At 46.6% G+C, this 57,671-nt stretch carries 50 protein-coding genes and 2 tRNA genes (2 of these 52 running past the window's edge); 22 read left to right on the top strand and 30 right to left on the bottom strand.

Annotation, left to right across the window (positions count from 1 at the left end; genetic code table 11):
• A protein-coding gene (locus ACXYMU_RS15230; protein WP_458987271.1) for a hypothetical protein crosses the window boundary here: on the top strand, window positions 1–262 show its 3' portion. 92 nt of this gene lie to the left of the window's left edge; only the last 262 of its 354 coding nucleotides appear in the window; its start codon lies beyond the left edge, outside the window; its stop codon occupies window positions 260–262.
• A 59-nt stretch (window positions 263–321) separates the two neighbouring features.
• Here ACXYMU_RS15230 and ACXYMU_RS15225 read toward each other — a convergent pair whose 3' ends face one another.
• A complete protein-coding gene (locus ACXYMU_RS15225; RefSeq protein ID WP_458987270.1) occupies window positions 322–2,514 on the bottom strand; it encodes a glutamine synthetase III family protein in 2,193 nt (730 codons plus the stop codon).
• A gap of 279 nt (window positions 2,515–2,793) precedes the next feature.
• Between ACXYMU_RS15225 and ACXYMU_RS15220 the strand changes: the two genes are divergently transcribed.
• From ACXYMU_RS15220 to ACXYMU_RS15210, 3 genes are all read left to right on the top strand, one after another.
• Window positions 2,794–4,632 (top strand): LTA synthase family protein, encoded by a 1,839-nt coding sequence (locus ACXYMU_RS15220; protein WP_458987269.1) that lies wholly within the window; start codon window positions 2,794–2,796, stop codon window positions 4,630–4,632.
• A gap of 166 nt (window positions 4,633–4,798) precedes the next feature.
• Window positions 4,799–6,118: a tRNA (N(6)-L-threonylcarbamoyladenosine(37)-C(2))-methylthiotransferase MtaB gene (gene mtaB, locus ACXYMU_RS15215; RefSeq protein ID WP_458987268.1), complete on the top strand. Its 1,320-nt coding sequence runs from the start codon at window positions 4,799–4,801 to the stop codon at window positions 6,116–6,118.
• Between the two features lie 69 nt (window positions 6,119–6,187).
• Window positions 6,188–6,796 carry an OmpH/Skp family outer membrane protein gene (locus ACXYMU_RS15210; RefSeq protein WP_458987267.1) on the top strand — a complete coding sequence of 203 codons (609 nt, stop codon included), beginning with the start codon at window positions 6,188–6,190 and terminating at the stop codon, window positions 6,794–6,796.
• 91 nt (window positions 6,797–6,887) lie between these two features.
• Here the strand turns inward: ACXYMU_RS15210 and ACXYMU_RS15205 are convergent, their stop codons facing one another.
• Window positions 6,888–8,126 carry an ABC transporter permease gene (locus ACXYMU_RS15205; RefSeq protein WP_458987266.1) on the bottom strand — a complete coding sequence of 413 codons (1,239 nt, stop codon included), beginning with the start codon at window positions 8,124–8,126 and terminating at the stop codon, window positions 6,888–6,890.
• A gap of 132 nt (window positions 8,127–8,258) precedes the next feature.
• On the opposite strand from ACXYMU_RS15205, the gene ACXYMU_RS15200 reads away from it, so the two are divergent.
• The gene (locus tag ACXYMU_RS15200) at window positions 8,259–9,524 is read left to right on the top strand and encodes an asparagine synthetase B (RefSeq protein WP_458987265.1); all 1,266 of its coding nucleotides are present in this window, start codon (window positions 8,259–8,261) and stop codon (window positions 9,522–9,524) included.
• Window positions 9,525–9,669: 145 nt separating this feature from the next.
• On the opposite strand, the gene ACXYMU_RS15195 is transcribed toward ACXYMU_RS15200, so the two are convergent.
• Genes ACXYMU_RS15195 through lpxK form a run of 3 tightly spaced genes read right to left on the bottom strand, consistent with a single transcriptional unit; the run spans window position 9,670 to window position 13,418 of the window.
• Window positions 9,670–10,281, bottom strand: a complete 612-nt coding sequence (locus ACXYMU_RS15195; protein WP_458987264.1) for a MiaE family protein — start codon at window positions 10,279–10,281, stop codon at window positions 9,670–9,672.
• Between the two features lie 35 nt (window positions 10,282–10,316).
• Window positions 10,317–12,308: a putative porin gene (locus ACXYMU_RS15190; RefSeq protein WP_458987263.1), complete on the bottom strand. Its 1,992-nt coding sequence runs from the start codon at window positions 12,306–12,308 to the stop codon at window positions 10,317–10,319.
• A 45-nt stretch (window positions 12,309–12,353) separates the two neighbouring features.
• Complete coding sequence (gene lpxK / locus ACXYMU_RS15185; RefSeq protein ID WP_458987262.1) at window positions 12,354–13,418, bottom strand: tetraacyldisaccharide 4'-kinase; 1,065 nt, start codon at window positions 13,416–13,418, stop codon at window positions 12,354–12,356.
• A gap of 65 nt (window positions 13,419–13,483) precedes the next feature.
• Here lpxK and ACXYMU_RS15180 point away from each other — a divergent pair, with 65 nt between their 5' ends.
• The 11 genes from ACXYMU_RS15180 to groL all read left to right on the top strand — a co-directional run bounded on the left by ACXYMU_RS15180 (window position 13,484) and on the right by groL (window position 25,721).
• Window positions 13,484–14,584, top strand: coding sequence for a Nif3-like dinuclear metal center hexameric protein (locus ACXYMU_RS15180; protein WP_458987261.1), 1,101 nt, complete (start codon window positions 13,484–13,486; stop codon window positions 14,582–14,584).
• Window positions 14,585–14,587: 3 nt separating this feature from the next.
• On the top strand, window positions 14,588–15,319 hold the full coding sequence (locus tag ACXYMU_RS15175) for a zinc ribbon domain-containing protein (RefSeq protein ID WP_458987260.1): 732 nt from the start codon (window positions 14,588–14,590) through the stop codon (window positions 15,317–15,319).
• A 49-nt stretch (window positions 15,320–15,368) separates the two neighbouring features.
• A complete protein-coding gene (locus tag ACXYMU_RS15170; RefSeq protein ID WP_458987259.1) occupies window positions 15,369–16,856 on the top strand; it encodes a tetratricopeptide repeat protein in 1,488 nt (495 codons plus the stop codon).
• 19 nt (window positions 16,857–16,875) lie between these two features.
• A complete protein-coding gene (locus ACXYMU_RS15165) occupies window positions 16,876–18,195 on the top strand; it encodes an anthranilate synthase component I family protein (RefSeq protein WP_458987258.1) in 1,320 nt (439 codons plus the stop codon).
• Between the two features lie 151 nt (window positions 18,196–18,346).
• On the top strand, window positions 18,347–19,777 hold the full coding sequence (gene miaB / locus ACXYMU_RS15160; RefSeq protein ID WP_458987257.1) for a tRNA (N6-isopentenyl adenosine(37)-C2)-methylthiotransferase MiaB: 1,431 nt from the start codon (window positions 18,347–18,349) through the stop codon (window positions 19,775–19,777).
• 88 nt (window positions 19,778–19,865) lie between these two features.
• Window positions 19,866–21,155 carry a sigma-54 interaction domain-containing protein gene (locus tag ACXYMU_RS15155; RefSeq protein WP_458987256.1) on the top strand — a complete coding sequence of 430 codons (1,290 nt, stop codon included), beginning with the start codon at window positions 19,866–19,868 and terminating at the stop codon, window positions 21,153–21,155.
• Complete coding sequence (lptE, locus tag ACXYMU_RS15150) at window positions 21,139–21,669, top strand: LPS assembly lipoprotein LptE (RefSeq protein ID WP_458987255.1); 531 nt, start codon at window positions 21,139–21,141, stop codon at window positions 21,667–21,669. The genes ACXYMU_RS15155 and lptE overlap by 17 nt, the downstream gene beginning before the upstream one ends.
• A 21-nt stretch (window positions 21,670–21,690) precedes the next feature.
• On the top strand, window positions 21,691–23,112 hold the full coding sequence (locus ACXYMU_RS15145) for a hypothetical protein (protein WP_458987254.1): 1,422 nt from the start codon (window positions 21,691–21,693) through the stop codon (window positions 23,110–23,112).
• A gap of 1 nt (window position 23,113) precedes the next feature.
• Window positions 23,114–23,503: a preprotein translocase subunit SecG gene (secG, locus tag ACXYMU_RS15140; protein WP_458987253.1), complete on the top strand. Its 390-nt coding sequence runs from the start codon at window positions 23,114–23,116 to the stop codon at window positions 23,501–23,503.
• Between the two features lie 252 nt (window positions 23,504–23,755).
• Window positions 23,756–24,046 carry a co-chaperone GroES gene (groES, locus tag ACXYMU_RS15135; protein WP_458987252.1) on the top strand — a complete coding sequence of 97 codons (291 nt, stop codon included), beginning with the start codon at window positions 23,756–23,758 and terminating at the stop codon, window positions 24,044–24,046.
• Window positions 24,047–24,086: 40 nt separating this feature from the next.
• The gene (gene groL / locus ACXYMU_RS15130; protein ID WP_458987251.1) at window positions 24,087–25,721 is read left to right on the top strand and encodes a chaperonin GroEL; all 1,635 of its coding nucleotides are present in this window, start codon (window positions 24,087–24,089) and stop codon (window positions 25,719–25,721) included.
• A 125-nt stretch (window positions 25,722–25,846) separates the two neighbouring features.
• On the opposite strand, the gene ACXYMU_RS15125 is transcribed toward groL, so the two are convergent.
• Both ACXYMU_RS15125 and ACXYMU_RS15120 read right to left on the bottom strand, forming a co-directional pair.
• Entirely contained in the window at window positions 25,847–26,461 is a 615-nt protein-coding gene (locus tag ACXYMU_RS15125; protein ID WP_458987250.1) for a hypothetical protein, read from the bottom strand.
• Between the two features lie 294 nt (window positions 26,462–26,755).
• Window positions 26,756–28,150, bottom strand: coding sequence for a peptide MFS transporter (locus tag ACXYMU_RS15120; RefSeq protein ID WP_458987249.1), 1,395 nt, complete (start codon window positions 28,148–28,150; stop codon window positions 26,756–26,758).
• Window positions 28,151–28,370: 220 nt separating this feature from the next.
• Here ACXYMU_RS15120 and pckA point away from each other — a divergent pair, with 220 nt between their 5' ends.
• From pckA to ACXYMU_RS15105, 3 genes are all read left to right on the top strand, one after another.
• Window positions 28,371–29,984, top strand: coding sequence for a phosphoenolpyruvate carboxykinase (ATP) (pckA, locus tag ACXYMU_RS15115; protein WP_458987248.1), 1,614 nt, complete (start codon window positions 28,371–28,373; stop codon window positions 29,982–29,984).
• 162 nt (window positions 29,985–30,146) lie between these two features.
• On the top strand, window positions 30,147–30,863 hold the full coding sequence (locus ACXYMU_RS15110) for a 16S rRNA (uracil(1498)-N(3))-methyltransferase (protein WP_458987247.1): 717 nt from the start codon (window positions 30,147–30,149) through the stop codon (window positions 30,861–30,863).
• 24 nt (window positions 30,864–30,887) lie between these two features.
• Entirely contained in the window at window positions 30,888–31,556 is a 669-nt protein-coding gene (locus tag ACXYMU_RS15105) for a DUF4159 domain-containing protein (RefSeq protein ID WP_458987246.1), read from the top strand.
• A gap of 38 nt (window positions 31,557–31,594) precedes the next feature.
• Here ACXYMU_RS15105 and ACXYMU_RS15100 read toward each other — a convergent pair whose 3' ends face one another.
• Window positions 31,595–32,110: a hypothetical protein gene (locus tag ACXYMU_RS15100; RefSeq protein ID WP_458987245.1), complete on the bottom strand. Its 516-nt coding sequence runs from the start codon at window positions 32,108–32,110 to the stop codon at window positions 31,595–31,597.
• A 141-nt stretch (window positions 32,111–32,251) separates the two neighbouring features.
• Between ACXYMU_RS15100 and smc the strand changes: the two genes are divergently transcribed.
• On the top strand, window positions 32,252–35,788 hold the full coding sequence (smc, locus tag ACXYMU_RS15095) for a chromosome segregation protein SMC (RefSeq protein WP_458987244.1): 3,537 nt from the start codon (window positions 32,252–32,254) through the stop codon (window positions 35,786–35,788).
• Between the two features lie 102 nt (window positions 35,789–35,890).
• Here the strand turns inward: smc and ACXYMU_RS15090 are convergent, their stop codons facing one another.
• The 5 genes from ACXYMU_RS15090 to ACXYMU_RS15070 all read right to left on the bottom strand — a co-directional run bounded on the left by ACXYMU_RS15090 (window position 35,891) and on the right by ACXYMU_RS15070 (window position 39,907).
• Window positions 35,891–36,445 carry a 1-acyl-sn-glycerol-3-phosphate acyltransferase gene (locus ACXYMU_RS15090; protein ID WP_458987243.1) on the bottom strand — a complete coding sequence of 185 codons (555 nt, stop codon included), beginning with the start codon at window positions 36,443–36,445 and terminating at the stop codon, window positions 35,891–35,893.
• Between the two features lie 91 nt (window positions 36,446–36,536).
• Entirely contained in the window at window positions 36,537–37,166 is a 630-nt protein-coding gene (locus tag ACXYMU_RS15085; RefSeq protein ID WP_458987242.1) for a hypothetical protein, read from the bottom strand.
• An 80-nt stretch (window positions 37,167–37,246) separates the two neighbouring features.
• Window positions 37,247–38,014, bottom strand: a complete 768-nt coding sequence (locus ACXYMU_RS15080) for a patatin-like phospholipase family protein (protein ID WP_458987241.1) — start codon at window positions 38,012–38,014, stop codon at window positions 37,247–37,249.
• Window positions 38,015–38,857 (bottom strand): MBL fold metallo-hydrolase, encoded by an 843-nt coding sequence (locus ACXYMU_RS15075; protein WP_458987240.1) that lies wholly within the window; start codon window positions 38,855–38,857, stop codon window positions 38,015–38,017.
• A gap of 99 nt (window positions 38,858–38,956) precedes the next feature.
• Window positions 38,957–39,907, bottom strand: coding sequence for an acetyl-CoA carboxylase carboxyltransferase subunit alpha (locus tag ACXYMU_RS15070; RefSeq protein ID WP_458987239.1), 951 nt, complete (start codon window positions 39,905–39,907; stop codon window positions 38,957–38,959).
• A 224-nt stretch (window positions 39,908–40,131) separates the two neighbouring features.
• Here ACXYMU_RS15070 and ACXYMU_RS15065 point away from each other — a divergent pair.
• Window positions 40,132–40,205 (top strand) — tRNA-Asp (locus tag ACXYMU_RS15065).
• Window positions 40,206–40,259: 54 nt separating this feature from the next.
• A tRNA-Asp gene (locus ACXYMU_RS15060) sits at window positions 40,260–40,333 on the top strand.
• 347 nt (window positions 40,334–40,680) lie between these two features.
• On the opposite strand, the gene ACXYMU_RS15055 is transcribed toward ACXYMU_RS15060, so the two are convergent.
• The 17 genes from ACXYMU_RS15055 to ACXYMU_RS14975 form a co-directional block, all read right to left on the bottom strand.
• Window positions 40,681–42,003 (bottom strand): nucleotide sugar dehydrogenase, encoded by a 1,323-nt coding sequence (locus ACXYMU_RS15055; RefSeq protein WP_458987238.1) that lies wholly within the window; start codon window positions 42,001–42,003, stop codon window positions 40,681–40,683.
• 38 nt (window positions 42,004–42,041) lie between these two features.
• Window positions 42,042–42,788 carry a glycosyltransferase family 2 protein gene (locus tag ACXYMU_RS15050; protein WP_458987237.1) on the bottom strand — a complete coding sequence of 249 codons (747 nt, stop codon included), beginning with the start codon at window positions 42,786–42,788 and terminating at the stop codon, window positions 42,042–42,044.
• 25 nt (window positions 42,789–42,813) lie between these two features.
• Window positions 42,814–43,380 (bottom strand): WcaF family extracellular polysaccharide biosynthesis acetyltransferase, encoded by a 567-nt coding sequence (locus ACXYMU_RS15045; protein WP_458987236.1) that lies wholly within the window; start codon window positions 43,378–43,380, stop codon window positions 42,814–42,816.
• The gene (locus tag ACXYMU_RS15040) at window positions 43,374–44,525 is read right to left on the bottom strand and encodes a glycosyltransferase (RefSeq protein WP_458987235.1); all 1,152 of its coding nucleotides are present in this window, start codon (window positions 44,523–44,525) and stop codon (window positions 43,374–43,376) included. The genes ACXYMU_RS15045 and ACXYMU_RS15040 overlap by 7 nt, the downstream gene beginning before the upstream one ends.
• On the bottom strand, window positions 44,522–45,523 hold the full coding sequence (locus ACXYMU_RS15035) for a glycosyltransferase family 4 protein (RefSeq protein WP_458987234.1): 1,002 nt from the start codon (window positions 45,521–45,523) through the stop codon (window positions 44,522–44,524). The genes ACXYMU_RS15040 and ACXYMU_RS15035 overlap by 4 nt, the downstream gene beginning before the upstream one ends.
• A 37-nt stretch (window positions 45,524–45,560) precedes the next feature.
• Window positions 45,561–46,931: a hypothetical protein gene (locus tag ACXYMU_RS15030; RefSeq protein ID WP_458987233.1), complete on the bottom strand. Its 1,371-nt coding sequence runs from the start codon at window positions 46,929–46,931 to the stop codon at window positions 45,561–45,563.
• 32 nt (window positions 46,932–46,963) lie between these two features.
• Complete coding sequence (locus ACXYMU_RS15025; protein WP_458987232.1) at window positions 46,964–48,130, bottom strand: glycosyltransferase family 4 protein; 1,167 nt, start codon at window positions 48,128–48,130, stop codon at window positions 46,964–46,966.
• Window positions 48,127–49,368, bottom strand: a complete 1,242-nt coding sequence (locus ACXYMU_RS15020; RefSeq protein ID WP_458987231.1) for a glycosyltransferase family protein — start codon at window positions 49,366–49,368, stop codon at window positions 48,127–48,129. Before ACXYMU_RS15020 ends, ACXYMU_RS15025 begins: the two co-directional genes overlap by 4 nt.
• The gene (locus ACXYMU_RS15015) at window positions 49,365–50,603 is read right to left on the bottom strand and encodes a glycosyltransferase family protein (RefSeq protein ID WP_458987230.1); all 1,239 of its coding nucleotides are present in this window, start codon (window positions 50,601–50,603) and stop codon (window positions 49,365–49,367) included. Before ACXYMU_RS15015 ends, ACXYMU_RS15020 begins: the two co-directional genes overlap by 4 nt.
• Entirely contained in the window at window positions 50,594–51,295 is a 702-nt protein-coding gene (locus ACXYMU_RS15010; RefSeq protein WP_458987229.1) for an FkbM family methyltransferase, read from the bottom strand. Before ACXYMU_RS15010 ends, ACXYMU_RS15015 begins: the two co-directional genes overlap by 10 nt.
• 8 nt (window positions 51,296–51,303) lie before the next feature.
• Window positions 51,304–52,320 (bottom strand): glycosyltransferase, encoded by a 1,017-nt coding sequence (locus tag ACXYMU_RS15005; RefSeq protein ID WP_458987228.1) that lies wholly within the window; start codon window positions 52,318–52,320, stop codon window positions 51,304–51,306.
• 1 nt (window position 52,321) lies between these two features.
• The gene (locus ACXYMU_RS15000; RefSeq protein WP_458987227.1) at window positions 52,322–53,275 is read right to left on the bottom strand and encodes a glycosyltransferase family 2 protein; all 954 of its coding nucleotides are present in this window, start codon (window positions 53,273–53,275) and stop codon (window positions 52,322–52,324) included.
• Window positions 53,272–54,114 carry a glycosyltransferase family 2 protein gene (locus tag ACXYMU_RS14995; protein ID WP_458987226.1) on the bottom strand — a complete coding sequence of 281 codons (843 nt, stop codon included), beginning with the start codon at window positions 54,112–54,114 and terminating at the stop codon, window positions 53,272–53,274. The genes ACXYMU_RS15000 and ACXYMU_RS14995 overlap by 4 nt, the downstream gene beginning before the upstream one ends.
• A 10-nt stretch (window positions 54,115–54,124) precedes the next feature.
• Complete coding sequence (locus tag ACXYMU_RS14990; protein ID WP_458987225.1) at window positions 54,125–55,312, bottom strand: glycosyltransferase family 4 protein; 1,188 nt, start codon at window positions 55,310–55,312, stop codon at window positions 54,125–54,127.
• A 141-nt stretch (window positions 55,313–55,453) separates the two neighbouring features.
• Window positions 55,454–56,695, bottom strand: a complete 1,242-nt coding sequence (locus ACXYMU_RS14985; protein ID WP_458987224.1) for a glycosyltransferase family 4 protein — start codon at window positions 56,693–56,695, stop codon at window positions 55,454–55,456.
• Complete coding sequence (locus ACXYMU_RS14980; RefSeq protein ID WP_458987223.1) at window positions 56,695–57,561, bottom strand: glycosyltransferase family 2 protein; 867 nt, start codon at window positions 57,559–57,561, stop codon at window positions 56,695–56,697. The genes ACXYMU_RS14985 and ACXYMU_RS14980 overlap by 1 nt, the downstream gene beginning before the upstream one ends.
• Window positions 57,562–57,563: 2 nt before the next feature.
• Window positions 57,564–57,671 carry the end of a glycosyltransferase family 2 protein gene (locus ACXYMU_RS14975; RefSeq protein WP_458987222.1) on the bottom strand. 849 nt of this gene lie beyond the right edge of the window, so the window shows 108 of its 957 coding nt (coding positions 850–957); the start codon falls outside the window, past its right edge — the gene reads right to left on this strand; its stop codon occupies window positions 57,564–57,566.

Genomic DNA, 57,671 nt, shown 5'->3' with positions numbered 1-57,671 from the left:
TTCGCTGTCCGTTGACACCGTGACCGAATTCCTTAAAAGGCAACTGGAAAAAGGCAATTGGGAAGCTGTAAAGGAAATTCTGCACGGTAAACCCATGACTAAAGCCGGGAAGTTCTTGCTTTTGGAGTTGAAGAGCAGCCTCATCACGAAATTGATCTTCCGGCTAGGGCTCCGCAAACTTATTGCCGTAGGGCTTGTGCTGGTTATCCTGCCACTGGTTCTCGCCAAAGTCGCTGGTAATTTCGCGGCAAAGTCACAGTAACGGCACATCAAACACACATAAAACAGAAGAGGCGCCTTTGCTGGCGCCTCTTCTGTTTTTTATCTGTTGAACATCAACTCACGGTATTTCACCAATGGCCAATCTTCATCATCCACCATCAGCTCCAATTTGTCTACGCTATAACGGATTGTGTCGAAATAAGCGAAAACTTTCTCCTGGTAGTAGATGGCACGCTCGCGCGCATCCTCTATTTTGTTAGCTACTTTACGCGCCTCTACCATTTCATCCACATTCTTTTGAATGGTGGTGATGTGCTGCGACATCTTTTTGATAGAGTCAACGGTAGTCTTTGTGTACTCATCCTCCAGGCCGAGGTCTTTCAGGCCGCGTACGTTGTTGATGAGCTTGTTCTGGTAGGCTATCGCTGTCGGGATGACGTGATTTACCGCCAAGTCACCTAGTACCCGCGCTTCGATCTGGATTTTCTTGATATACTCCTCCAGCAGAATCTCATGACGGGCATTCAGCTCCACGCCGGTTAAAATGCCGTTTCTGCTGAACAAATCCTTGATTTCCTCTCGGTGGTAAACATCCAGAGCGCGCGGCGTAGTTTTCACATTCGATAAACCACGGCTCGCAGCCTCTTCTTCCCACTCCTGTGAGTAGCCGTTTCCTTCAAAACGGATTGCTTTTGACTCCACCACATACTCACGCAGCACCTGAATAATCGCGAGCTCCTTTTTCATGTCGTTGCCATCGATCAGGCTATCCACCTGCTTTCTGAACTCGAACAGCTGATCGGCTACGATCGTGTTCAAGGCAGTCATCGGGTTAGAAACGTTGGCAGAAGAACCCACGGCACGGAACTCGAACTTATTACCTGTAAAGGCAAATGGAGAAGTACGGTTACGGTCTGTGTTATCCAACAACACCTCCGGAATGCGGTCAATACCCAGTTTCAGGTACATGTTATCGCCTTTTTCCATCGGCACTTTGGCAGTGCGCTCCAACTCATCCAAAACGGCAGTCAGCTGCTGGCCCACGAAAACAGACATGATCGCGGGTGGCGCTTCGTTGGCACCCAGGCGGTGGTCGTTGCTGGCAGAGGCAATGCTGGCACGTAAAAGGTCAGCGTGTTTGTGCACGGCTTTGATGGTATTGATAAAGAACGTCAGGAATTGCAGGTTCTCTTTCGGTTTTTTACCTGGTCCAAGCAAGTTCACACCCGTGTTAGTGCTCATTGCCCAGTTGTTGTGCTTTCCGCTACCGTTCACGCCTTTAAAAGGCTTCTCATGCAGCAACACTTTAAACCCATGGCGGTCTGCCACGCGGTCCATGATGTCCATTAACAACTGGTTGTGGTCAGCGGCAAGGCTGGCGTCCTCGAACGTAGGAGCGCACTCAAACTGGCCCGGAGCCACTTCGTTGTGACGCGTGCGCAGCGGAATGCCCAAACGGTGAGCAGCCTTTTCGAAGTCTACCATAAAGGCATGCACACGGCTGGGGATAGAACCGAAATAATGGTCTTCCAGCTGCTGGCCTTTTGCAGGGGCATGGCCAAACAAGGTACGGCCAGTCATCATCAGGTCCGGACGGGCAGCATAAAGCGCCTTGTCTACCAGGAAGTACTCCTGCTCGATACCCAGTGTTGTGGTTACTTTATTTACATCCTTGTCGAAGTACTGGCACACCGGCACGGCCGCATCGTTCAGTAACTTCAATGACTTCAGGAGTGGTGTTTTATAGTCCAGTGCTTCGCCTGTGTAAGAAACGAAGATAGTTGGGATACAAAGTGTCTTGGAGTTGATGCCTTCAATCACAAAAGCTGGCGACGAAGGATCCCAGGCAGTATAACCGCGGGCCTCGAAAGTGTTACGGATACCGCCGCTCGGGAAAGAGGAAGCATCCGGCTCCTGCTGTACCAGTGCACTGCCTTTAAAAGACTCCAGGGCGTCGCCGTCAGACGTCAGGTCGAAGAAAGAGTCATGCTTTTCGGCAGTAGTGCCTGTCAGTGGCTGGAACCAGTGCGTGTAGTGGGTTGCCCCTTTGCTCATGGCCCAAGATTTCATGGCTGACGCTACAGCATCTGCTAAGTTGCGGTCAACTTTGTCTCCAGAGTTGATGATGCGGCGCAGACGCTTGAAATTGTCAGACGACATGGTGGCACGCATGGCATCCATGCCAAATACGTTTTCACCATAGTAATTCGAAATGTTTTGAGAAGGTAAAGTTACATCACCTGTTTTACGCTGGTTCACTAAATCCAGCGCTTTAAATCTTAGTGTTGCCATTGCTTAAATTAGATTGGGTTTTTTAAGGTCTAGCAAATATAGAGATAAAATTAAGTTTCCTAAAAAAGTATCTGGTTTTTTTAAGGCATTTTTAACAAATAGGCCTGTATGTTGAAATTACTTCTATTAAAACACAGGGGTATACAGATAAAGTGTAGGTAATTTATTTCCTCCCCCCTTCGTTCACAAACGGAACCCGATTTGCACTTATCAGAACAGAATCTGACCCTCACGTACCCTACTTTGACAATGCCCTTCCAGAAACTGTATATTTGCAATGTGAGAAACAGAATTTTTTTTCAGCCCCTGTACTTTTGCTTTTGGGTCATCTATTTTATAGTTGCCCGCATCCTATTTCTGGTTTACCACCTCAACCGCACCGCTGAGCTTACCTCTACAGACACGCTACTCGTTTTTTGGCATGGCCTACGCCTCGATGCCTCCGCCACGGCCTACCTTTGCCTGCTGCCATTCGCGGCACTGGCGTTGAGTGCCATCGGGCTACGACTCAACATCAACGGCTTTATCCGAATCTATACCTATGTGCTGCTGGTTGTTCTGTCTGCATTGCTGGTTGCAGACCTGGAGTTGTATACCTACTGGGGATTCCGACTGGACGCTACCCCCTTGCAGTACCTCCATACCCCTGCAGAGCTGGCTGCCTCAGCGTCTTCTGCCCCGCTTTTCCTTTTGCTGTTTATTTGTTTTTGTATTGCGTCAGCTTTTATACTGCTTTACCTGAAAGGGTTTGACTATACCTGTTACCGGACACAGGGGAGAAAGGCGGTAAATAACTTCCTTTCTCTTTTTTTTCTGGCGTTTCTGATATTGCCCTTACGCGGCGGCTGGCAGCAAATCCCGATTAACCAGAGTGTGGCGTATTTCTCTAACAAGCCATTTGCTAACCAGGCTGGGCTGAACATGCCCTGGAACCTGGGATACGCGCTCACGAAGTTTAACAAGTCGAGCACGAACCCATACCAGTATATGAAGCTAGAAGCTGCGCAAGAACGGGTGCAGGCACTCTATGCTGCCTCTGATACGAACAATACTAAAGTGCTCATTAAAAGTGCTGTGCCTAACGTGCTGTTCATCATCCTGGAAAGCTATACTGCCAAATTTGTCGGGAGCCTGGGGGGAGAAACCGGTGTTACACCTAATCTAGACAGCCTGGCAAAGACGGGCATCAACTTCACGAACGTATACGCCAGCGGCGACAGAAGTGAGAAAGGGATGGTGGCCTTGCTGAGCGGGTACCCGGTACAAACCAAGACCTCTATCATTAAGTACCCAAACAAAACAAAGCAATTGCCGCAGCTGAGTCAGGTATTCAAGCAACAGAATTACAGCACCAGCTACTTCTATGGCGGTGAGCTGGAATTTGCCAACATCCGCTCATACCTTACTAATGGTGCCTACGACCGCCTGATAGCGAAAGAGGATTTCGACCCGGCCACTTATAACTCTAAATGGGGTGCACACGACCATGTGTTATTTTACAGGGTGCTGCAGGAACTGGAGCAGGAGGAAAAGCCATTCTTCAGCACGGTTTATACCCTTAGCAGCCATGAGCCTTTCGAGGTTCCTATGGCCGTAAAATTTCCGGGGAGTAGCAACGAGGCGAAATTCCGGAACAGTGTGTACTATACTGACTGGGCGTTGGGCAACTTTATCAGGCAGGCTCAGCGGCAGCCCTGGTGGCAAAACACCTTGGTTGTGATCACCGCTGACCATGGGCACCCATTGCCGGGAAATGACCCAAACTTTGCCCCATCCAAGTTCCGCATACCACTGATCTTCACGGGCGGTGCCATCAAGCAACGCCTCGAGGTACAAACCATCGCCTCGCAAACAGATATCGCAGCTACTTTGCTGGCACAGCTCGGGTTACCCTATCATAACTTTAAGTGGAGCCGCAACCTCATGGCGCCTACCCCCTCTCCTTTTGCGTTTTATGTGTTCAACGACGGGTTTGGATTTGTAACCCCACAAGGCACTCTACTTTATGACAATGCCGCCAAACAGCCTATATCAACTGAAGATATCCTCACGGAAGAGCAACTGCAAACCGGAAAAGCATACATGCAGGCATCGTTCGAAGACTTTATACAGAAGTGATACAGATGCCCTGGCAGGTACGTTAAAAGCAGTACAAGACAAGCAAATATCTGTAACAACCAATACAACAGAGGTTTACACCTCAAAGCCTAACCTGGCCGCATCATACATTTACAGCTATTCTTTCGGCGCTAAGGTATAATATTAGTATCTTTGCAGCCTGATTATGAAAAAAGTAGCATTTTATACCCTAGGCTGTAAGCTCAACTACTCCGAAACGAGCACGATCGGCCGTATATTCCAGGAGCGCGGCTTTGAAAAGGTGGAGTTCACGGACAAGCCGGATATCTATGTGATCAACACCTGTTCGGTTACCGACAATGCCGACAAGAAGTGTCGCAAGATTGTAAAGGAAGCGCTGAAGCACTCGCCCAATGCATTCATTACCATTGTGGGTTGCTATGCACAGCTTAAGCCGAAGGAGATTTCTGAGATTCCGGGGGTAGACGCGGTGCTTGGTGCCGCCGAGAAGTTTCAGCTAGTAGACATCCTGGAAACCTTTGAGAAAAAAGACAAGGCACAGGTTTTTGCCAGTCCCATCTCGGAGGCGCATACCTTCCATAACTCATACTCCTTTGGCGACCGTACGCGCACGTTCCTGAAAGTACAGGACGGCTGCGACTACTCCTGCTCATTTTGTACCATCCCGCTGGCGCGGGGCAACAGCCGTTCCGATAGTATCGCGAACGTGGTGCGTTCTGCCAACGAGATAGCAGAATCCGGCGTGAAAGAGATCGTGCTGACCGGGGTGAACACCGGCGACTTCGGTTTGCAAAACGGCGAGCGTGTGGAGTCGTTCTACGAACTGGTGCAGGCTCTGGACAAGGTTGCGGGTATAGATCGCTTCCGCATTTCCTCCATAGAGCCAAACCTGCTGAAAGATGAAATTATCTCTTTTGTGAGCCAGAGCGAGCGCTTTATGCCACACTTCCATGTGCCGCTGCAGTCAGGATCCAACAAAATCCTGAAACTGATGCGCCGCCGCTACCAGCGCGAACTGTATGCGGACAGGGTTGCAAAAATCAAGGCCCTGATGCCGCACTGCTGCATTGGTGTGGATGTGATCGTGGGCTTTCCGGGCGAAACAGAGCAGGACTTCCTGGAGACGTATAATTTCCTGAACGACCTCGATGTGAGCTACCTGCACGTGTTCCCTTACTCTGAGCGCGAAAACACGGCTGCCCCTGAGATGCCCGGCAAGGTAAGCATCAAGGAACGCAACCGCCGCGCTGATATGCTGCGCATCCTCTCGGAAAAGAAAAAGCGTCATTTCTATGAGCAGAACATTGGCCGGGAGTTTACGGTGCTGTTCGAAGACGACGTGAAGGACGGCATCATGGAAGGCTGGACAGAGAATTACGTGCGGGTGGCTGCCAAGTACGACCCTGTGCTCGTGAACGAAACCAAGCACGTGCGCCTGACCAATCTTACTGCCTCAGGACTGATGGAGGCTGAAGAAACCTACCACGAACTGCTGAAGCATTAGGTTACTCGCAAAGTTTCCTTGTATATTTAGGCTGAAAAAATCTTTCAAACAAACATAACAGACGAAATAGTGAAAGTTCTGAAAATCTCCCTGGGCCTTGCCATGGCCACCTCAATGCTGGTTGCCTGCAACCAAAGCCCCAAAGTAAATGGCGCTACAGCCACCACTGCTGAGGCTGGCACACCTGACATTGTATACGTGAACTCTGATTCGCTTCTGGCAAATTACGAGTACTTTAACGACGTACGCACGCGCCTGCAGACCAAAGGCCAGAAGGCGGAGCAGGACCTGCGCTCGCAGGCTGAGTCGTTCCAGAAAGAGGTAGAGAGGTATCAGAGTTCTGCCCAGGGCATGTCAGCGCAGCAGCGCGCTTCTACGGAGCAGCGCCTGCAGCAAAAGCAGCAGCAGTTGCAAGCGCTTCAGCAGAACAAGGGCAGCGAGCTTGCCGGCGAGGAGTCGGAGGAAATGAAGAAGATCTACGACCGCGTGGAAGAGTATCTGCAGAAGCTGAGCCAGGAGAAGGGGTACAAAATGGTGTTGACTTACTCCCGTGGTAACAGTGCCATCCTTTACAGCGACTCATCCCGCGACATCACCACGGAAGTAGTAGAAGCCCTGAACGAGGCTTATACCACTGAGAAAGGTGCCGCTGCTGATTCTACAGCCGAGAAAAAATAAGTTTTAATGCACCAATAAAAGCGAAGGCCCCTGCTTATACATAGCAGGGGCCTTCGCTTTTATATAGTCTTATACTTTTATCGAATAAAATTTATTCGTATCGCAACGACTCAATAGGGTCCAGTTTAGACGCTTTGTAGGCCGGGTAATACCCTGAAATCACTCCGACCACCACGCAAATCGTCATCCCGATGATCACCCACAACCACGGCACGATAAAACCGCCTTCCCCGATCATAGAGGCGATGCCGTTTCCCATCAGGATGCCAAGCACGACGCCCACGAAACCACCCATGATGCATATCACCACTGCCTCGATCAAAAACTGCTGCCTGATCTGAAAGGCCGTGGCTCCGAGCGCCTTTCGCACGCCGATTTCACGGGTGCGCTCGTTCACCGACACCATCATAATGTTCATCAAGCCCACAGAGGCGCCCAACAGCGTGATGAAACCGATGACAAAACCGCCTGCTTTCAGGTAGCCGGATATCTCGTCCAGGCTTTGCACCAACGAATCGCTTCTCCTGATCTCAAATGAGGCCTCCTGCCCTATCTGGTCCTGCCGTACCTTGCGCATGAGGCCGGTTGCCTCGCCCATCACGTAATTCAATTCATCGGCCCGGTAAATGGCCGTCTTGATGTCGTAGTTGAGGGAACCGCCTTCACGGGGTATCTGCCGGCCGGTCTCTAAGGTAATGATGATCCGGCGGTCGCTGCTTCCACCCATGCTACTGCCCTTTTTCTCCAACAGCCCAATCACTTTAAACCTGCGCCCCAGAAAGGTCACAAAATCACCCAGTGGCTCAGAGTCCTTAAAAAGGTTACTGGCCACTTCATCCCCTATGATCGCCACATTGATGCCCTGCTCCTGCTCAAAAGTGGAGAAGTCGCGGCCTTTCTCGAGGTTGATGCTGTTGTTGACCATGTAGTTCTCGTCGCCGGCCACAATGCTGATATTGGGATTGGTCTTTTCCGTTTGGCTCTTCACTACGGTGGCGCCCGAAATAAACGCCGACAGGCTCACGCGGGCATCTTTCTCCATCTGTTCCTGGTACATCACGGCCTGCTCATACGTGATAGGCGGAAACACCTTCTGGCTGCGTCCTTCATTTCGACCCCGGTTGTTCATGCCGGCCCTGCGTATGTCAAAGGCATTGGCGCCCAGATTCGAAAAAGTCTGCGTCAGGGAATACTTCATGCTGTCTACGGCCGTAAGTATACCAACCAGCGACATGATGCCGACAGCGATGATAAGGCCCGTTAAAACCGTGCGAAGCAGGTTGCCTTGTATGGCCCGCAGGCCTTCCATTATGTTTTCAATCAGATTCATCCGTTGAGATAATGTGCGCTTTATGAATATTTTACGTTATTTATACCAGCAGGGCATAGCTTCTAAGTTACAGCCATTTTTAGAAACAAGCGCCGATATTATACCTTGAAGCAGAATTTAAAGACTAACGCTATGTTTTTCCGTACCATCGCACTGTTCTTCGCACTCCTATTGCTGGTATTCAACGTATCCGCCAGCACGATTCTGGTGCCCATGGATGAGGGGCAGAAAAATCACTTGAAATCATACGGCATCGCTTACTGGGTGCTGGGCAAGAACATATCCGTTGACTGGCTGCTGAATTTCCGGGGCGGCAGCTTTGCCTTTCAGCACATGCCTCTTTTAGAGAATGAGCTTATTGTGCGGGGTATAAGCTACCAGGTAATTTCGGATGCCCAGTACAACGGCATCCTCACCCAGATCAACAACCCGGAGGCCAACATGGACATCATGAAGCTGGAGAAGGTGCCGAAGGTTGCCGTCTACTCCCCGAAATCCAAAATGCCCTGGGATGATGCCGTGACGCTGGTGCTGACTTATGCTGAAATCCCTTACGATGTGATTTACGACAAAGAGATCGTACAGGGAGAGTTGCCCAAGTACGACTGGCTGCACCTGCACCACGAGGACTTTACAGGCCAGTACGGAAAGTTTTACGCCAGCTACCGCCATTACCCCTGGTACCAGGAGCAGCAACGTGAACTGGAAGAGTCCGCATCCAAACTCGGCTTCAGCAAGGTGTCGTTGATGAAGTCTGCTGTCGTGCAGCAAATCAAGGAGTTCACGGCGGGCGGGGGGTTTCTGTTTGCCATGTGCTCTGCCACCGACACCTACGACATTGCCCTGGCGGCGGAGGGCGTGGACATTGTGGAGGCCATGTTTGATGGGGACGCCGCAGATCCGCAGGCTCAGCAAAAGCTGGATTTCGAAAAGACCCTGGCTTTCAAGGACTTCAGGATTTCCCGTAACCCGCTCGAGTATGAGTACTCCAACATCGACATGCAGCCGCAGGAAAGACCCGTGACAGAGGCAAACGACTATTTTCAGCTGTTCACGTTTTCCGCCAAATGGGACCCTATCCCCACCATGCTCACACAGAACCACAAGAAAACCATCAAAGGGTTCATGGGCCAGACCACGGCTTTTCGGAAAAGCCTGGTAAAACCGGAAGTGGTGGTAATGGGAGAAAACAAAGAGCTGAGTGAGATCCGATATATGCACGGCACCTATGCCCGCGGCACCTGGACCTTTTACGGGGGCCACGACCCGGAAGACTACCAGCACCTGGTAGGCGAAGACCCGACCGACCTGGCCCTGCACCCGAACTCGCCGGGTTACCGCCTCATTCTGAACAACATTCTCTTCCCGGCAGCTAAGAAGAAAAAGCAGAAAACGTGATTTCAGTAAACAATTACTCAGTTAGCAGTAAACAATTATTAGTAAATGTTTAGGCTTTTTTATTAAAATGAGATTATTTATGTGATAGTTACCATAACTATTACACGAATCAGATTACTGTTTACTGATTTTACTGCTACCTGAATTAGTGCATTCTATCGGGCCTTGGCTTCAAGTTCCGGATGATGTCTGCTTCGATGGCAAGGAGTTCTTTCAAGCGGGCATCTACTTCCTCGACTGGCATATACTCTTTGGCCAGCTTCACAAAGCTTACATAGTGTCCCGCCTCCGATACCATCAATTCATAATAGAACTTCTGCAGCCCCTCATCGGCAATGTTTTTCCAAAGCAGCTTAAAGCGCTCACAGCTGCGTGCCTCGATCAGCGCATTCACCAGCAAGTGGTCCATTAACTGCCGCTCGCGCTTATTGCCTTTCCGGATGTGCTTGGTCAGTTCCACCACATATTCATCCGGCCGGTTGCGGCCCAGGCTATAGCCGCGTTTCTTCAGTTCGGCTAGCACGCGCTCAAAATGGCTCCACTCTTCCGCCACTAAATCCGTCATTTCCTCCACCAGGCGGGTTTTGTCCGGGTACTTCACAATCAGCGAAATGCCTGAGGTAGCTGCTTTCTGCTCACAGTAGGCGTGGTCCACCAGTATTTCCTCGATGTTCTTCTCCGCAATGTTGACCCAGCGGGGGTCTGTGGGCAATTCCAGGCGAAGGATGGTTTTGGTTGGCTGCTGCTCGGTTGACATGTCAATGGAAATAAGAATCAGGGAGTAGGTATACGTTAATCAAAGAACATCCACTTTAACCCGAACACAAAGCTGCGCCGCATGGCCGGATAGTATGGCGTGTTAAAATAAACAGGGTCCAGGAGGCCGTCATTGACGTGCGCCATCTTCAGAAACAGGTTCACCGATTTGATGTCGGCGTTCATGAAAACCTCTACCACGGGGTAGGATTGGACCAAGAACGAGTTCTGCACATAAAACTGTTGTGTGACCGGCATGTAGCCATCGGCGTAATAGCTGCTTGGGTACGTGGCTTGCACGCCAACCTGGCTGAACAAGGCCTTTTTAAACAAATAGCCCTCAAGGTATAGGCTGGACTCCATGAGAAACTCCGGTACCCTGATCTTGTCAGCCTCATCGGTGTTGGTATAGGAGCCGAAATTCTTAAAGTGTAGCACACCGAACTGGATATGGTGCGAAAGTGAAGCCCCAAAAAACCGCTGATTCCCGCTTAGTTGCTGGGGGATTGCCCGCTCATTGAAGAAAATGTAACGCTTAACATTGGTATAGTGTGCATCTAGGCGCAAAAACTGCCTTTTCCCTATGTGGCTCTCAAAACCGACCCCAATCCGGTCCGTCACGGAGGGCTCAAAGTCATTCTCCCAAGCATAATGGTTGCTGAGGATGTCGTTCTCTACAAGCGTAGGCGAAAGCAGCACCCGCTCCAGTGTGGCGGAAGCCCCGCCAATGCGCGCCTTACCCTTGACCCTGTAATCAGAACCAAGCTGGTATTCTGCCTCACCGGTCAGCTCTGCCAGGTTTTTGTAGAACAACCGGATATCGCCCCCAATCAGGACCTTGGCGTATGTATCAGTTTGCCGGAAATCGCCATACCGTGTCGTGGTGTCCGTCTCGCCCGGTTCTTTCACTAAGGGCACCAATGCAGCATACTGCATATTCACGTTCCGGAGCTTGGCATAAGCGTTGTAAGACGACAGCTTGTTATTGCCGGTGAGGCCAAACACGTTCTGCAGCGAACGGAAGGTGGTGGACTCCTTTGTGCGTGCCGGCGTGAAATTATACCCGGACACTACGTCATCAAAGTTAGGGTATACCACAAACGTGCGGTCCAGCTTTGGTGCAAAGGGGGTAATGTTCCTGCGGTAAATGCTAAGGTTTTCATCCTCGAACACGTTACGCTGCCGATACCAGTCTAGCTGGTGGTATACCTTGAGGTTCTCTTTGGCCAGCTTGTAGATCTGAAGAAAGTGGAAATTGGTACGGCCCTCTTCATTTGACGTCTGCGTCATCTGTACAGGTGCCTCTGCAAACCGGGCCAGTATGGATTCTGCGTAGTTGTTGCGGGTGGTCGCCAGCGAGGTGTCCGGCAAAATCCCGCCCGTCTCAATCTGTTCCACCTTCATGTAAGTGAAGTTGAAGAAGGCATCATATTTATCGTTTTCAGACCGGTAGTGCGTGAATGCTTTCACGGCCTGGTTGTCTATAAAGCCCCTGGTGCGCCTCTCGGTAGCGGCTTGCCCGATCTGCTGGTTAGCAGAAAGCACCTGGTAAGCGATCCCCGCGTTCCATCGTGAAGTGATGTTACGGGTATGCAGCGCCTCAAACGCCTGCTCCCCCCGACTGCCCTGCACGTAGTATAAATGGGTATAGGGCGAACGCGTGTTAAAGTAATTGAGCTTCCCGGGGTTGTAGGCATACCGGTCGAAGATGTTCTTGCCCAACCGTACGCCGATCTGATCCGGCATCCGGAACAGCAAGGGCTGAGCGGCGGTGCCTATGTTGCCCAGGTGCTGATAAAAGGCTGTGTCGTTATACCAGTAGCGCTCGTTATGCAGGTTGTGCAATAGGGTATCCACGGCCACTTCCTCATAGTTACCGCGCAAAATCTGCTGCTCATACAGTTGCAACGTTGTTTTAGGGCTATAGAGTAGCCTGGTGGTATCGTCAATAATCTGGGCGGCTGCACTCTGGCAAAGAAGGAGTAAACCTAGTATGGGGAGTAAAAGGACTTTCTTGTTCGGTTTCACGCGATAAAATTAGTGATTTTAATCTAAATACAGCCTGCGCCCCGGTTAAAGCTTTGCGCTGCCAGGTTTGCCAAAGTCCTGCACATGTTGCAGCACCAGCCTGTCAAATGCTCCTTGGTCCTGCAAAAATTCAACCTCGATCGGCACATAAAAAACCGGGAGGCCAGCCAGTGCTTCGCTCAACTTGGCATCAGCGAGCTTAACAGCATCCTTGCGCGTTGTCAGCACCGCAGCACCCTGGTAGGCTGGCTTCGCTAAAAGCTGCTGCAGCGTTTCTATATCCCTTGCCTCATACAGATGATGATCGGGAAATGCGGCGTGGTGCAGCAACGTATACCCCTGCTGGGCCAGATTTTCTTTCAGTGGCTCGGCATTCGCTATACCTGTTAACAGCACCACTTTTTTCCCTGGGGTTATACCACCTTGCAAAGGCACCGGTGCACCGTACCTGAAAGCGGTGAAGAAGACAGGCACCGCTTGGCTGGCATAACGCTGAATTTTATACCTGATTGCCTCCTGCTCCTTTTCGGAAAGGTGTAGGGGGCATTTACTGACGATGATCGCATCTGCCCGGGAAGCGCCTGTACGGGGTTCGCGCAGCAAACCGGCAGGCATCACGAAGTCTTTGTAAAAGAGGCGATGATAGTCCGTGAGCATTAGGCTAAGGGAAGGTTGTACGGGCCGGTGCTGCATTGCATCGTCCAGCACCACAGCTTCTACTTCCGGCACGCGTTTTCGCAACTCCTCTATGCCATGCACCCTGTCCTCCGACACTGCCACTGCCACCCCTTCAAAATCACGGTAATACTGATAAGGCTCATCCCCGATACTTAAAGCACTGCTTGAGGCATCAGCTAGTATAAACCCCTTGGATTGCCGTTTATACCCCCTGCTCAGGGTGGCGGTTTTATAGTGGTGCAGCAGCCGAAGCAGGTACTCTACATGCGGAGTTTTGCCTGTCCCACCCACTGTGAGGTTGCCCACCGCTATGACAGGGAGGTTAAACTGGCGGGAAGGCAAAACACCGTGATCGTATAATTTATTGCGCACCACCATGATGCCGCCGTAGAGCAAGGAAAAAGGCCAAAGCAAGCACTTTACGTATTTCATATCGTTAGCAAAAGTAAAATAATTTTAACTTGCCTGACCCAAAACAGAAACAATACCTTTTACTAATGCCAAAGATACAAGACATAATGCGCGTGCTGGAGCAGTTGGCCCCGCTCCCTTTTCAGGAAAGCTACGACAACGCCGGCCTGCAAACCGGTGACGCACAAGCAGAGGTAACAGGCGTTTTAGTGACGCTTGACTGCACCGAAGCCGTGTTAGATGAAGCGATGGCCAAAGGCTGCAACCTGGTCGTGGCACATCACCCGGTAATCTTTAAAGGGTTGAAAGCCCTGACAGGCCGCAGTTATGTGGAGCGCACCATCATCAAAGCCATCCAAAACAACATTGCCATTTACGCCAGCCATACCAACCTGGACAGTGTGCTGCAAGGCGTAAACACCAAGATAGCCGATAAACTGGGGCTGCAGCAGCAGCGGATCCTGGCTGGCAAACCCGGTACGCTGATGCAGCTGGTGGCCTTCGTGCCCGTTAGCCACACCGAGATCGTGCTACAGGAATTGCACCAGGCCGGTGCTGGCCAGATTGGAGACTACAGCGATTGCAGTTTCCATGTAACCGGCACAGGGCGTTTCAAGCCCTCTGAAAAGGCGAATCCCACGATAGGCCAGCCCGGGACGGCCGAACAGGTAGAGGAAAACAGAATAGAGGTCATCTTTCCGACGCATCTGCAAGGCATCATACTGAAGGCGCTGCAGGACGCCCACCCTTATGAGGAAGTAGCGCATTACCTGTACGCCCTCGAAAACCAGAACCAGGAAGTCGGGCTGGGTGTAATAGGGCAATTGACGGAGGAAATGCCTGAGGATGCATTTCTGGCCTACCTGAAAGATAAGATGCAGCTGCAGGGCTTGCGCTATACCACGGTTGGCGACAAGCCAATCAGGAAGGTAGCGGTGTGTGGCGGGGCGGGAAGCTTTCTGCTAAAGGACGCGATCCGGCAGGGAGCGGATGCCTTCGTGACGGGCGACTTCAAATACCATGAGTTCTTCGATGCTGACACTAAGGTGCTTGTGGCGGATATAGGCCACTATGAAAGCGAGGTGTTTACAAAGGAGATATTTTATGACGTTATTTCAAAAAACTTTAGTAATTTTGCAGTCTTAATATCAGAAGTAAACACAAACCCTGTCAGATACACTTTTTAATACATGGAAAGTACTGTAGCCAGCAAATTAGAAGCCCTTTTAAAGCTTCAGTCAATAGATTCTCAACTTGATGAAATCAGAAGAGTTCGAGGAGACCTCCCTGAAGAAGTTCAGGATTTGGAAGATGAAATAGAAGGCTACGAGGTGCGGGTTCATAAGTTTGATGATGAGGTTGCCAACCTGAACGACTCTATCTCGCAGCGCAAGCAGGCCATCAAAGACTCCGAGGGCCTGATCAGCAAATACGAAGACCAGCAGCAGAACGTACGCAACAACCGTGAGTACGATGCCATCTCCAAGGAAATCGAACTGCAGAAGCTCGAGATCCAAATTAGCGAGAAGAAGATCCGAGAGGCTAACTACCAAATTGAGCAGAAAATCTCTGAGATCGAGGGCACAAAGCACCGCTTAGATGAGCGCCGCAAGGACCTTGAGAACAAGAAAAAGGAGCTTAACCAGATTGTAGGCGAAAGCGAGGAGGAAGAAACGAAGCTAGAGAAAGACCGCAACAAAGCTGCGGAGAACATCGAGGATCGTTTGCTGAGCGCTTATACCCGAATCCGTGGGAACGTGCGCAATGGTTTAGCGGTAGTTACTGTAAAGCGCGACGCTTGCGGTGGTTGCTTCAACACAGTGCCGCCACAGCGCCAGGCTGACATTGCCGCTCAGAAAAAAGTAATCGTTTGCGAGCATTGCGGACGTATTCTGGCAGGTGTAGAGCAGCGTATATTCTAAATCCGACATTACATTGCGCAGCAATTGCTTGTATTATATCAAAAAAAGGATGGCTAACCCCCATCCTTTTTTTATGCTGCTGTTTTGGCTGGCAACCTTCCCACTTGCTACTCAGGCGGGGCCGGCATCCTATGCGCTTCCGAATCAACTGGCAGCTGCCTACCGCTCCGTCCTGCAACTCAAGGTGGCGGATGGGCGACGCCAACTGCGCGGAACAGCATTCTCAGACCCTACCCATCAAGCGGAAATCCTACTTCTGGAGAACTACGCTGATTTTCTGGAGGCATGTGTTGTACAGGACCAGCAGCAACTTGGTAAACTGATAGCGCAGCAGGAAAGGCGGCTTGCCCTGCTTGCCGCCCTAAGCCCCGCAGATGCGTGGGTGCACCATGCCCAGGCTGAAGTCCGGCTGCAGCTGGCTGTCACCAATATCCTGTTCAGCAACCGCTTAAGCGCTGCTTGGCACCTCCGCAAGGCTTTCCTGCAGTATCAGGACAACGCCAGGCGATGGCCCACCTTTGTGCCCACCAGAAAAAACCTCGGCGTCCTGCAGGTGCTCATTGGATCGGTACCAGACCAACACCAGTGGTTCCTAAGCATTGTGGGGTTAAAGGGAGACGTGCAGGAAGGCATGAAAAACTTAAGAATGGCCGCCACCAGCCCAAATCCCTTTCAGCAAGAGGCCCGGTTGCTTTTGGCTGTGGTGGGCCATACCCTCACGCCACATAACGGGAGCCAATTCGTGGACCAGGCTATAGAACTCGCCAAAACCGAACCCGAGAACAAGTTGCTGCATTTCGCTGCTTTACACCTACTCCAGAAATCCAACAAAGGCGAAGCGGCCCTCACGCTCTATAGGAGCCAGTTAAGATCAGGCGGTTACCTTCCTTTCCCATACCTCCATCACCTGGCCGGTAACTTATACCTGTATCAGGGGGACTACCAGCAAGCATTACGGGAAAACACTCTTTTTTTACAACAACACAAGGGCAAGCATTATCGAAAGTCGGCACACTATAAACTCTACATCACCCATTTGCTGGCTGACAATAAAGCGCAGGCGTTGCGCCATTATAAGCTTATGAGATCAACCGGTATAGCTGAGACGGAGGAGGACAAATACGCCGCTGGTTTTGAGGAGGTGAAAACCAAGGAAACACTGCTATTGCTGAAAGCCCGCATGCACTCAGACGGCGGCTATTACCAGCAAGCGCTGGAAACACTTCGTGGCTGGAACCCCAATTCCACAACTCCATTCGCAACACGCGTTGAGTACGTCTACCGGCTGGCACGCGTATACCATGGGTTGTCAGACAATGAGAAGGCCAGAGCCTTATACATGAATACATTGGGCATGACAGCGAACACCGCGATATACTATGCTCCCCATGCTGCTTTGCAATTAGGCTACCTGGCCTTGGAAGCAGGCAAAAGAACCGAAGCCAGGGCCTATTTTAACAAGGCGCTTCGCTTTAAGGGGCATGCGTATAAAAATAGCATCGACGCCAAAGCTAAACTAGCCCTTTCCACGCTATAAATTCCCCGCTCCTATAACCATGTATCAGTCAACGTTAAAGGCTTCTGATCTACCCCTGTCTTTGGAAGAGTTCCGGCTCAAGGCACTGGCCTGGGCAGACCAGTTTGATTTGGCAGCCTACTATACCCCGAATGGAATACCCTACCCGCACGATGGTTTCCGTCACCTGCTGGCCGTGGCTCCTGCCACCAACGCGGTTCCCCTCGACACGAACCATACCTTCGATAGCCTGAGAGAGGAGCTTCAGCAAAAGCATCCGATGCTTTGCGGCTTTCTTACTTACGATCTCAAAAACCAAATCGAAAACCTGAGGAGCCAAAACCCGGATTACGTAGCATTTCCGCCGGCTGGATTCTTCATCCCTGACATCATTCTATACTTTAACCATAACAGTATAGGTGTCACTTCATCAGCGCCTGATATTGACGCGCTTTTACAAGACATTTTTGCGACAGCTATACCTAAGCCTGTGTTCCCGGCAAGGGCTGACGTAAGAAGCAGGGTAACTAAAACCGATTACCTGGCAAATGTCGAGCGTATCCGAGCGCACATTTTAGAAGGGAATGTTTATGAGTTGAACTACTGTATGGAGTTTTATGCAGAACAGGTAAACCTGGCCCCACTCCCACTTTACCTGGCCTTAATGGAGGCTTCTCCTACTCCTTTTTCTAGCTACCTGAAGTACCAGGATAAATACCTGCTCTGCGCTTCGCCGGAGCGTTACCTCAAAAAAGATCAAAAGCAGCTTATTACACAGCCGATCAAAGGCACCATCCGACGCGGCGTTACCCCCGACGAGGATGCGCAACTGCAGCACCAATTGCGCCATAGTGAGAAGGAGCTTGCCGAGAACATGATGATCGTGGACCTGGCGCGCAACGACCTCAGCCACTCCTGTGCTACCGGAACCGTGCAGGTGGAAGAGATGTTCGGCATTTACGGCTTCCGGCAGGTGTCCCAGATGATTTCGACGGTGGTGGGGGAACTGCGGCCCGAGAAGGACTTGGTGGATGCTTTACGCGGCACCTTCCCGATGGGTAGTATGACCGGAGCCCCGAAAATCAGTGCCATGCAGCTAATCGATGCGCTGGAGAGCACCAAGCGCGGGCTGTATGCGGGCACCATGGGCTATATCACTGCGGATGGCAACTGCGATTTCAATGTCGTGATACGGAGCATGCAGTACAATGCCCAGACTAGCTACCTCAGCTTCATGGTTGGGAGCGCCATCACCTACGACTCTGACCCGGAACAGGAATATGCCGAGTGCCTTTTAAAGGCCCAAGCCATTTTAAAAGTCCTTGGGCACGATGACCGCTGCGCTTTTTGGTGCGAATGAGCAGTTACAGATTTATAATAATGCCAAGCATGCTTTTGGATGACCTTTAACCGCTAATGCATAATTTGTACTTCGCAATTTGTAAAAGCATCTGTCATTCTGTCACGTTTTGCATAGAATCTAGTATATTTGCACCTGTAACAGTATTTATATGGATCCGATAGTAGACTTAGATTTTATAGATAACCGCACCCCGGAGCAAGCTGCTGCCTGCGACACGAAAGTGACAACTGACTCGAACACAGGCCGCTCCCGCAAGCTTTACATCGAGAGTTATGGCTGCCAGATGAATTTCTCCGATAGCGAGATTGTCTCTTCCATCATGCTGGAGGATGGCTTTGACACCACTTCGGACATTGCACAGGCGGACCTTATTTTCCTGAACACCTGCTCTATCCGCGAAAAAGCAGAACAGACTGTTCGGAACCGCCTTAGCCAAATCAACCATTTCAAAAAGAAGAAGCCCAGCCTGATGGTGGGTGTACTGGGCTGTATGGCCGAGCGCCTGAAGAAATCATTACTGGAAGAGGAAAAGATCGTGGACCTAGTAGTGGGTCCAGACGCCTACCGTGACCTTCCTAACCTGATCAATGAAGTAGACGGCGGCCAGAAAGCAGTGAACGTGCTGTTATCGCGCGAGGAAACCTACGCCGACATCAACCCGATCCGCTTGAACAGCAACGGGGTGAGCGCCTTTATCTCTATTATGCGCGGCTGCGACAATATGTGCTCTTTCTGCGTGGTGCCCTTCACACGTGGGCGCGAGCGTTCGCGTGAGCCTTACTCTATTGTGCGCGAGGCCGAAGCTTTGGTGGCACAGGGGTATAAAGAGGTGACTTTGCTGGGCCAGAATGTCGATTCATACAAATGGGCAGCCGAAGACGGCTCTGATAGCGTAAATTTTGCGCAGCTGCTGGAGAAAGTGGCCTTGATCGACAGCAACCTGCGGGTTCGCTTCTCTACCTCACACCCAAAAGACATCACAGACGAGGTGCTTTATACCATGAAGAAGCACGAAAACATTTGTAATTATATCCACCTGCCGGCACAGAGCGGTAACTCCAGGGTACTGGAGCTGATGAACCGCACATATGACCGCGAGTGGTACATCAACCGCGTGGACGCTATTCGCAGCATACTGGGCGACGAGTGCGGCATTTCCTCCGACATGATCGCTGGGTTCTGCACCGAGACGGAGGAAGAACACCGGGACACACTGAGCCTGATGGACTATGTACAGTACGATTACTCATACATGTTCTTCTACTCAGAGCGCCCGGGTACCCTGGCAGCCAGAAAGCTCGAAGATGATATTCCGCTGGAGGTGAAAAAGCGACGCCTGGATGAGATCATCCAAAAACAGCGTGAGACTTCTTTATCCCGAAACAGAAAAGACATTGGCCGGGTGCACAAAGTGCTGGTCGAAGGATTCTCTAAGAAATCGAAAGAGCAGCTCAGCGGCCGCAATGACCAGAACAAAGTCGTGATCTTCGATCAGAAACATTACCGAAAGGGCGATTACGTGAATGTTTTCGTGCACGATTGCAGTGTAGGCACCCTTTTCGGCGAAGCGGTAGATTAGATTTGGAAATTTGAGGATGAGGGGGTTTGTAAACTAGCCTCCTGCATCTCAAATGCTAGACAATTCCAAATTCACAAATCTGAAAAACATGCGCAACATAGATATACAAAGTATAAAGCAGCGTTTTGGCATCATCGGCAACTCCCCCCTGCTAAACCATGCCATACAGGTGGCGGTGCAGGTGGCTCCTACGGATATGACGGTGCTGATTACCGGGGAGAGCGGAAGCGGCAAGGAATCCTTCTCCAAAATCATCCACCAACTCAGCCCGCGCAAGCATGGGCAGTTTATCGCCATCAACTGCGGCGCGATACCAGAGGGCACCATCGACTCTGAGCTTTTTGGGCATGAGAAAGGCTCCTTTACCAGTGCGCATGAATCACGCAAAGGTTATTTCGAGGTGACGGACGGCGGCACCATCTTTCTGGATGAAATAGGCGAAATGCCCCTCGGCACACAAGCCCGCCTGCTGCGTGTACTCGAGAATGGGGAGTTTATTAAAGTAGGTTCCTCGAAGGTGCAGAAAACAGATGTGCGCGTGGTGGCTGCCACCAACGTCAATTTGCTGAACGCAGTGGAGAAAGGCCGCTTCCGGGAAGACCTCTACTATCGCCTGAACACCGTGCCGATCACGGTTCCACCTTTACGCGAGCGCGGAGACGACATTCACCTGCTGTTCAGGAAGTTCACGTCCGATTTTTCTGAGAAATACAAGGTTAAACCTATTGTGCTTACGCCGGATGCCGTGCAGGAATTGCTTTCTTTCCGCTTCCCGGGCAACATCCGCCAGCTTAAGAACATGGCCGAGCAGATATCGGTGCTGGAGTATGAGCGCGAGATCGACGCCTACAGACTGCGCCATTACCTGCCAAAGGAACAGGTGAATAACCTCCCTGCTGTATTGGCCAGGGAAACAGGGTCGGATCATAATTTTTCGGAGCGCGACCTGTTGTATAAAGTACTCTTTGACATGCGCCGCGATATGTCGGAGTTGAAAAAGCTGGTGTTTGATATGCTCACGCACCAGCCAAACGACGAGGAGCTGCTGAAAGAGCACAGCCACCTTTTTGAGAACCTGGAGCAAAAGCAGCAGTACAACAGCAACGGCCGCAGTTACCAGCCACAACAGGAAACCGTGCACAAGGAGCCCTATTATCTTCCTGTAAAACATGCTCCCGTGCAGGAGTACGATGAGAAGGTAGAGGATATTCCGCATGAGTATGAGGAGGAGAGCCTTTCGTTGGAAGACAAGGAAAAAGAACTGATACTGAAAGCACTGAAAAAGCACAATAATAAACGAAAGTATGCCGCGCAGGACCTTGGCATTTCGGAGCGCACCCTTTACCGCAAACTCAAACAGTATGATATCGAAGATTAAAGCACACGGACTCCAGTATATCGGCATTGTGCTGCTGATGACCCTGTGCAGCGGCTGCGGCATTTACTCTTTTACCGGCACCACCATTTCGCCAGACATCAAGAGCATTTCTATCCAAAACTTTGAAAACAGCACTGGCGAAGGTCCGGCCAACCTGACGCAGATCATTACCAACACGTTCACGGATTATTACCGCCGGAACACGAATTTAACGGTGTTGCAGAGCCAGGGGGACTTGCAACTCGAAGGGCAGATTGTTAGCTTTAACTATTCTCCGGCAGCCATACAGCGCGAGGGCCAGCAGGATATCGGAAGCTTGAACCGTTTGACGTTGGGGCTGCAAGTGCGTTTTACGAACGCCAAACAACCAGACAAGGACTTTGACAGAACATTTACCATCTCCCAGGACTTCCCGCAGGATCTGGACATCACACAGCTGTCGAATGTGCAGATAGAACAGTTGGCAGAGCGTCTGGTGACAGATGTATTTAACAAGACAGTGGCCGATTGGTAACCATAGAAAGCAAGCGTAAGCATGAATAAATCAGCGTTCCTTGAACTCATCAGCCAGGCATCCACCATCTCTGTGCAGCAGACAGAAGAACTGGAGAAGGTAGCTGCGGCTTTCCCGTATTGCCAGACAGCCCACCTGCTGCTTGCCAAATCCGCCCACGACAATGGCAGCATGCTCTCTACCCAGCGCCTGCGCCGGGCTTCAGCCTATGCGACAAACCGGCAGATTCTAAAGCGCATCATTTATACCTCTCCTGCCCCCGTCCCAGAGTTTAAAGAGGCGACGGTAGAAAAGAGCAATGTGGATCAGGCCGTTGCACCGGATATACCTGTTGCTGTTCCTGCGGAGCCTGTACACATACCGGAACAGGATCTGAATGAGGCGGCGCATACCCCCGGGGGTAGTTTGCCAGCGCCTGTTTCATGTGAGGAAGAGGATTCAAATATGGAGGAGTTTTCCGAAACTGACGCTCAGCCTGCCATAACCCTGGAGGAACCTGCCCCATACGCGCTGCACCAGCCGGCACAAGTCTATGTATATGAACCTGAGCCTGCTGAAGTTATTGACAGCTATGATACACAGGCGTTAGAAACTAAAGAAACGGCTAGTATGGCTGAAGGAGTCGATGCGCGGGATGAGCTAGCGGATTTGCTGACAATCAGCAGCCTGAGTTCTTCGTTCACGGACCTGTTGGCGCAGAAAGCTGATGAAGACTTAGTTTATGATTCTCAGGCAGCGGATGCTGCTGAGCCAGCTGGCGCACCCGGCGAGAACGATGCTCCAGCAAAGCCACACCACGATGCCCTGGATCAGCTGATCCTTGCTGAACGGGAGCGAGTGCTGGCACAAAACGGATACGTGCCGGATGAGCAAACTCCTGACGCACATCAAGATGCAGTGCGTACAGATAATGTTAACCAAGCTCAGACTACTGCAACAGCCCCTGAAAACGCGGCCATTCAGTATGTTTCCAGTGAACTGGAGCGTATGTATGCGGAGGACTCACTGGGTTACTGGATGGCATCTAGCCGACTGGGAGAAACAATTCAGATAAAGGATGAGGTCACGCGCCAACAGCCCGCTGCTTTCCACCCGGAACTGATTCTGGAATACGCCAAAACGCACGAGTTGGAGAGAGAGCCGCAAGTGCCGCAAGTACCTTCTTTGCATCAGCAAACCAGCATCATCGACCAGTTCCTGAAGCTTAATCCGAGGCTGAAATCGATGAATAACCTGAAGGTGAAGCAAGAGCCTCAGGAAGACCTCTCGCTGCGTAACTCCAAAATAAAGAAAGGGATAGCCTCCGAAAGCCTGGCCAATATCTTCGTTAAGCAAGGCAAGCCCCGAAAAGCCGTCAAAATATATGAGCAGCTCATTTTGAAATATCCGGAAAAAAAGAGTTACTTTGCCGAACAGATAGAAAAATTACAAAATCTAAGCTAAGATGTATATCACCCTTATCAGTATCATCATTTTCATTTGCGTACTGCTGGTTTTAGTAGTATTGGCTCAAAACCCTAAAGGAGGTGGCCTATCCAGCCAGTTTGGCGGCAGCACAAGCCAGTTAATGGGTGTGAAGCGCACAGGAGACCTGCTTGAAAAACTCACCTGGGGTTTCGCTATTGGTTTGGTTGTCCTGACTCTGGGAACGCACATGATCGTGGATAACGCGGGCGACACGGGTGTGTCACGCAGCATCAACGAGGAGCGCGCTAGACAGTCTAATCTTCCTGCCGCGCCGGGTGCGCTGCCAGGGGTTACCGCTGATTCTACTGCAGCAATTCCGGATGCCGGCGATATTCCAGAAATGATTGATACTGCTAATGCCGAATAATCGCCACACGCGATAAAGAAATATTCAAGAGAGCCGATCTTACCAGATCGGCTTTTTTATTTTGCCTTTTTACTGTCATTCTACTCCCCTATACCACTGCCTCGTGTCAGTGCATGACAATAGTGACAGGTGGAAACCCGCCAAAACTGTAAATTTGACGTAAAATGGCAGTTCAGGCGTCTTGGCACAAGAAATGATAGTGTAGCCGTGTTATTACATAATTATAAACGATAAACATAATAACAAAAAACTATGTCAATCAGCATTAAACCATTAGCAGACAGAGTGATTGTAGCTCCTGCTGCAGCAGAAGAAAAAACGAAGTCAGGTATCATTATCCCTGATACTGCTAAAGAGAAGCCTCAGCGTGGCGAGGTTGTAGCCGTTGGAGAAGGAAAAACCTCTGACCAGGGATCACTTATCAATCCGCAGGTGAAGGTAGGCGACCAAGTGTTGTATGGCAAATATGCAGGCACTGAGATTTCCGTTGATGGGGGCGATTACCTGATCATGCGCGAGTCTGACATCCTGGCGATCCTTTAATTCAAGATCTATAAAACTTAATCCAAAAGTATATTAAACTATGGCTAAGAACATCACATTTGATACCGACGCACGCACTAAAATTAAGGCGGGCGTTGATAAATTAGCAAATGCAGTAAAAGTTACGTTGGGTCCTAAAGGCCGTAACGTGATCATCGACAAAAAATTCGGAGCCCCTACCATCACGAAGGACGGTGTTTCAGTTGCGAAAGAAATCGAGCTGAAGGACGCTATCGAGAACATGGGCGCACAGTTAGTGAAGGAGGTTGCCTCTAAAACTGCTGACCAGGCTGGTGACGGTACCACTACCGCTACTGTATTGGCGCAGGCAATCTACACCGCTGGTATCAAGAACGTAGCGGCTGGCGCTAACCCAATGGATTTGAAGCGTGGTATCGACAAGGCCGTTCATGCGGTCGTGGAGAACCTTCGCTCACAGTCTAAGAAAATCGAGAACTCTTCTGAGATCTCCCAGGTGGGTACTATCTCTGCCAACAACGACGCTGAAATCGGTAAGATGATTGCCGATGCGATGGACAAAGTTGGTAAGGACGGTGTAATTACTGTAGAAGAAGCGAAAGGTACTGAAACTGAGGTAAAGACAGTGGAAGGTATGCAGTTCGACCGCGGTTACCTGTCTCCTTACTTCGTGACCAACGCAGAGAAGATGGAAGCTGAGTTCGAGAACCCTTACATCCTGATCTACGACAAGAAGGTTTCTACCATGAAGGAGTTGCTTCCAGTATTGGAGCAGGTTGTTCAGACTGGTAAAGGCCTTGTGATCGTGTCTGAGGACGTGGACGGCGAGGCGCTTGCTACACTGGTAGTTAACAAGCTGCGTGGCTCCCTGAAGATTGCCGCTGTGAAAGCCCCAGGCTTCGGCGACAGAAGAAAAGCAATGCTGGAGGACATCGCCATCCTGACAGGTGGTACTGTTATCTCTGAAGAGCGCGGCTACAAGCTGGAGAATGCTACCTTGGAGTACCTTGGCCAGGCTGAGAAAGTGATCATCGACAAAGACAACACAACGCTGGTGAACGGCGCTGGTCAGAAAGACGATATCGTGGCTCGCGTAAACCAGATTAAGTCTCAGATGGAAACTACTACGTCTGATTACGACAAGGAGAAACTGCAGGAACGTCTTGCAAAACTGTCTGGTGGTGTTGCCATTCTTTACATCGGTGCTTCTACTGAGGTAGAGATGAAGGAGAAGAAAGACCGCGTAGACGATGCGTTGCACGCAACGCGTGCAGCTGTTGAAGAAGGTATCGTAGCAGGTGGTGGTGTTGCCCTCATCCGTGCGATTGATGCCCTGAACAACATCGATGTATACAATGCAGATGAGCAGACAGGTGTTCAGATCATCAAAACGGCACTGGAGTCTCCGCTAAGAACAATCGTTTCTAACGCTGGCGGCGAAGGTTCTGTGGTTGTACAGGCGGTTCGCGAAGGCAAGGCTGACTATGGTTACAACGCCCGCGACGACAAGTACGAGAACATGTTCCAGGCTGGCATCATCGACCCTACGAAGGTGACACGCCTTGCGCTGGAGAACGCTGCTTCTATTGCAGGACTGCTGCTTACAACAGAGTGTGTGGTTTCTGAAGATGCAGAAGATGACAAAGGTGCTCCAGCTATGCCAGGTGGCATGGGTGGTATGGGCGGCATGATGTAATCAGCCCCTCAACTAATACAAAAAAACCTGAGTCAGAAATGGCTCAGGTTTTTTTTATGATCACATAACAGGTTTAAACTTTAAAGCATCTGTTGGTCACTTTAGCACAAAGCTGTATCCAATAGCTAAGGCAGTTCTATTATCTTGATGGTGATATCGTGCGGTGCGGCCTCATCACCGCCAAAATAAGGGTATAACTGATAACCGGACACTTGCCCGTTACACCCTCTGCCTAACGTCACGGTCTGCCCGTTGCAGGTGAAGACATACTGGTCACCCTCCGTTTTGATTTCACAGGTTGTCTCCTTCCCCAGTTCAACAGCAGTAACAAATACCGCATGGCGTATTTTGTTAAGGTAGGTATAAGCATGCAACTCTAGCCTGCCGTTATACCAGCGCCAGCCGAAACGGGCGCTGTTCACATGGTGCATACTGCTGCAATCCGAAAAGCCGTACAGCTTGTTAATGTCGCCTTGGTTGGCAGGATCAACGGTGGTATACATCGCCGTGCTGTCAAAGGTAACGGCAAAGCGCATCACCGTCGAGCTAATGCTTTTAAGCGGGTTACTGTCTGCGTAATGTACGCCTTTTTTAAGGGTATAAGTTACTGAGGTGTCCTGTTCTTCCTGTGGCGTCGTGGCATCTTCCGGCACCACATCAGAAATTAACTGACAAGACTGTAGGGCGCATACAGCCAGGAACGCGATGGTAAGACAGCGTTTTGTTAAAAAAAAGTACATTGGCTAAAAGTTTGAGTTTGTAAATATTGAATTTACAGGATGCTTTTACCAAAAGGGCTGATGCTCTTTGCCTAAGCGCTTTCAGAAGTATAAACGAATATCCTGAATTGTATTTTTACAAACAAAAGCCTTCGGTTGATTTAGCCAATTATCTTCCTATAGTTAAAATTATAGTTGTTTGCATTCCATAGAATAGAAAAACAGGTATATAACGGTTGCAGCATATACCCCTACAAAACAGAAAGCCCCGACTGCTCATGTAGCCGGGGCTTTCTGTTATAAGTGAAGTCTGGCTTATTTGATACCGTGCATCAATTTAACCAGTCTGCCTGAAACCAGGAATAGAATCAGCGATGCCAAGGTAGCGATCCCCACAAAGATGAGGAAGAAGCTAGACATGGACTGTGTTTCCTGCATTTGGTCGATCAAACCGGCCAGGGCACCACCAATGTAGTTACCGATGGCTGAGGCGAAGAACCAAACACCGAACATCACGCCCACCAATCTGAGTGGCGACAGCTTGTTCACAAACGAAAGTCCTACCGGAGAGAGGCAAAGCTCGCCCATGGTATGCAGCAGGTAGGCAAACACCAACCAAAGCATGCTCACACCGGCTGTTTCAGCACCCTGCGGAATAGACATAGAGCCGAACACCAGCACTGCAAATCCCATAGCCAGTAACAGCAAGCCGATGGCAAACTTGTAAGGACCGGCCGGGTCGATGTTCTTTTTGTTGAGCGTTACCCACAGCCACGAGAACACAGGGGCCAGCGTGAAGATAAAGAAGGCGTTGATGGACTGGAACCAGGTGGCTGGCACCTCGAAGTTCAGCACGTCGATGGTGCGGTCAGTATACTTGTAGGCGAAAATGTTCATAGAAGAACCGGCCTGCTCGAATGCCAGCCAGAAAAGGATAGAGAAGAACGACAGGGAGAGCACCACTTTGAGGCGGTCACGCTCCACTTTGGTTAACGGCTCTTTCGGTGCCGCTTTTTCCTCAGCAGTCTTCGCCTCTGGCTTCAACCCGATCTTGCCCAGCATTTTGCGTCCCAGGTAGAACTGCGAAACACCCAGCACCATACCTACACCGGCAGCGCCGAAGCCATAATGCCAGCCGTAGGTTTCACCAAGCCAGCCGCAAATCAGCGACCCAAGGAAAGCGCCCAGGTTGATACCCATATAAAAGATGGTGTAAGCAGAGTCTTTCAGTTTGCTGCCTTCCGGGTATAGCTGGCCCACCATCGAGGAAATATTTGGCTTGAACAGTCCGTTTCCTAAAATCAGGAGCGCCAAACCGCTGTAGAAAAAGAACATGGACTCGATCGCCAGCACCCCATGCCCCAGGGCCATCAGCAAACCACCGATAATTACCGCTGAGCGGAAACCGAGGTACCGGTCGGCGAGGTAACCACCTATAACCGGCGTTACGTAAACCAAACCCGTATATATGCCGTAAAGTTGGCCAGCTTCCGCCGAAGTCCAGCCAAGGCCGCCCCTCGTAACTTCAGATATGAGGTACAGCGTAAGCAAGGCACGCATACCATAGTAACTGAAACGTTCCCACATTTCGGTGAAGAAAAGCATGTAAAGGGCCTTGGGGTGTTTCAGTTTTCCCCCGCCAGTCTCAGTACCGTACGGTATGTTATGTTTACTGACCTGGTCGGATACAGGGTGATCTTTGTAAGACATAAATAAAATGTTAGTAGTTGGTATTGTTTAGTTGAAATAGCATAACAAGTAAATATATTGGTTTATACCCACTTCAACAAATGATTCCTGAGCAACTACCCCACTTATCACGTATCTATAAATAAATATACAAAAGGGTCTTATCTATATTATATGCATATTTTTATTTATTTTTGAGCACTGAAAGTAATTACTCACTAACTACTCAACCCACTTTCTAATGAAACATATTGATGACAAGTCACTTAAATCGGGCTTGGAAGATTTAGGGATTACAGAAGCAGCCAAAATTCTGTGGAACCTTAGTCCTGCAGCCTTGGTGGAGGAAGCCCTTCAAAATAAAGAAGGCTATCTGACTGACAACGGCGCCCTGATGTGTGACACAGGCACATTTACAGGACGATCTCCCAAAGACCGCTTTATTGTGAAGGATGAGAAAACGGCCGACTCTGTCTGGTGGGGTGACATAAACATCCCCTTCGAACCGGCAAAGTTTGACCGGCTGCACCAGAAAATGGTGGATTTTGTGAAGGACAAAACCCTATATGTGCGTGATGCCTATGCTGGCGCCCACCCCGATTACCGCCTGAACCTGCGCGTGGTAAACACCCAGGCATGGCAGAACCTGTTTTGCCATAACATGTTCCTGCGCCTCACACCCGAAGAGCTCGGTGCTCACCAGCCTGCCTTCACGATCTTCTGCGTTCCGGAGTTTGAAGCAGATCCTGCCGTGGACGGAACGCGCCAGTCTAATTTCGCCATCCTGAACCTGAGCAAAGGCATTATCCTGATCGGCGGCACGGGTTATGCCGGGGAGATGAAAAAAGGCATCTTTTCGGTACTGAACTACATCCTGCCGCACGAAAGAAACATCCTGTCCATGCACTGCTCCGCAAACGTGGGCAACGATGGCGATACGGCCATTTTCTTCGGCTTGTCCGGTACAGGCAAGACTACCTTGTCTGCCGACCCGAACCGCGGCTTGATCGGCGACGATGAGCATGCCTGGACCTCCGACAGCGTGTTTAACTTTGAAGGCGGCTGCTACGCGAAAGTGATCGACCTGACGCGCGAGAAAGAGCCGGAAATATGGGATGCCATTAAGTTTGGCGCCATCGTGGAAAACACCCGGTTTTATGAGGGCACCCGCACTGTGGACTACACCGATCGCTCGGTAACGGAAAACACCCGGACCGCCTACCCGATCCACCACATCCCGAACGCAGTGGAGCCATCGCGTGCCGGTACTCCTAAAAACATTTTCTTCCTGACAGCCGACGCTTTTGGCGTAATCCCTCCGATCTCGCGGCTGAACAAGAGCCAGGCCATGTACCACTTTATCTCAGGGTATACCGCCAAGGTAGCAGGAACGGAGGTAGGCGTTACGGAACCCGTTACAACGTTCTCAGCCTGTTTTGGCGCTGCTTTCCTGCCGCTGCACCCTACCCGCTATGCGGAGATGTTCGGCAACAAAATGGAAGAGGAAAACGTGAATGTATGGCTGGTAAACACCGGCTGGACTGGCGGCCCATACGGTGTCGGCTCGCGCATGAAACTGGCGTATACCCGCGCCATGATCACGGCGGCGCTAAACGGTCAGCTAGACAAAGTAGCCTATACCCAGCACCCAGTCTTTGGGGTGGATATGCCGGACACCTGCCCGAATGTGCCAGCTGAGATCCTGAACCCGCGCAATACCTGGAAGAACAAGGAAGACTACGATGTGAAGGCCGCGCGCCTGGCTTCTAAGTTTGTGCAGAATTTCCAAAAGTACGCCGACTTTGCCAGCGAGGAGATTTTGGCGGGCGCTCCCCATGCGGAAGTAACCGCCTAGGTATAGCTACTTATCATTTCTTAATAGCCTTTCTGCTGCGTAGCAGAAAGGCTATTTTGTTTATAGTTGCCGCATTAAGCGCAATTTTCATACTTTCGTATGAGGCTAGTATGGCCTGTCGCTCGTATAAGTAATCAACCCTGTATTTAAACCTGACCTAACGTGCACCTGTTTTATACCCCAGACGTAAGCTCCGAGATCTATACCCTTAGCCAAGAAGAATCCAAGCACTGCACCCGCGTGCTCCGGTTACAGCAAGGCGACCTAGTGAATTTGGTGGATGGTGTGGGCGGAAAGTATACAGCCATTATCCAGGACGCCAACCCCAAGAAATGCCAACTGCAGGTTATAGACAAGCAGATAGAGTATGGCAAGCTGCCTTACGTGACGCACATCGCCGTGGCCCCCACCAAAAACATCGACCGCATGGAGTGGTTTGTAGAGAAGGCCGTGGAGATTGGTGTCTCTGAGATCACCTTTTTGCTGTGTGAGCACTCCGAGCGGCGTCAGTTAAAACTTGATCGGCTTGAAAAGATAGCCATCAGTGCCATGAAACAGTCTAAAAAAGGGTATTTGCCCCTACTGCATGACCTCACTCCTTTTCACCGGTTTATTCAAAAGGCGGAGGCAAGGCACACGTTTATCGCCCATTTAGAAGACGATGCGACAAAAAACATCAAGGATCATTTTAAAGCCGGTCAGCCACACTGTGTCCTGATTGGTCCGGAGGGTGATTTTTCAACGACTGAAATCGCCGCTGCCTACAAAGCCGGCATACAACCAGTCACGCTCGGCAGCAGCAGGCTCAGGACGGAAACAGCCGCCTTGGTGGCCTGCCATACCCTGCACGTACTACACGACATCTACGCGCCGTTATAAGGTTAATGGCTTAATTTCTACCCCATGGTTAAATCATACTTCTGCGTGTTTTTAATTCTCTGTGCCACGCTATCATCAGCGGCAGCCCAACAGTATAGCTTTAAGCTAGCAAAGCTCAAGTACAATGGCGGAGGCGATTGGTATGCTAACAAAACCTCTCTCCCGAACCTGATTCGCTTTTGCAACCAGACGCTGAACATGAACATAGCCCCCGAAGAGGACGTGGTGGAGGTGGGCAGCCCGGAATTGTTCAGCTACCCTTTTGTGCACATGACAGGCCACGGGAATGTGGTCTTCAGCGACACAGAGGCCCGCAACCTGCGTTCCTACCTTACCAGCGGGGGCTTTCTGCATATCGATGATAACTACGGCCTGGACAAGTTTATCCGGAAAGAAATGAAAAAGGTGTTCCCAGAGTATGAATTTGTAGAGTTACCTTTCAACCACCCCATTTACACGCAGAAGTTCAACTTCCCGAATGGCCTGCCCAAAATTCATGAGCACGATAGCAAGCCGCCACAAGGGTACGGCATCATTCACCAAGGGAAGCTGGTATGCTTTTATACTTTCGAGACGGATCTAGGAAACGGGTGGGAGGATCAGGAGATATACAACGACCCAGAGCCGATCAGGCTGCAGGCTTTGCGCATGGGAGCCAACATCGTGACCTATGCCCTCACGCAGGCTTTGTAAACAGCAACGTGAATTCCTCAGCCATATTTTAAAGCACCTTAATCGTATTTACGCTTTAGTATCTCCGCAAGAACCACCGCCTCCCGAACACTGGTCGGATTTCGGAGCAAAGAGGCATAGGGGTTCGTCGCTGCTATCTTTTTGTCATAGGACTCAAACTGGGTCAGTTTTTGGTGCTCGATAGAGCGTTTTGCTGCCTGAAGTGCCTCTGCCGGTTTTTCCCAGGATAGAATCTTAGGGGCTTTATCCTTGTATTTTTCCTCGCTTGCAGGCATAACAGGAGCCAACGGCGGCACATAGGGCTTTACATCCTGCTTTTTCTGTGCTACTACAGCCTTCCCTTTCATTTCCGCCTTATCCAGCTTCGGCTGCAGCTCCCGCAGGATATCTTCGAATGAAGTCGCGGGTTTAGTTGGTTGAAGCGGCTTGTTTCTGGGCTCAGGCTTTACCTGCTCCATGTCCTTCCGGGGGGAGTTAAAGGCTTTCCGCCACTGCATAAAAACGAAGTAGGCCACAGCGGCTAACACATACAGGATAAGTTTTATATCTTCCATAAAGGCTTTCTTAACCAAATATACTAAAATTCCGGGGTGGAGGGCAGCACAATAGCATATTAATATCGGCATGCAAGCAAATAAAGTATCAAAAATCGTCTTATTTTTGAGTTTAGAACAAGAGAGTTTCCGCTGACGCGAATGCAAGTATCAAAACTAGAAATTAAAGGATTTAAGAGTTTCGGCGACAAAGTCGTTATAAACTTCGATAACGGTATAACCGGTATTGTGGGCCCTAACGGCTGTGGCAAGTCCAACATTGTGGACGCCATCCGGTGGGTGCTGGGTGAACAGAAAACACGCAACCTCCGCTCCGACAAGATGGAGAACGTGATTTTCAACGGCTCCAAAACCCGGAAACCGGTGCAAATGGCCGAGGTGTCCATCACCTTCGACAACAACAAAGGAATCCTGCCAACCGAATACTCCCAGGTAACTGTTACCCGCAAATATTACCGGAACGGTGACAGCGAGTACATGCTGAACGGTGTGGCATGTCGCTTAAAAGACATCAACGAGCTCTTTTTGGATACAGGTATCGGTTCAGACAGTTACGCGATCATCGAACTGAAGATGGTGGACGAGATCCTGAACGACAAAGAGAACTCAAGACGCTTGTTGTTCGAGGAAGCCGCCGGTATCTCTAAATTCAAGGTCCGCAAAAAGCAGACACTGAAGAAGCTGGAGGAAACCGATGCTGACCTGGAGCGTGTGGAAGACGTGCTGCACGAAATTGGCAAGAACATGAAAATGCTGGAACGGCAGGCAAAACAGGCAATTAAGTATTTCCAGCTAAAGGAAGACTATAAGAGGCACAGCTTGGCCTACGCCCGCCGCAACATCTCCCAATACCAGCATACCCTCGAGAAACTGGAGCAGGATGTGCAGCAGGAAAATAATCTGAAGGAACAGTATATCGGCATCGTGTCGGAGTCGGAAGACGCGATTGCCGACCAGAAAGAGGAACTGCACGTAACGCAGGAAAAGATGGCGGAGATGCAAAAAACCATGCAGGTGCAGACAGCCAAGCTGCGCCAACTTGAGAACGACATCAAGCTGAATGCCGAGCGCCGAGCTTACCTGCAGGAACGCATGCAGCAGTTGCGCCAGCAAATTAGCCAGGATACGGCTAACGTGGAGCACACGCAGGAAAGTATACTGGAACTGCGCGACGAGTTGATGGAGGTGCAGGAGCAGTTTGCCTCCGCCGAAGCGCAGGTAAGCGAACTGAAGGAGCAACTGCAGGAGGCAAACGAGCAAAAATCCGAGTTGCAGGACAATTTTCTGGAGATTACCCAGCAGCACAAAGCCAAGCAGAATGCGGTATACCAACTGAGCAAATCCTTGGAGATAAGCCAAGTCCAGATCCAAAACATCAACCAGGAACTGGAGCGCTTGCAACTGCAGCAAACCAACGCCGACGAAGACGGCCTTATGCTGCAGGAGCAGTTGCAGGAAGCTCAGCAGGTGTTGGAGGAAAACACCGCTGAAATGGTGCGCCTTCAGGCCAAAGAAGAAACATTGCAGCGGGATATTGAAGCCACGGAAGCGCATATTGAGGAATTAAAAGCCCAGCGTGTAGACCTGAACCGCACGCTGGATGCCCGCCAGAACCAGTATAACCTGACTAAATCCCTAGTGGAGAACATGGAGGGCTTCCCGGAGGCGATTAAGTACCTGAGTAAAAGTGAAGCCTGGACCAAGCCAGCCCCTCTCCTTTCCGACATCCTGATTTGCGAACCTGATTACAAGGCGCTTATAGAGAGTTACCTCGAGCCCTACATGAACTTCTTTGTGGTGGAAGAACTGCAGGATGCCGTAGAGGCTGTTGCCCTTCTGAAAAGCGAAAACAAAGGGCGCGCGAACTTCATCATCCTGTCTGAGATTGAAGAGATGGAGCCGACAGCGACCTATAGCGAAGGCAACCTGAAAGCCGGGTATGAAGTGGTTTCAGCAGACAGGAAATACAATAGCCTGCTGAAGTACATGCTCCGCAACGTATATATCTCCGATGATAATGAAGAGGAGCTCTACGAGAGCGACTACAAGACGATCATCCTGAAAGACGGCAGTGCCATCCGGAAACCTTTGAGCCTTTCAGGTGGCTCTGTAGGCCTGTTTGACGGGAACCGCCTGGGCCGAAAGCAAAACCTCGAGAAGCTGGCAACGGAAGTAGAAGCATTGACGGAGCAGGTGGAGCTGATGCAGGGACGCATCAATACCCAAAACCAGATCCTGCAGAACCTGCGCAACGAGTCCAGCAAAGACAGGATCAAGCAACTGGAGAAAGAGGTTTCCAGACTACAGCAGGAGCTATTAACCGTACGCATCAAGCACGAGCAGCACCAGCAGAACCTCAGAAACTTCGACCAGAAGCGGGACGAGCTGCATGAGCGCCTGTTGGAGTTGCGCGAGCAGAGTCAGGAGGTGAGCCCGCAGGCCGAGGCAGACCAGAAGGAACTGCAGCGACTGGAGCAGGAACTGGCGGTCTTCAACACGCAACTGGAGCAGCAGCAAGAGCAGATCGCCATTGTCTCTGGCAGGTATAACCATGAGAACATCCAGTACCACCAGTTAAAGAACCGTTTTGCCAGCCTGCAGCAGGAGATCAGCTACAAGCAAAAGACAGTAGAGACAAACCAGGAGCGCATCACGACGCTGAAGCAGGAACTGGTGAAAGCAGAGGAAGAGACAACTTCCGCTACGGCATTCATCGAGGACAACGAAGCGGTGGTGGAGGATATGAACGAGGCGCGCCAGGAATTCGGCCGTGCACTGGAGGACATCGAGAAAGAGTACTTCAGCCTGCGCGGGGAACTGGACGAGAAAGAGAAGACCATCCGGGAACTGCAGCGCAAGCGCCAGAACTCTGATGAGCTCCTGATGCGCATGCAGCAGGCTAAGACCGATACCCAGTTAAAACTGGTCGCCATTAAGGAGCGCCTGGCGGCTGAATTCAACATCTCTGATGAGGACTTCGCCACACCTGTTCCGGAAGAGGATTTACTCATACCCCTCTCTACCGATGAACTGAGCCAGCACATTGCCACCGTGAAAACCCAGCTGGACAAGATGGGGCCGGTAAACGCCATGGCCGCAGATGCTTATGCCGAGATTGAGGAGCGCAATACCTTCATCACCGAACAGCGCAACGACCTGATCAATGCCAAAAACATGCTCATCGACACGATCAACGAGATTGACACCGTGGCCAAGGAGAAGTTTATGAATGCGTTCAACCAGATCAAAGACAACTTCAAACTGGTGTTCCGCAGCCTGTTCACCGAAGAAGACAACTGCGACCTAGTGATTTCTGATCCTAAGAACCCACTGGAGTCCAAGATCGAGATCATGGCACAGCCGAAGGGCAAGCGCCCGCTCACCATAAACCAATTGTCAGGTGGAGAAAAGACGTTGACAGCGATCTCACTGCTGTTCTCCATCTACCTGCTCAAGCCCGCGCCGTTCTGTATCTTCGATGAGGTGGATGCCCCCTTGGATGATGCTAACATAGACAAGTTCAATAACATTATTCGCAAGTTCTCCGGGGATTCGCAGTTTATTGTAGTAACGCACAACAAGCGTACCATGGCCTCTACAGATGTCATGTATGGCATCACCATGATAGAGGCGGGTATCTCTCGTGTGATCCCGGTAGACCTTCGCCAGATCGCTTAATCAGCCTTATTGAGATTGTTTTAACAAAAAGCGGCTGTCTCCTGACGAGGCAGCCGCTTTTTGTATATCCTATTTTAATTTTTTACAATTTCAGTACAGGGCTTATCTCACCCCATTCTCAGGGAATTTAGCGGTTTTAGTACGGTAAAAATCCATGATCTTTTCCATGTCAGCCTCAATGTCCCCGCTCGGGTATATGGTTGGCCCAACACCCGCTTCTTTTTTAGCATAGTCCAGGTAGCCGAGCACGATGGGTACGCCCGCACCGAGGGCTACATGGTAAAACCCTCTCCGCCAACGCGGCTGGTACTTGCGGGTACCCTCCGGGGTAACCATCACGCAAATATCACCTTTCGTTTTCCGGATGATATCGATCATGGCATCTACCATCTTTGTGTTTCTAGAGCGATCAACAGGCAGGCCTCCCATTTTCTTTACCAAGGCCCCAACCAGCGGAATTTCCAGGAACTCCTTTTTGATGGTTACCCTGATGGGGGCATCCATCAAGAAGAAAGCGGCCCGGGCGAAAATAAAATCCCAGTTACTGGTGTGCGGTGCGGCGACCATCACACAGCGGCGGTTCTCCGGAGTTAAGTTACCTACTAATTTCCAACCCGTTGCCTTGAAAATAGCTTTAGAGAGTAGTTTCCCAATCATGTATAAAAGTGGTGTCCAGGTTACCTGCAGATACCTCCTCAGGTTTCGCGGCAACCAATCAAGCCACATAAATACACACAATAATTTTCTTTTACAAGGCTTGCTTGATGATGTGGGAAGTGCGGCGGAGGATATAAGCCTGTACCCCAAACCCGATCTGTGGGCCCAACGTGGTGTTTGACTGTCCATCGCGCCACTCCCGCTGGTACTTGAAGCTAAGCATGGGTTCCAAGGAGATATGCTGGTTAATAAAGTAGGCATAGCCGACACTTAGTCCGCCCTGAAACAGATTCGATTTCTGTCCTGACGAAAAGTTAAGAAGGCCGGATTGCAGCGCAAGTTCTCCGAAAAGGCCTGAATCCAGGTAATAGCGCGTGAAGGGCCCCGCTAAGAGGTAAGTTCTCCGAAACTTGCGTGTGTCCTCGTCCGTTGTCACAATCAGGCTTTCATGCTCCATTGAGACCACTAAACCCACGGCAAAGTCATGGCGAAGGAAATAGGCGTTCTTGGCATTTAGATTCAGCAGTATGTTTGTTCCCTCCTCCGGACTAAGCGGCAGGTCAAGCCCTTTCGTAGTTTTGAAAGCAGAAGCGCTTAAATTCCCCCCCAGCATGATAGACCCCTGTTTGACTTTGGCCGGGATCAGAAAACTTCTGTTTTCCTGCGCTGAAGCAACGATACAGGACAGAAGAAAGAGTATAAGAATGAGGTGTCGCATCATACATCGTAAGGGTGAGTAAATTCAGATTTATTAGACCAATACGAGAAAAAGTTGCATCTAATTAGACCGAATACTAAGAATTAGGCATGGTTGACCAAATTTAGAATATGGCGTTGCATGTGCTTTGCATACTGGTACCCGATGTCAAAGATCTCGTCAGCCTTTCTGAAATTTGAGAGCCGGTAATAACGCAGCTCCTGCGGCTCCAGGAACAAATCGCATAGCCCTACCCTTAACTTGATGTTATTGTTGATGGCGAGCAGTAAGGTACGCTCAACCATCCCTCTTAAGCTTGTGATATGCGCCTGGTGATTGATGGGATTGACATGCACCCCAATCTTTACATCGCAGTTGCCTTGCAGTTGCTCCAGTGGCAGGTTGTTCAGCAAGCCTCCGTCGTTTAGCAGCTTGCCGTTAAACTCCACCGGCTTATACAGGATAGGTACAGCTGAAGAAGCCAGCAGGGGTTTGATCAACTCTCCGGAAGAAAAATACATGTTCACTCCCTCGTTCATTTCGGTGGTGCTCACTACCACGGGAATTTGCAGGTCCTCGAAGCGTACATGGGCCCCCATGTGCTTCATGTAGAGTTTCTCCACCTCCTCTAAGTGCATCAGGCCAATTTTCCCGAAGGCAGGGCGCATGACCTTGAAGACACTGAGCTCCTTGATCATGGACAGAATCTCATCCGGTGTAAAGCCATAGGCATACAGTACGCCCGCAATAGCACCCGAGCTAACCCCGGATATCATACTGACCCGTATGCCCAGTTCATCCAGGGCCTTCAGTACACCTAAATGCGCAATTCCGCGTGCACCGCCCCCTGACAAGGCTATCCCTACCCGCATCTATACTTCCGCCAGCGTGAATGTTTCCGCCAATCGCACCCCTTTGTCGGTGTGCTTTACCGTGCAGCATTGGTTCACAGCGTCGTGCTCCAGGAACAGGATCATCTCTTCATCTGCGGCTCTGTTCAGGAAGGCGGCCTTCTCATCCATCGTCAGTAGAGGGCGCGTGTCATACCCCATTACGTAAGGCAACGGAATATGTCCGGCAGAAGGCAGCAGGTCCGCCATATAGGCTATCCGCTTCCCTTTGTAGGAGATTATGGGTACCATCATCTTATCGGTGTGGCCATCCGCGTAAAAGATGTCGAATTGGGAAAAAGGTGAAGGCTCTGCGGGGTTTATAAACTTCAGGTGGCCGCTTTCCTGCATCGGCAGGATGTTCTCCTTCAGAAAAGAGGCCTTTTCGCGGGGGTTCGGCTTTGTGGCCCACTCCCAGTGCGCCTCATTAGACCAATAGGTAGCATTCGGGAAAACGAGCTCCAGCGCGCCTCCATTGCCTTTATACTGTACCCCGCCGCCACAATGGTCGAAATGCAGGTGCGTCAGGAACATATCCGTGATGTCCTCAGGCGCGAAACCGGCAGTACGTAAGGAGCCTCTTAGGGTGGCATCGCCGTGCAGGTAATAGTGGCTGAAGAACCTGGCATCCTGCTTGTCGCCGATCCCATTGTCGATTAGGATCAGCCTGTCGCTATCCTCAATCAACAGGCAGCGCATGGCCCAGGTGCACAGGTTGTTCTCGTCAGCAGGATTGGTGCGCTGCCACAGCGTTTTCGGAACCACGCCGAACATGGCGCCACCATCCAGCTTAAAAAAACCAGTATCAATCACGTGTAGCTTCATAGGAATCAGGGATGAGGGTAAATTAAAAAAGAACCGGAAAACAGGAGTATTCTCGTTGTTTCCAGTTCTTTTATTTATAACATAAATAGGCCAGAATGTCTAGGCTTCCACCACAACACCCATCTGAGAAAACTTGTCTATTCGCTGCATGATACGGTCCTCTGTGTCTATCGTTTCAAGGTCATCCAGCAACCGGAGAATTTCATGCTTCAGCGTTTGCATCATTTTATCCGGATTCAGGTGCGCACCGCCGAGGGGCTCCTGAATGATGCCGTCGATCAGCTTATTCTCCAGCATGTCCGTAGCTGTCAGCTTCAGAGCCTCAGCCGCCTGCTCCTTGTAGTTCCAGCTTCTCCACAGAATAGAGGAGCAGGATTCCGGAGAGATAACAGAATACCAGGTGTTCTCCAGCATCATCACGCGGTCACCGATCGCGATGCCCAAGGCACCACCGGAGGCTCCTTCTCCGATGATGATACATATCACCGGCACCTTCAGCATGAACATCTCCTTCAGGTTGCGGGCAATCGCCTCCCCCTGGCCACGCTCTTCTGCCTCTAAGCCCGGGAAAGCACCGGGAGTATCGATCAATGTCACGATCGGACGGTTAAACTTTTCGGCCATCTTCATCAGGCGCAGTGCTTTGCGGTAGCCCTCCGGGTTGGCCATGCCAAAATTGCGCATCTGGCGCTGCTTGGTATTACGCCCCTTCTGCTGGCCGATGAACATGATGCTGCGCCCATTCACCTCGCCAAAGCCACCTACCATTGCTTTGTCGTCACTCACGGTGCGGTCGCCGTGCAGTTCCACAAACTTGTCGGTGATGCCGTTGATGTAGTCCAGGGTGTAAGGGCGCTCCGGGTGGCGCGAAAGCTGTACACGCTGCCAGCGGGTCAGGTTGGCGTAGGTTTCCTTTTTGAGAACGTCAATCTTCTCTTCCAGGGCCTTTACTGCCTCCGAAACATCTACCTGGCTTTCATCGGCCAGTTTTTTCATCTCTTTAAGTTTGCCCTCGAGGGCAGCAATAGGCTGTTCGAAATCCAAAAGCATAGGTTCCTTCTTGATTAGACTACAAATTTAACAGTTTCCGCTAATGATGGAGAACAAGATATATATTTAAACTGAGGCGAAAAATTAATTCTTCTGTAAATGAATACATTAGCCTTTTGGGCATAAAATATAGCGTTAAAAAGATTCTAGAGGCTTGCACATTAAAATATAACCCCCTACATTTGTATCACTCTAACGAACAGCGCTAGGGAATAACACAAAACGGTCTGGTAGTTCAGTTGGTTAGAATGCCGCCCTGTCACGGCGGAGGTCGCGAGTTCGAGTCTCGTCCAGACCGCAGGTAAAACTGCGGTAACGTAAAGTGAGCAAATGGCTCTCTTATCAAATTATTGGTCTGGTAGTTCAGTTGGTTAGAATGCCGCCCTGTCACGGCGGAGGTCGCGAGTTCGAGTCTCGTCCAGACCGCAAAGGCTTGTAGAGAAATCTGCAAGCCTTTTTTGGTTTTATACCCCTATCAGTTGATTTGCGCGCAAGTAGGGCTGTATGACTTTCTCCCATGCTGTCATTTCGAACACCGGGAGAAATCTGAATTAATGTGTGTAGTTTTAAGTCCATTCAAGGACGCCCTAAAAATGCCGCGAATGTAACGTTCGCGCAGCTTTTGACAAATCACGCCAGTTACAAACTAACAATCCCCCTACCCACCCGTTGCCACTGCGTTTAAACTGGCGGCATACACTTTCATATAACAGAAGGGGGGAATTGACACTATATCAACTCCCCCTTCTGTTATATGACAATAAAATTATCTGCTACAATCGGGCATCCACCAAGTCCCTGTCTAAGCAGGCTTTGGTGTCGAAGATGACGGCGTTGTTGTCTTTGAACCGCTTGAAATCTATGGAAAGAAATTCATTATGCGCTACAGTTACGATTACCGCATCATAGCGCACCGCCTCATTCAGTTCTTTGTGCAACTGTATCCCATACTCCTGCTGCACCTCCTCCAGGTCAGCCCAGGGGTCAAAGACATCCACTTGTAAGCCAAACTGGATAAGCTCATGATAAATGTCCACTACCCGCGTATTGCGCACATCCGGGCAGTTCTCCTTAAAGGTAAAGCCCATAATCAGTGCCCGGGCCCCTTTTACCTTCAGGTCTTTGTTGATCATGAGCTTCACCACTTTGTTTGCCACAAACTGGCCCATGTTGTCATTCACCCGTCTACCCGACAGAATAACCTGCGGGTGATACCCTAATGCTTCTGCCTTGTGCGCCAGATAATAAGGGTCCACGCCAATACAATGCCCTCCAACCAAGCCGGGTTTATATTTCAGGAAATTCCACTTTGTACTGGCCGCTTCGATCACATCATTGGTGTCAATCCCAATGCGGTCACAGATCAAGGCTAGTTCATTGATGAACGAGATGTTCACATCGCGCTGCGCGTTCTCAATTGCTTTGGATGTTTCTGCCACTTTGATACTAGAGGCCAAGTGTGTGCCGGCTTCTATGATAGAAGCATACAGGGCATTGACTCTGGTGGCTATTTCAGGCGTAGACCCGCTGGTCACTTTTTTGATTTTCGTCAGGGTGTTGATTTTATCCCCCGGGTTAATGCGCTCCGGCGAATAGCCCACAAAGAAGTCTTGGTTGAACGTTAGTCCGGAGACGCGCTCTAAAACAGGCACACAATCTTCCTCCGTGCAACCTGGGTATACAGTCGACTCATAGATCACTAAATCCCCAACCTTCAAAATACTGCCCAGCATCTCAGAGGCTTTCAGCAGAGGGCGCAGATCCGGTGCTTTGAACTGATCAATAGGTGTAGGCACTGTAACGATAAAGGTATTACAAGCTTGCAGGGAAGTAACATCCGCTGAAAAGCGTAAACCTGTACCAGCACTGCTGCTTTCAGATGCGCTACTCACCTCCTTTAACATATCCAGGTTAGCCTCATGGGTTCTGTCAAACCCTTCCGCAAGTTCTGCTACTCTTCGCTGATTGATATCAAAACCGAGCACCTCATATTTCTTCCCAAATTCTATTGCCAAAGGAAGGCCTACATAGCCTAGTCCTATCACAGCTATTTTTGCATTTTCAACTGCAATACTATCTACTTTGTAATTAGACATAGTAATATATGGTGTACTTCACAAATATAAGCATATCCCTAAGATATGAATTGGGTTAGCTTTCGGAGCGGTTTCAAAAATCGGGTATAAAACCTGGGCCGCAATTGATTCACTTTCCAGGCCAGGTAGTCTTCCTTATTCGCACGCCATCTATTGCTCAGCGATATGTTACTTTTACCGCCCACCCGCATTTTAACCAGAACTTCAGGTATGTAGGCCGTGCTTATACCTGCTTTGTACAAAAAGCGAAGCATCAGCTCATAGTCAGCAGCGCTTTTAAACAAGGTGTTGTACATACCTTCCCGCTGATAAACCTCCCGCTTTACGTAAAAAGTCGGATGCGGAGGCATCCAGCCATATAAAAAGTTTTCGCGCTTAAAACTGCCGGATACCCAGCTCCGTACAGTTTTGGATGTGTCCTGTTTTTGCACATAAAGCAAATCTCCATAGATAGTTTCCGTCTGGTGTTCACCAAACGCCCTGGCGATTGCAGCGATCGTATCCTGTGAATTTAAGATATCATCGGAATGCAGCAGGCCAATAACCTCACCTGTAGCCATGCCTATGCCTTTATTGACAGCATCATATAGTCCCTGGTCCGGCTCTGAGACGAATTTTGTAATACTGGAACCAAAGCTTTCGATAATCTCTACTGTCCCGTCTGTCGATTGGCCATCAACCACAATATACTCTATAGCAGGGTACCGTTGGTTAAGCACAGAGTTGATCGCATCGGCAATGGTTTCTTTGTTATTAAAGACAATGGTGATGATAGATATTTTCAAAATGCAGCAGAATGGCAGGTATAAATTATGAAATTTCTCGAGGCCTTTTAGGTATTGCGGGACTCCCTTGGTAGATGGTATAGGGGTCCATATTTTTTGTAGCCACCGAACCTACCGCTAACACGCTGTGCGAACCGCAAATAACCCCTGGGCAAACAGTGGCCTTTGCCCCGATCCAGACGCCTTCCTCCAGTATAATTTCACTCACCTGCAGGTCAAAGGTAACTCGCTTGAAGTTGTGGCTACCAGTTAGCAACATCGCCCCTTGAGACAGCACCACATTGTCTGCTATGGTGATAGCTGTTAGGTTATCAATCCAGACATTCTCTCCCACCCAGACATGATTTCCAATGGAGAGTAGCCAGGGATACTTGATATTCACACCAGGCTTGATCACTACGCCCGCTCCTACCCTGGCACCAAATAGTTTTAACAGTAATACCTTTATGGCACTGACAGGATTTAGGGGATTCACAAAAAACACCACATTCACAAAAAACCAGAGAGTTCGCTTAATACCCCCCGCTCCTGTATTGAACCAGCTATTGTCATAAGCAGCCAGATTAACTTGTTTCCGTTCTTCAGCTAGCATTCAAAGAGCGCTTTGTTTGCAGATATATTTTCTTTGTTTGCGATAAATTCAACGGCAAACTGTGTGGCATGCTGAGACAAAATCTGATAATCACTTTGCTCAACATTTATCATCTGCTGAATAGCATTTGCAAATACATCAGGATCACGCAGAGGTAAGTCATAGCCAACCTTCCTATCCTGTAGATCTTTCCAGGGCGTCTGATTGCTGATGATGACAGGTAGCCCAACAGTAAAGCTTTCTAAAATAATGTGACCAAAATTTTCGCCTTTCGTTGGTAGAAAGAGCATGTGGTAGTTCAACAAAGTTTGGGGTACAAGCTCACTAGGCAAACTCCCTTTATAGGTCACCTTAATATTATCAGGCATTTGTTCGATCACTGACAAGCAATCCTGCCAATATGCTGCATCGTTTATAGGACCATATAGGTCAAATACAATATTTCCAGAAAGTGCAGTGTCTCTTAGGACTCCTAATGCATAAAGGGTATTTTTTTCCGGTGAAACGCGGGCAACACTCACCAATCTTATCTCTCCCTTTTGCTTGTGTACAGGTAAAGCAAAGGGATGTTTGCCTATTTTTGGAAGATTAGCCGCAATCAAAACCTGTGTCTGCTTGCCTAATATTTTTTGTATATGCCGTAGCTCTGTCTCATTTGTTGCATGGAATTTAACAGCATTATAGAGAGCAAACTTTTTAGCTAAATAAAAAAAGACCTTTTTCTTATTGGGCTTTACATTAACAGCACCTGGCGCAAACATACCTCGAGCGGCAATAACCACAGGTACTTGTAGCTTTTTAGCAATAAACAAAGGCATCAACGAAAAGTACTTTGAGAAAATTCCGTTAATATATAAGAAGTCCGCTGGCACTTGTGTGATCACTCTTTTCAGTGAAGTATAGCTTAGGTTAGCTGCGGAGAAGTAATACACATGCACACTGTCATCACGTTGATGCCATACATCGCTTGGTACATCACTATAAGGTTTAACAGTATTATAGTCCGTATCACGGGTGACAATCCAAAAGTCATAGGCTCCCTGCAAATGGGCGACAAAATTAGCAATAGATTGTATAGGCCCCCCTGCTTTGTAACCTGGCAAATACCAATCGATGGATATCAAAATTTTAGATTTTTGCTTCATTGATATTCCTTAACAACTCTTTTGTATAGCGCTTCATATTGTGCGGCAACAACTTCAGGCTTAAAGCGCTGCACATTGTTATACCCTTTGCTAACTAAATTATTTCTGAATGTATCATCTTCAACTAAATTCAGAATCGCATGCCTTATTTGATCTGGATTATAAGGGTTCACTAATAAAGCCCCATCACCGGCTACTTCAGGCATGGCAGTTATATTGCTTGTAATAACTGGACGGCCTAAAGCATTTGCCTCTAGAATAGGCATACCAAAACCTTCGTATAGTGAGACAAAAGTAACAATATCTGCACGGTAGTAAAGATCTATAACAGCATCATAATTTAATGAAAAAAAATTTTCATAAATAATGCCATAAGTTTGAAGCAATTCCACTTGTTCATTTGAAAGCTTTCCGATTATCAAAAGCCGACAAGGTAAGTCTTTAATTGCTTTGATTACATTTTGTAAATTTTTATTGCTCTTAGTGCCCACCTGAAGCAGTACAGGTTCAACTTTATCTATTTGATATTTTGGCTTGAAATCTTTAACGGTGAATTGTACACAATTTGGAATGACAATTATTTTATGTGCAGGAACACTAGTTGCAGCAATTACTTCTCTTTTACTGTATTCTGAAATAACTGTCACATACTTAACCCTCTTTACAGGTATTTTAAGCCACAAAAGTTGAAGTAGAAAATTTTTTAGCTTGTTAGTACTACTTAATGAGTTTATGTCATGAATAGTGAGAATGGTCTTATCCTGAGCCAACACTAGTGCAATATAGTATATGTCACCAGTAATATGGTTCACATGCCCCTGCCTTAAATAAGCATATAAACAATTTGTTAGTATCGCAGCAGGATTACTTGCAGACTTATTTGGAAGAAAAACTTTGTGGGTTTTATACCCTTGAATGTGATTAAGGACAGTATTGAACAGCATCTCTATGCTGAAGAATGAAGCGGTTTTTTTTCGAAAGAAAAAAGTTATTGACATATGTGGGCAGGTAGGTAGGCGGGTTTTGATACAGAAACTATATATCCGTTTTAAGTACTTTCCTGAACCCATAAAAGACAATAAACATAATAATAGTGGCTTTAAAAAGATAATTTAAAGTTGTAGCAAGATCAGTCTCTGCCTTAATAACCTGCAAGTAAAGAAAAGGTATCCAAAAAATATAAGTTGGATGAAGGACACTCTTAACTAGTAGCACCCTTAGAATAAGGCTGAAAACTATCCCAATCAGAAACATAAAAATAATGCCCCCATTCCTCCCATAGTTACCATAGCCCTCACCCAAAAGGCTAATATTCATGCTCGTGCCTTCCTGCAAAATTATACCGGTAAAACGTTCCATTTTTTCACGTCCTCCGGCTGTAACTTGCTTGTCTGGTGCTAAAAACCGTGGCAGCAAAGTGTCGCTGAATGCATCCCTCACCGTTTGTCCGTCCGCAAAGGGTCTAACAAAAGGAACATAATTCATGACACGTGTAATAATCCATCCTTGGTTAAGCCTTGTTACTGTAAGTTCATTTGTTTTTGGGTCAAATAATATATCAGGCGACCATAAACTTTCTTTTACCATTCCAAAGAAAATTTCACCTTTCTCATATGCGCCCAAGGATGTCGCTGCCCATGCAATACTTCTGTACTGGTATTTTACAGATTGAAGTACAAACATCATGAAAAAGCCAATCAATAGCATCAGAACTTTCTTAGTAAGACTTATATTGTTCTTAATACCATAAATAAATAAAAAGAAAAAGCCCCACAGGAGTAGGTCATGAAACATGGCCTTTGCTACAGCATCAAGTAGTAGGGTGGCAAAAACAAGGTAAAGCACTGTGTTATTTCTCGACTTATCCAGGTATAGATAAAAGCAGCCAATAAACTTTAACTGTGATAGTAAGTAGAGAAAAAAAGAAAGAGAGGGAGGAACAAAAGTTGATACAAACGAAGAGATGAAGCCAATTGCTATTAGATAATAAGCCCCCTGTGACTTGCTTTCTACCACATTGCTAATATCGCTAAGTATAATTTTAGGCAAATGGCTTAAACTGGCAATGGGTAGAGAGAGCCCAAAGTAAAACAGAACAACACCTGGAATAGCAAAGCTTAGATACTCTTCTTCCGGAACCTGCATTTTATAAAAAGGGTGATTAATCCCTGTATAATAACTCAGTATAGGCCCAATAACCCATTGCAGCGTTCCAATGAACACAATAACTATATGAATAGGTATCCCCTCTCCAATGCCAAGAAGTAAGCTGTTCAGAATAAAGACAAAAAATAATACTCCAACTATCGAAAGAAAAGATAGCTGCGAAAACGCCATGAGAAGAAATCCTACAACCAACAGTGAGGAAAATTGATAAAGTAACTTGTCCGGTGCCTTTTCTGCCATTTCTATAAATTACCTTTATTTATTTTTATAGCTTAATCAGTTGTACTCAAAACTGTTTTGATTGCGCCACAAATGTGATTGAAACTCCAGTGTGCAATAATAGCCTTGGAGGCCTTGCCCATTTCAGACAACTCATGTGCCGATTTAGAAGCGCAGACTTCTAATTTATCGCTTATGCTCGTTAAACTGCCAGCTTCAATGATAAAACCATTTTGATTTTCCTGCACCAAATCAACAGCGCATCCTACTTTATCACTGGCGATAATAGCAAGACCTGAAGCCATCGCTTCATTGATACATAAACCCCACGTTTCGCCGGGGCCACTGGAGGGCAACACAAAGACATTACCTGCCCGGTAAACAGCCGGCATGCGTGTCTGGTTTTGAAACGGCATGAAATGTATGTTATCATATCCCGCAGCCTCCTGTCGCAATGCACGCTCTAATATTCCATTTCCGACAAGCAATAGGCTTACGTCCTGCTTATTCAGCTTTTTAAATGCATTTAAAAGAAGAAGCGGATTTTTCTTATTTTCAAATTTACCTGCAAACAGAAATACAATATGATTTTCTGATATCCCCAGATTTTCACGAATCCGTTTGCTCTCATCTTTGTGCAATGTATCATCACCAAACCTATCATTGTCGATGGCATGTGGTGCGAAAATGAGGTTATGATCCTTTATACCATGCTTCAAGAAGTACTTCTTATTATTGGTGCCGACGTAAAAGGCTTTATCAATATGTCTATAAGTCCAGCTAAGTATGATCCTCCTAAGCAGTAGTTTGATGCCCTCCTTTTCATCAAGCAAAGTAGAGTCACCTCTGAAATAAACGTTAACTTTATTTTTAAAGTGTCTTAACGCTTTCAAATGGCTGTCAAAACTCCACCCATATACAAGAAGATCAGTGGGACTAAACTTTTCAACTTCAGATATAATAGCTGGATTAATGACACCTTTAAAATAGGAAGTTCCCGGATTTTTGGAAGCATTCTGCAAGAACTTATACTCATACCCCTCCAGCAAGGGTATATCCCAGGAAATTTTTTTACCAAAACCTTTATCTACTCTATCTCCATATGCTTCACCTAAGGTATAAAATACTTTTACCTCAAGTTCCGGAGTAGAAGCCAGCATCTTGTATACAGGAGCGTTATACTGTATGGGGTGAGTTGTAATAATAGCCAGCCGCTTCATACAAGTTCCTCAAGCTTTTGAACCAGCGCTTTAGCCGAGGCACTTGCGGAGTGCTTATCCAGTTTACTAAAATCAGGGTGCCACTGAAAATTTCCGCTAACTAATACGTCAAGCTTGTTCAAAATTGCAGATTTGAGTTTTTGCACTTCTGCTTGCTCGTGATATTCCACTATAAAATCAGCAGCCTTACATTCTTTCATAATCGCTACAGCGCTGCTCTCCCGGTGAGAAATTCCAAACACTGGCTTTTTGCTTAATAGTGCCTGAAAGGTTTTGGAGGCGGTATAGTGTTTTTCAGTACTACCGATAATCATCACGGCATAGGCTGATGCTAAAAAATTAAGCACGTGCAGAAAAGGAAAACGCTCCCTAACTTCATGCACGATGTGTTCTATCCCATATTGTTTTGCGTAGTCAGCAATCGTGGTGCCTGCATACAGCCCAGTACCTAAAAAGAAAAAATGCTTTCGCATATCCCAAGCTCCCTGCGCAACCTTATCTTGAATCACTTGAAATAAAAGTTTAACGAAAAAATGCGAGTTAGGAAGAAAGGCTCCTGCGTATACCAAAGGATCGCAATCAATTTCGGACCACGGATAATTTAAATCAGCTAAAATGATGTCATGGTCATTCGAGTCAAAGCCATATGGCATGCCTACATGCGCAACAGGGGAATCTTTGAAGTTTCGATCAAGTACAGGAGTGTAATAAGCGTTAGAAACACCTGAAATTAAAGCAGCTTTTTTGACTGCAATAGGTTCTAACTTTCTAGCGACAAAAAGACTTAGCTTTGACCGCCAGTCCTGGCGATTACTGATATCCCGCACCCAAGGATCAATATAATCAATACCATAGGGAACTCCTGTTATAGTATGTAATATTCTGCCCAACAATGAAGTGTAGAAGGAAGGAATCGGAATCCATATAAAATCAATTTTTCTCTTCTTTAATATCTTTAAAGCTTCACGATAGAGAAAAGGGAAAGCCCTGAGCCCAAGGTCACCGATAATTCTGGGTTGAGAGACTTTATACGCTTTGGTATACACTACCTCTATATCCTTCGATACTGTTCTAGCAATATCCGGATCAGCTACCTCCTCATAATATTCAGAAGAAACAGTAAGCAGTATCGGGTGCCATCCTAGCTCTTTAAGGTAATTAGCAATCAGCCTGGGCCGATGGACACCTGCTAAGTTGGAAGGAACCCAGTGAGGGTAAATAATTAAGAGCGTCTTCATTTGGCAAGAACTTCTTTGACAGTATTTAAAAATTTTTTACTTTCAGTCTCCCAGTTCAATTTTTCAAGAGCCAATTTTCTTGCATTTTTTTGGTGTAAAGCTAAGAGATTGGGATTTTCAATATATTGCCTTAAAATATTAGCCAAGCTATTCGAGTCTTCGCTCTTATATGTAAAACCTAAAGAAGGAAAATCCTTCAAAAACCTCTTCTGCGCCAGTGTATTAGAAAGTACAAGGGCATTACCAGCCAAAAGATATGTGAAAATTTTGTTAGTAAGACAGTACTCCCTGTTCAGGCAATGTGGCACTTCTGAACCTATGCCCACATCACATTTAGATGCAATTTCAAAAATATCTTGTTCAGCAACAGCAGGGTAAAAAATGATTTGATCTTTGTGTAAAGAGGCTCTCGAGGCAATGCTAAGTAGATAGTTTTTCATTTCAGCAGTAATATTACCAAGCATAGTAAAGCTTACAGAATTACCAGCTAGTTTACCCATGGCTAGTATAACATTTTCTATTCCTCTGTTTTTCCCAATCGTTTGCGAAAACCAAAATAATTTAAGAGTTAGAGTTTGCTTTTCAGGTGGATTTTTAATTAAATATACTGAAAAAGCATTATTTAATATTAAAGGTTTTAATTGAGGAAATAGTTTTTGATAAATTTCACCGATCAAGGGGCTTGCAACGGAAAAATAATCTAGCTTTGGGAAATACTTATTTTCCAAATATTTAGTATGCAAATTTCCCAAACTTTCCTCAGCAAATTCACCCCGATGAAAGTCTTCTGCATCAAATCCTACTTTTGCCTTAAATTTTTGTGCCACTTTAACGGCAACAGACAGCGCTCCAAGATTGTGAGCAATGTACAGATCAGCCCTGTGTCGTTTTGCCTCCTGAAATAATTCCTGTGCAAAAAGCACAGTGCTATAGTCAGCTATATGACAAATATCTCCAATCCAAGTGTAAATTTTAGATAAAAACTTTCTCCTGGCTCTGGCCCATAAGTAAAGTCTTTTTTCAGTATAGGGGTGGTAGCCTGTTCTGACAAAGATTATAGAAGTTAATCTGCGAATTAGTTCAGCATCAAATTTATCTGCCCATGGTGAGATTGGCACATAAATTACTGTCACTTTATAGCCAGCTTCGGATAAAGCAATAGCTTCTTTAACTAACCGGGGATTGGCGGAAGGCTGGCCTGAAGATATAAGAACAATAGAATCTTTTAAACCCAACGTCTGCTTGATACTAAATTAGAATCTTTTCTTACAAATAGAAGGTCAGTTTGGTATAACGCATTATCTAAAGGGCGACGCATAAGTGAGCAAATATCATATACTTGAAACCCCCAGTTAGACATTTGTGCAATAACATCTTCTATCAGAGGAGCACCTTTATAAATCTCTAGAAGAGACACTTCCATAATAACTGCCTCAGCCGCTTTAAGTGCTTTATTTCCACCTTTTAGTATTTCTAACTCATACCCTTGAGTATCTAATTTTATTAAATCAGGTGAAGGCCACCTTCTATTCTCTACTACTTCATCTAAAGCTTGAAGATATAATGTTTTTTGTTTGGCTCCTGTATCATAAAATTCTTTACATACAGAGCTTGCTGTTTCATATTCATAAAACACAACTTCTTTTCCAGTTATAGCACCAAGTAAGCCTAAATGAAAGTCTACTTTTGCAGGGAGTGTTTTTGAAATATGATCTAATATTTCCTTCTTAGACTCTTGTGCTTCAAACATATAAAAGCTGGAAGAGGGAAAAACCTGTACTATTTCTTTAGTCCAGATTCCTTCAAATGCTCCTATATCGAAAATAACCTTAGGTGTAAAGCCATTCTTGTGCGCTAACTGAAGACTGGAAGAAACAGAGGGTACACCCAACCTGTTTTTAATTTTCCTTTTTAAATTTTCAATCATAAATTGTATTAGATACTTAGATATTTTGCAGCAACTATAGGTACATCAAATTGGCTTTGTGCATGCTCACGACATAATCTACGATCTATTTTGCCTATTTCATCTAAAGCTTTAATAATAGCTGAAAAATTTTCTACTATATAACCGGAAACACCATGATTAATAACCTCTGGAACAGATCCTTTTCTGAAGCCAATAACAGGTGTGCCACAAGCCATAGCTTCTGCCATTACCATCCCAAATGGCTCATCCCATTCAATGGGAAATAAAAGTGCTTTCGATTTACCTAAATAATAATTCTTTTGCTCATCGTTTACCTGACCGATATAAATAATTTGTTCATTGTCGATAAAAGGCTCAATTTCGCTTTTGTAATACTCCTGCTCTTCAGGAAGCGATGAAACATTACCAGCTATAATTAATTTATTGCCTGTTGCTTTGGCAACTTTGATAGCAGTATGACAGCCTTTCACTCTCTCTAATCTACCCAAAAAAATGAGAGGAGCATCTTCTGTAACTGAATTATTTAATAAATAATTTTCGAATGGAATGGCGTTATAAACAGTTTGCCATTGACCCGATACATTTCCTCTAGAAACCAGATCATTGCTGCAGCCTGTAAATACAATGTTCCTATTAGGTAATTTGTTGATCCAGCGAATGTTCTTTCTACTTATTTCCCGGCCATAGGTCATTATTTTCCTTACAGGGTGATTCAGAATAGGCAACAAATATACCAGCCTTCCAAAATTGTGTATTAAATCAAAATTATGTCTATGCTGCCAAAGGAATTTCCATGCCACAGGAATAGCTTTCCTTGCATCCCATTTATTAGGGGGAAACCCTAGCTTGCCAAATCCATGTACCATACACCCCTCTACTTCTGAGCCTTCTGTTACCAGTAAATGCACCTCATGCCCTTTCCGCCGGTATTCATTAGCAAACATATATACCAGCCTTTCGTGCCCACCATAACCATTAGGCGGTACAAGGATACCAGGGTCCATAACAAGTAAAATTTTCATTTTAGTATTTGAAACTATAATAAATTAGTTGAGCACGTTTACTTAATTTCCACCCAAATATCTTCATAAGTAAATTGAAATAAAATCCAGATGGAGTTGGTTTCCAGTATTTTTTAGGAACCAAAGTATGTCTCCTCTCTAATAATTTTGTTAAGGTCTTATGTTCCGGATATGTCCACTCCAGCACCATTTGATACATTTTTCCTATGAGAGTTAGTACTCTCTCAGATGATTCATAATCCAATAAATATTTTGCAGAAAGATCAGTAGATATTATTGCGGAGAACATTGCCCGTCTTGTTGCGATTTTTGATACAGAAAACTTATCAGATAAAACTCTATAAAAAAGCATGCCCCTTTCGGAGAAAATTAATGTTCTCGATGATAGAAACAATCTTATATAGAATTCTGTGTCGTTAATTAATGTTAAGTTTTCATTCCAAAGACCACTATTAGCAAAAATTTTACGAGGAAGCAGAAACTGTCCAGATTGAAGCATTTGCGGTCTACCTTCAAAAGTTAAATATTCAATGGGAGTACAAGTTTTATGTATAGTATTTTTAATATTTTTAGATGATGGTACATTATATTGAAATTTTTGCCACTCAACATAGCTGATGCTATCTACTTTATTTTTTAATGAGTTAACTTGTCCCTCAATTGTATCTTCTTTTAAAAGATCATCTGCATCGAGAAATTTAATGTATGTTCCGCTTGACAAATGGAATCCAAAATTTTGTGCAGCTCCAGGTCCTTTATTAGTTTGACAATAAAATTTAACCCTGCTATCTCTTATCTTTTGCACAATATTACGACTGTTATCTGTAGATCCATCATCAACTACAATGATTTCAAGGTTAGAATAGGTTTGATTTAAAACAGCGTTTATAGTATCGCCAATGAAATCTTCTTTGTTATATAACGATATTATTACGGAAACTAAAGGAAACATCATTTACTTAAAAATACTGATTTAGAAAGCTGGAAGCCTTTTTTCTTATCAGCTATAAATACCTTGAAATTATTTATTAATAAAATTTTCGTTTGATTAAAAGAAAACCGTATCCTACTAAAATAACTTATTGGAGAGTGTTTGTTCGTTATATAATTCATTGCCAAATGATACCTAAGAATGATATAATCATTACTGCTACTTCCTAACTTAAATTCTTGTCCTTCATGCTCTCTCCATGAAATCAAGTCTGATGGCAAAATAAGTAGGCAATTTTCCTGACTTAATCTTAACCATAATTCAGTGTCACCAATATATCTTTTCTCCAAAAAGCCTCCTGCATTGTCAAATACACATTTCCTGATAACAGAGCCTGATGGTCCACAGTTTATTATGCCTTTACCAGTAAAATGTTCAAAAAATATTTCTGGTGGGGTTTTAACTATAGGACGATCTAACCCATATACTGAATCCAAAGAAAGAGCAAATGCAGCCTCAGGAAACTGCTCCATCATATTTACAAAAATCTCAAGCCCCTTCTGAGAAATTGTGTCATCGGAATCTAAATATTTTATATATTTTCCTGTAGCATAACTTGCTGCTTTGTTTCTATTAGGATAATCACCTAAATTTATTTCATTCTTATATACTTTTATTCTTGAATCTTTAGCTGCAATTGAGGAAGCAATCTTATACGTTTTATCTGTCGAACAATCATCAACTATTATCAATTCAAAATCTCTGAAGGTAGAGGCTAAAACACTGTCAATAGCTTCTTTGATATACTTTTCCCTGTTGAAAGAAGTCATCAAAACACTGATTATAGGTTTTATAGTTTGCATTACGTGTCAATTATCTATTACGCTGTGGCAACACGGATCTTAAACTACGCGTTATGATATTAGGCAACCAAAGTTGGTCTAATAAAGACCCATAAACTTTATAGGCTAACTTATTCTTCTTCCTTTTTTCAAAGGCATCCACCAGGACATCTTCAATATTTGTGACATTGCTAAATGGATCAAAAAGCACATTAGAAAGTTTTTGCCCCTCCACAGATATACTTTTCAATAAAGTGCGATCATTATGCAAAACAGCTATTTGTGAAGCATACGCATCAGCATCTCCCACCTCAAAATAATATCCTGTTTTGCCTGGCAAAATTAATTCATTAGTTGCACCTGCCCAATTAGTAATTAACGGCACAAGGCCTGCCTTCATAGCTTCCACTAAAGTAACAGGAAAGCCCTCTCTGATAGAAGGTAAAATAAAAATATCATTAGTAGGAAGCAATTCTGATACTTCGTCATTACTTAAACGATGGTAGTAAGTAACAAAGTTTTTGTCAACCCATATTTGCTCCCTCTCCATTGTACTAAGGCCATCACCAACAATTTTCCATTCAACAATTATTCCTTTATCTCTTAATTTTTTATCTATAAGAGGTAAAATTTCAAACTGTTTGTTGATGTCGTCTAGCCTCCTGACGCAATAGAAAACCTTGAGAAGTGTATGTTGTTTTTCGACAGTACTTATTATCTGACGCACAGGAAATCTACAATGATATATAAAAGGCTTTTGATTTGGCAAATAAGAACATAGCTTTGAGTGAATATTTTTGCTCACTGTAATGAACCGATCAATGGATTCTTTATGTCTTTGCGCTAGCTGATAGTAATAGTCATAATCTCCATGCAAGAATTGCACAGCAGGGTTCTGAAGCCCTAAATTTGTTATCATTCCTAATTCAAACCAATCGTGTGCAACAACTACTGCGTTATAATCAGGAAGTAGTTTTACAAGTCTTTTGCAATTATGATAGTAGTTCGATTTAGGGTTGTAGTAGAAAACTTTTTCACTCCATGCTCCTTCTATGCCCAAACTATTGTAATTTGAAAAGTCAGTTTCGTTGAGAATATGTAAAACATGGTGTTTAACAAGCGGATTATTTGAATGCTTGATAATATTTTGGATGACCGAGAGAACTCCACCACCTTTACCATTATAGAAGTGGTAAACTTCAATTATTTTATATCCCAATTTTTTATAAAAAATATTTTAATTGTTATCTAAATTTACAAAATAACGTATTTTATAGCAAATTATAAGTATTAAGAGATATTTATTTAATTTTTTTCAATAAAGTGAAATAAATAAAGTTTATGAATTTTAATAATTGATTTAGAATTTAATGGCTCTGTTTTCTTTCTTTTTATTTTCCATAGCTTCTAAATAAACCTGTTCCATTGCCTTCCCAATTTTGTCTAAATTATATTCTTTTAGAACTTTAGCTCTTGCAGCAGCACCTAAACATTTTCTCTTTTCAGGATGTTGAATTAAAAATTTGATAGCCGCTTCTATTTGTTTATAATCCAAAGGATCTATCAAAACACCAGCATCTTCTGATAGCATTTCTTGCATACCACCTTTGTCACTACCAATTACTGCTGCACCTGAACTCATAGCTTCGAGACATACATAAGGAAAGTTTTCCCAAACACTTGGGAAAACACAAATATCTGCATCTGCTAAATAACCAGGAACTTCATCTAGATTTATAGTGCCAACAAATTTAATATTTTCGAAGCGTTGTAATTTGACTTTTAAATAAGATTCCATTGTGATACCCTCTAATGGAGAAGGACCATCACTACCTATAAAAATAAAATTTGCTTCATAATGAGCCTTTATAACTCCTGGTATAGCTTTAGCAAGGTTGATAATTCCCTTGTGAATGTTTAACTTACCTATAAATAGTATATTAATGCCCTTTTTATATTTTCGATTTATAGGTATTGATAGTGTCGTTTCTGAGGGTTTATAAGGATTAGGTACTACTTTGATTTTATTATGAGGTATGGCCCAGTCATTCACTATGATTTTTTTTAAAGAAATTGAAGGACTAAGGATTAAATCTGCTTTTGCTGTAAACTTATAATCTTCATCTCTACTCAGATCAGGTTTACCCCAAGGTCTCCAAATACCTCGTTTAAAGTTGCCGAGAAAGAATCTAATTTTTTTTAAAACAGGGGTGTAAAAATTTAAAAGTTTGATTATTAAATATGTGGGAGTATGTAATTTTATTATTAGTGGCAGATGGGGTAAACTACTATTAATCAGAGCTCCATCAGCATTGATTTCAGCACATTCAAAAACATCAAATTTTACAAGTCTGTTTCTTTCCTTAAACTTTTCAACCACATTAAATTGAAACTCACGGGGGTTTGAACACAAAACCCTATGAGTAAGAATATCATTATAAGTTTCTGAACAACTTCTGGTTGAACTGCCTGAAAATATTTCAACATGGTGCCCTAAGTGCGACATTGCAGTTGCGATTTGACCTATGTAAGTTGCTATACCACCCTTACCTATATCAGGGGTATATTCATAACTAACAAAAGCAATTTTGAGCTTTGGCATTACTTTATTGCTTTATGAATTCTATTTATAATTCTTTCAATAAATTTATAATTTTTGCTCTTGGTCATTATGTTTACCTGGGAATTCGTCCAAGTCTGCCAATCATGATTTAGTTTGATGCCAAACTTTAACTCTATATGTTCAAAGCTCTTCATCAGCTTTTGAGAATTGTACCGTTGTAAAACAGCATCTTTGTCAGTCCTATTAGGTAGATATTTATGATCGTGAACAAAAGTAATTGATTCTATAATAGATATGTTCAAACTTCGACCTTTCATTATACAACGTATCCCCATCTCGTAATCTTCGAAAGCGAACAAATTGGCATCAAAATTACCTATCTCTTCAAAAAAGGACTTTTTAACAACAGAAGCTCCAGAAGGAAACCAATTTAAAGTAGCTTCTTTATCTGTTTGTTGATGGTTACTCTCTGTATCATAAACCTGGTTACCTTCAAGATGAAATGGTAAGAAGTTAGCATATTCGTTCTCATGAACATTGAAGAGCTTGGGCAGGAAGATTTCTGTTTGTGGCTTTGAAGCTATTGCACTTGATAGAAGTTCTGGCCAATTCTCTGGTTTTACTGTAATATCATTATCTGCAAAAACTAACCACGGTTCAGTAACCTTGTTAATCAAAAAGTTTCTACCTCTGGCAGGCCCTAGATTTTCGCCTGCATCAAAGAACACAACTTTATCAACATTATGAAACCTGCTTTTTAATTTTAGGAAAGATTGTTCATCAGAACCATTATTTAAAACATATATCTTTACAGGACCAGGTACATAAGAAAAACTCTCAATACATTCTATCGTTTGTTCTAGCTTTTGATAAAAAAGAATGCATACAGCAAATGTGTGGGTCATGGTCATTTATATTTTTTGTTACGGTAATTGTTTAGCCAAAATCTATAGCTGTTTTTCAATTTTCCTCCACTCCATACTCGAGAAGCTATACTACCTAAATAAAAAATATC

Source organism: Pontibacter sp. CAU 1760, from assembly GCF_054482735.1.
The sequence above is the reverse complement of the archived record's forward strand: the minus strand, read 5'-3'. Positions and strand labels throughout refer to the sequence as shown.

Excerpts from the sequence above, each read along its gene's own strand:
- ACXYMU_RS15225 (WP_458987270.1), bottom strand. The coding sequence starts at position 2,514 with ATGGCAACACTAAGATTTAAAGCGCTGGATTTAGTGAACCAGCGTAAA.
- mtaB (WP_458987268.1), top strand. The coding sequence starts at position 4,799 with ATGAAAAAAGTAGCATTTTATACCCTAGGCTGTAAGCTCAACTACTCC.
- ACXYMU_RS15205 (WP_458987266.1), bottom strand. The coding sequence starts at position 8,126 with ATGAATCTGATTGAAAACATAATGGAAGGCCTGCGGGCCATACAAGGC.
- ACXYMU_RS15200 (WP_458987265.1), top strand. The coding sequence starts at position 8,259 with ATGTTTTTCCGTACCATCGCACTGTTCTTCGCACTCCTATTGCTGGTA.
- ACXYMU_RS15195 (WP_458987264.1), bottom strand. The coding sequence starts at position 10,281 with ATGTCAACCGAGCAGCAGCCAACCAAAACCATCCTTCGCCTGGAATTG.
- lpxK (WP_458987262.1), bottom strand. The coding sequence starts at position 13,418 with ATGAAATACGTAAAGTGCTTGCTTTGGCCTTTTTCCTTGCTCTACGGC.
- ACXYMU_RS15180 (WP_458987261.1), top strand. The coding sequence starts at position 13,484 with ATGCCAAAGATACAAGACATAATGCGCGTGCTGGAGCAGTTGGCCCCG.
- ACXYMU_RS15175 (WP_458987260.1), top strand. The coding sequence starts at position 14,588 with ATGGAAAGTACTGTAGCCAGCAAATTAGAAGCCCTTTTAAAGCTTCAG.
- ACXYMU_RS15170 (WP_458987259.1), top strand. The coding sequence starts at position 15,369 with ATGGCTAACCCCCATCCTTTTTTTATGCTGCTGTTTTGGCTGGCAACC.
- ACXYMU_RS15165 (WP_458987258.1), top strand. The coding sequence starts at position 16,876 with ATGTATCAGTCAACGTTAAAGGCTTCTGATCTACCCCTGTCTTTGGAA.
- miaB (WP_458987257.1), top strand. The coding sequence starts at position 18,347 with ATGGATCCGATAGTAGACTTAGATTTTATAGATAACCGCACCCCGGAG.
- ACXYMU_RS15155 (WP_458987256.1), top strand. The coding sequence starts at position 19,866 with ATGCGCAACATAGATATACAAAGTATAAAGCAGCGTTTTGGCATCATC.
- lptE (WP_458987255.1), top strand. The coding sequence starts at position 21,139 with ATGATATCGAAGATTAAAGCACACGGACTCCAGTATATCGGCATTGTG.
- ACXYMU_RS15145 (WP_458987254.1), top strand. The coding sequence starts at position 21,691 with ATGAATAAATCAGCGTTCCTTGAACTCATCAGCCAGGCATCCACCATC.
- secG (WP_458987253.1), top strand. The coding sequence starts at position 23,114 with ATGTATATCACCCTTATCAGTATCATCATTTTCATTTGCGTACTGCTG.
- groES (WP_458987252.1), top strand. The coding sequence starts at position 23,756 with ATGTCAATCAGCATTAAACCATTAGCAGACAGAGTGATTGTAGCTCCT.
- groL (WP_458987251.1), top strand. The coding sequence starts at position 24,087 with ATGGCTAAGAACATCACATTTGATACCGACGCACGCACTAAAATTAAG.
- ACXYMU_RS15125 (WP_458987250.1), bottom strand. The coding sequence starts at position 26,461 with ATGTACTTTTTTTTAACAAAACGCTGTCTTACCATCGCGTTCCTGGCT.
- ACXYMU_RS15120 (WP_458987249.1), bottom strand. The coding sequence starts at position 28,150 with ATGTCTTACAAAGATCACCCTGTATCCGACCAGGTCAGTAAACATAAC.
- pckA (WP_458987248.1), top strand. The coding sequence starts at position 28,371 with ATGAAACATATTGATGACAAGTCACTTAAATCGGGCTTGGAAGATTTA.
- ACXYMU_RS15105 (WP_458987246.1), top strand. The coding sequence starts at position 30,888 with ATGGTTAAATCATACTTCTGCGTGTTTTTAATTCTCTGTGCCACGCTA.
- ACXYMU_RS15100 (WP_458987245.1), bottom strand. The coding sequence starts at position 32,110 with ATGGAAGATATAAAACTTATCCTGTATGTGTTAGCCGCTGTGGCCTAC.
- smc (WP_458987244.1), top strand. The coding sequence starts at position 32,252 with ATGCAAGTATCAAAACTAGAAATTAAAGGATTTAAGAGTTTCGGCGAC.
- ACXYMU_RS15090 (WP_458987243.1), bottom strand. The coding sequence starts at position 36,445 with ATGATTGGGAAACTACTCTCTAAAGCTATTTTCAAGGCAACGGGTTGG.
- ACXYMU_RS15085 (WP_458987242.1), bottom strand. The coding sequence starts at position 37,166 with ATGATGCGACACCTCATTCTTATACTCTTTCTTCTGTCCTGTATCGTT.
- ACXYMU_RS15080 (WP_458987241.1), bottom strand. The coding sequence starts at position 38,014 with ATGCGGGTAGGGATAGCCTTGTCAGGGGGCGGTGCACGCGGAATTGCG.
- ACXYMU_RS15075 (WP_458987240.1), bottom strand. The coding sequence starts at position 38,857 with ATGAAGCTACACGTGATTGATACTGGTTTTTTTAAGCTGGATGGTGGC.
- ACXYMU_RS15070 (WP_458987239.1), bottom strand. The coding sequence starts at position 39,907 with ATGCTTTTGGATTTCGAACAGCCTATTGCTGCCCTCGAGGGCAAACTT.
- ACXYMU_RS15055 (WP_458987238.1), bottom strand. The coding sequence starts at position 42,003 with ATGTCTAATTACAAAGTAGATAGTATTGCAGTTGAAAATGCAAAAATA.
- ACXYMU_RS15045 (WP_458987236.1), bottom strand. The coding sequence starts at position 43,380 with ATGCTAGCTGAAGAACGGAAACAAGTTAATCTGGCTGCTTATGACAAT.
- ACXYMU_RS15040 (WP_458987235.1), bottom strand. The coding sequence starts at position 44,525 with ATGAAGCAAAAATCTAAAATTTTGATATCCATCGATTGGTATTTGCCA.
- ACXYMU_RS15035 (WP_458987234.1), bottom strand. The coding sequence starts at position 45,523 with ATGTCAATAACTTTTTTCTTTCGAAAAAAAACCGCTTCATTCTTCAGC.
- ACXYMU_RS15030 (WP_458987233.1), bottom strand. The coding sequence starts at position 46,931 with ATGGCAGAAAAGGCACCGGACAAGTTACTTTATCAATTTTCCTCACTG.
- ACXYMU_RS15025 (WP_458987232.1), bottom strand. The coding sequence starts at position 48,130 with ATGAAGCGGCTGGCTATTATTACAACTCACCCCATACAGTATAACGCT.
- ACXYMU_RS15020 (WP_458987231.1), bottom strand. The coding sequence starts at position 49,368 with ATGAAGACGCTCTTAATTATTTACCCTCACTGGGTTCCTTCCAACTTA.
- ACXYMU_RS15010 (WP_458987229.1), bottom strand. The coding sequence starts at position 51,295 with ATGATTGAAAATTTAAAAAGGAAAATTAAAAACAGGTTGGGTGTACCC.
- ACXYMU_RS15005 (WP_458987228.1), bottom strand. The coding sequence starts at position 52,320 with ATGAAAATTTTACTTGTTATGGACCCTGGTATCCTTGTACCGCCTAAT.
- ACXYMU_RS15000 (WP_458987227.1), bottom strand. The coding sequence starts at position 53,275 with ATGATGTTTCCTTTAGTTTCCGTAATAATATCGTTATATAACAAAGAA.
- ACXYMU_RS14995 (WP_458987226.1), bottom strand. The coding sequence starts at position 54,114 with ATGCAAACTATAAAACCTATAATCAGTGTTTTGATGACTTCTTTCAAC.
- ACXYMU_RS14985 (WP_458987224.1), bottom strand. The coding sequence starts at position 56,695 with ATGCCAAAGCTCAAAATTGCTTTTGTTAGTTATGAATATACCCCTGAT.
- ACXYMU_RS14980 (WP_458987223.1), bottom strand. The coding sequence starts at position 57,561 with ATGACCCACACATTTGCTGTATGCATTCTTTTTTATCAAAAGCTAGAA.